The sequence below is a fragment of the Synechococcus sp. RC10A2 genome, assembly GCF_047502605.1.
In genome coordinates this window covers 144893-202563 of sequence record NZ_JANSHP010000067.1, presented here as the reverse complement: position 1 = coordinate 202563, position 57671 = coordinate 144893, and the positions used below count along the sequence as shown (strand labels likewise).

The following is a 57671-nucleotide window of genomic DNA, read 5'->3' as shown; positions in this document are numbered from 1 at the left end:
CAGGCAGACGCGCGCGACGAGGCGGAAGGGCTGCGCAAACTCTATGTTGCGCTCACGCGGGCGCGCGACTACCTCATCGTCGTGCTGACCGACGCGCCTATTAACACCTGGTGTCGCGCCCTGCGCGGCGCACTCGCACAGCACTTAGACCGACGCGAGCCGTCTATTCCGCTGCCAAACGGCTCACGAGGGCAGGTACGGTGGTTCTAATACCAAAGGAGGTTATAGATTAATGCGCACATGCGGTCTGCAGATTGGGGTACTTTGTGCGAGCGCGGTTCTGAGCGGGCTGGCGCATCCGCCGCTCAGTGCGTGGTGGCTCATCCTGCTGGCGCCTGCCCCGCTGTTTTGGCTGACGCTGGCGACGCGCGCGCGAGTCGGCTTCGCCTACGGCTGGCTGTGGAGTTTTGTCTACTACCTTACGCTGGGGCATCCGCTGCTGTATCTGATAGAGTTGCGGACGGGCAGCGTGGCGCTGAGCCTTACGGGGCTGCTGCTCGTGGCGGGGCTGGGCGCACTGTTCGGAGGGCTGTACGGCGTGCTGGCGTCGCAGATGGGGCGCACCCTGCTGGGCATAATGGGCGCGGCGGGCGCGTGGGCGCTCACGCAGTACCTGCGCGGGCTAGGACCGTTCGCGTTCGTGTGGGGACACTTCAGCGTCGCGCTCTACCCCGCGCCAATCCTACTGCAGCCTGCCGAACTGGTCGGCGCGTGGGGGATGGAGTTCCTGGTCGCGCTGTGGAACGGGCTGCTGGGCTACGGCGCGTGGCTGGCACAGCAGCGACACTACCGCCGCGCGACAGGCGTGGCGTTCGCGACCGCACTCAGCGCGGGCGTATTGCTGGCGTGGAGTTTTAACCGCTACGGCGAATGGCGGCTGATAGACGCGCGCCTTAGCGAGCGCACGCGGCTGGTCGCGCTCGTGCAACCGAATGTAGACCTCGCGCGTCCGTACACCCCCAAAGAGTGGACGCCTATCCGCGAGCGCATCGCCGACCAAGTGCGCCGCGCCAGCGCATTCAACCCTGATTGGCGCAACACGCACAACCTGCCCCCGCGCCCCGACCTGATTATGCTGCCCGAAGTAATCGAGCCGTACCCGATGCCCGAAAGCTGCCCCGCCCTGCTGTTTTGGCAAATGCTGGCGATGGAGACGGGCGCAGCGCTGCTGGTGGGCGGCTACCGCACAGCCAGCCCCGACACGCCCCAAGTCGCGAACACGATGTTCCTCTTTTTGCCCAACGGCGACTGTCAGTACCACGACAAGGTGCAACTCGTGCCGCTGGGCGAGTATGTGCCCTATCGGGAGTGGCTGCCGTTTCTGCGCATATTCGGCGTGGTGGAGAGCGACCTGTATGCAGGCAACTCGCTGCAGCCGTTGCAAGCGGGCGATTTGCGCATTGGCGCAGTCATCTGTATGGAGTCCACCTACCCGTGGATTGCGCGCGGGCTGGCGAACGCAGGCGCGAACCTGCTGGCGGTCGGCTCCAACGAATCGTGGTTCGGGCGTACCGCCGCGCTGGAGCAGCACTTGGCGTTCTGCGTGCTGCGGGCGATCGAGACGCGCCGCTGGGTTGTGCGGTGCGCTCCTGAAGGCGTCAGCGCGTTCATCGCGCCGACAGGCGCGATTCGCGCCCGCGCGCCCAAGTTTGCCGAAGCTGCCCTCGACGCGCCCGTTCATCCCCACACGACCCAGACCCTCTACATGCGCTGGGGCGATTGGGCAGTGGGAGTGGGATGTGCGCTAACCGCGCTCGCAATCGTCCGAAAACGCCAGCGAACCCCTAAAGAATCTCCTTCCTAATGCCGATAATCTTTGTGGACATGCGCGACTGTGGTGTGGAAAAGACTTGACTCCGATAACCTTAATCGGGTATCATATGGCTGAGGAGAGGATTGGAGGAACCCCACACACCGCAGGCATGGACGCCAGCAGTGTCGGAGTGGTTTTGGGTGTAGCCCGAAACATCAACGGCGAGTTTGCTTGAACCTGCTGGTTTGGCGACGATGCATCCGCAATTTGGCGCATTTTTGACGCGCCGCCAACGCTGACGCTTTCTCACAGAAGGCGCATGTGCCACCTTGGGAGGTGATTATGATGACATTACGAAACGGTTTGGGCAGGAACCGACCCCAGGTCGCGTTCGTGAGTACCTATCCGCCCACGGAGTGCGGATTGGCGACCTTTACGCAGGATGTGTTGCAGGCGGTGGAAAGGCATGGCTGGGACGGCGTGGTGGTCTCGGCAGACCATGAGTCGCGGTTTGAGCATTCAGATCCCCGCGTGGTGTACCAGTTGCGCCGCGAAGAGGAGAGCGACTATATCGAAGCCGCGCGCCTACTGAACCGTTCCGATGTGCGCGTGGTGAGCCTGCAGCACGAGTATGGCATCTTCGGCGGCGAGATGGGCGCGCATGTGCTACGGTTTCTGGAGCATCTGCGCGTGCCTGTGGCGACGACCCTGCATACCGTTGTACCCCGCCCCAGCGAGCCGATGCGCGCGATTCTGCAAGCGATTGTACGCGCCTCCGACGCCGTAGTGGTGATGGCGGGTACAGCCGTGCGCCTGCTGGAGACGGTCTACAACGCCCCGACGCACCATGTGTATGTGATTCCGCACGGCGCGCCTGAACCGCTGCCCATCTCCCCGCAAGAGGCGAAGGCGCGTATCGGCATGAGCGGGCGCATGGTGGTCAGCACCTTCGGGCTGGTCAGCCGCGGCAAGGGCATCGAGGATGTGATTCGCGCGCTGCCCGCTGTCGTGGAGCAGTTCCCGAACCTCGTCTACATGGTGTTGGGCGAGACGCACCCCAAAGTGCGCGCCAAAGAGGGCGAGGCATACCGCGAGTTCCTGATGGATGAAGCCGAGCGGCTGGGCGTACAGGAGCATGTGGTCTTCGAGAACCGCTACCTGACGCTGGACGATATTCGGCTGTACCTACGGGCGACCGACATCTACATCACGCCGTACCTGAACCCCGACCAGATTACCAGCGGCACGCTGGCGTATGCGATCGCGGCTGGATGCGTGGTCATCTCCACGCCGTACCTGTACGCGCGGGAGGTGCTGGCGGACGGCGGCGGCATGCTGGCGCAGTTCCAGAACCCCGCGTCGATTGCGGACGCCATGCTACAGTTGCTGTCGGATCCCGTGCTGATGCGCTATCATAGGCTGGTGGCGCAGCGCAAGGCGGCGGGGCTCAGCTGGCACAAGGTCGGGCAGGCATACGCGCGGCTGTTCGAGCGCATCGGGCGCGAGGTGGCGTTGCCCTACGGCGTCGTGCAGCCTGCGGTCGCCAGCTACTTAGAGAGCCAGCGGGCGGGCTAACCACACTCGAAGGCAAAAACTGCCTCTGCAAGAGCGGTTGCTCGCACACGGCGCTGAGGTAGAATTACGCCGTGGAACCCGAACGCCCGCCCATACAAGTAGACGGCGCTCAGTTTCGTGAGTGGCTGGAGGCGGTGCGCGCCGCGCAAAAGCGCCTCGAGCAAGAGAAGACCGCTTGGTTGCGCCAGCTCACTCCCGAACAGTCGCTGGCAATCTACCACGCGCTCTGGGAAGCCGCTGCCCCGCACCGCAACTTCGAGCAGCCGTCCACTTTCATCTTGCGCCTGCAAAAAGTCTTTCAGCGCATGCCGGAGGCTCAAACCCGTGAATCTGCTCCACCAAGCCGTAAGTGAAGTTTGCGCCTTTCTTGAGAGGGAACATATCCCCTACGCGCTTATCGGCGGCTATGCGGTGCAACATCTGGGCGAGCCGCGCTTGACGCACGATGTCGACATCGAGATACTTGTCGACGAGGCGGACAAGGAGCGCGTGTTCGAGAAGTTGTTGGCGGCGTTTCGCCCGCGAATCGCCGACGCGCTTGCCTTCGCGAGGCAGAATCGCGTGCTACTCGTGTATGCGAGCAATGATATCCCAGTAGACATCACACTCGCGCCTCCAGGCTACGGGCAAGTGATTGCACAAAGAGCTTGGCGTATCGCGCTCGCGCCCGATGTTCCGCCCGTGTCCATCCTTAGCCCTGAAGACTTAATCATCCACAAACTAATTGCGCATCGCCCTATCGATCTGCAGGATGTGCAGGGTGTTCTCAAGCGACAGGGCAGTGCGTTAGACCTCGACTACATCCGCGCTAACCTTGCCGTGTTCAACGAGTATGTTTGGGAGTATGACCTACTGCAGACATTCGAGCAGCTGCTTCGCGCCGCGCACACCGACCCATAACGCAGCAGATATGATGCTTCCGGAAAGTTCGTTGCGTTTTTGAGCCTCCACCAAACGCAGAGGTGCGCAGCCTACTCCCGCCCCACAGGCTGCAGAATCGGCTGCACTTTCAGAAACGCCGCCACGACGCGCGGGTCAAAGAGCGTCCCTGCGCCCCGCTGAATCTCCGCAATCGCTTCCTGCTCCGAGAGTGCAGGGCGGTAGGGCGTCTCGGTACGCATGCCGTCGAACGCTTCGGCGACCGCCAGCACGCGCGCAGGCAGCGGAATCTGCTCGCCATGCCAGCCGTGCGGGTAGCCCGACCCGTCCCAGCGCTCGTGGTGGCACTCGATCCAGAGGGCTATCTCGCGGAAGCGGTGGATGCGGCTGACCAGTTGCACGCTCAGGCGCGGGTGCTGCTCAATCTGTGTGCGCTGGTCGGGCGTGAGGGGGAAGGCAGTGAGCAGTTCGTTGGGCAGTCCCAGCATGCCGATGTCGTGCAGGGCGGCGGCGAGTCGTAGCCCGCGCAAGGTCGCCTTGCTCAAGCCCAGTTCGCAGCCCATCGCGACGGCGTAAGAAGCGACGCGCTCGCTGTGCCCCGTCAGGTGCGGGTGCGCCATCTCTAAGGCGCGTACCAGCGCACGCACCACATCGTTCTCCATCCGTGTCAACTGGTCGCGTGTCAAAGCAACCTCCCTGTAGGCAACGAGTATACCCTATGGGGATGCTTTTTCGCCGCGGGGCAATGGCGCGTACTGCGTCTCGTGGCACAGCTCGCGCTGCACCGCGCCGTTGACCGTGCAGGTTCTCCACAAACGCACGCGCATGCCCGCGCGCCCTGGCTGCTTGCGAAAGTCCGCCACGATAGGCGCAGGCGAGCGGCTAACGACCTCCGTCTCCAGCGTGCAGGCGCGTGCGTGCTGTCGCACCTGCTGAGGCGACGCGCCCGCACTGAGCCGACACACCAGTTTGTCCCCCCGCACGAAGCACTCGATTCGGCACGGGAACGGGTAGGGGTTGCGCAGTTTCAGGTCGGCGATGCCGTGCGCGACGGCGGCGTCCCGTCCAGGCGCGATGTAGCTGGGCGCAATCGTGTGCGGGTGTCGCTCCACGACCTCCAGCCCTGCCAGCAACGCAGCGTTGTAGAGCGTGGTGGAGGTTTGGCACACGCCGCCGCCCCATGCAGGAACCAGCACGCCGCCGTAGCTCACAGGCGCGCGTACATAGCCCTCCGAGCGCACCCACTGCCCGATGGTTTGATTGAACGACCAAGTCGCGTCGGGGGCGATGATTGCGCCGTGGATGCGCTTGGCGGCGAGCGTCGCGTTATGCCGCTGCCCCTGCGTGCGCCCCTCCAGCGAGGTCGCAAACTCCACCAGCGGCGTCCACTGCCTTATGGTCGAGCCGTTCGCAGGCGCACGCGCTGATTGGCACCCACTCACGCACACCGCCAACAACCCCAGTAAGTAGACACTCCCGCGCACAGCATCGAATTAGACGCGCAGGAGTAGGCTCCTGCTACGCGCCCGTCGCGGGAGGAGACATTTTAGCCCTTCTACTCGTACCGTAGCGCCTCTACGGGGTCCTTGCGGGCAGCGCGGGCGGCGGGCAGCACCCCAAACACAAGCCCCACCGCGCCGCAGACTGCAAGCGCGAGCGCAACCGTGCCGCCCGTCACCTCTGGAGTCAGCACTGTGAAGCGGTCAATCGCCGCGCATGTGCCCCACCCGATTAGCACGCCCATCAGCCCGCCCACCAGCGCAATCAGCGTCGCCTCAATCAGGAACTGCCAGAAGATGTCCTGCCGCTGTGCGCCGACCGTCTTGCGGATGCCTATCTCGCGCACGCGCTCCGTTACGCTCATTAGCATCACATTCATCACGCCGATACCGCCTACCACCAGCGCGATGGAGGTAATGCCCGTCAGCGCAACCGACACGATCTGTAGCAGGGTGAATAGGCGGCTAAGCAACTCTTCTTGTGTCAGCACTGAGAAGTCCTCGCTCCCGCCGTGGCTACGCAGCACTGCCGCTTTGATCTGCGCTTGCAACTGCGCGGGGTCTTTGTCAGGCGCGGTCTGGGCAATCACGCGGTGAATCTGCTCGCTGCCCATCGCCTGCTGCAGGGCGCGGATGGGCGCGTAAATCGCGAATTCGAACCCGCCGCTGCCCAGCAGAGAGCGACTGGTGTCCTCGGCGGTGACGCCAATCACCGTGAACGGCTTGCCGTTGAGACGCACCTGCTTGCCTACGGGATTTGTCTCGCCGAACAGTTGCTCGGCAGGCTTCGGTCCGAGGATGCACACGAACCGCTCGGCTTCGGCGTGGGTGAAGAACCGCCCGTATTTCAGCCTGTGGGGACGCATCTCGAACCATTCGGGTGTTGTGCCCAAGATAAGCGCGGCATCTGCCCAGCGGTCGCCCCGTTGCGCCCCGCCCGCCACGAAGGTAATCGGCGCGACCCGCCGCACGCCTGGCACTTGCGCCACTGCCGCAACATCGCCCGCGCGCAGCGTGCTTAGCCCGATGAAACTCATCGGGTTGAACGGGTTTTCGGGGCTGAGCCTGCCCGGCAGCACTATCACTAAGTTCACCCCCAGCGACTCCACCTGCGCGACCACATCGCGCTGCACGCCCTTGCCCAGCGAGACCAGCACCACAATCGCCGCTACGCCGACCGCCATGCCCAGCCCGCTCAGCAGCGTGCGCCGCGGAGTCATCCAGATCGATTCTAACGCCGCTTGGAAACTTTTTTTCAGCATCGCGCGTATATCCAAGTGAAGGTTCGGGCGAGTCTACGCAAAATTGCCTGTTAAGACCCCACTAAGGGGTTAAAATTTCGAGCCGATGTGCCATAATATTAAGTGGGAACGAGTTCACCTTCCTTCCTTGGGGGTGGCAGGCTTTGCTCTCCTTTCACTGCCACCCTCCTTTTTATCGCCCCCTTGAAACACTTGGACGCGATTTGGGGTATAATTGGGTAGGCGAGGCGCCGTACCCAAGTGGCTAAGGGGAGGGTCTGCAAAACCCTTATTCGTGGGTTCGATTCCCACCGGCGCCTCCAGAAATCTAATTCCCGCTTGCGTTTCCATTTTGCGTTGGTGAAGGCGCATCGCCTACGACTTCCACAGGCGCGTGGAGCCACTGCCCGTCGATGTACGCGCTGACTACCCCCCGCCCTGCCCGCAACGCGCGGAACCGCCCCCACTGGTCGATAAATCCGATGTTCACTGTGCCCCAGACCGCCTCCCAAGTGGAGATAGGCTGGTCGCCGCGCAGGATGCGAAACCGTATCTGCTCGCCGACTTTGAGACTGGCTTGTGGCGGCTCGATGCGGTAGTCGGTGTGGCGCGGAAGCGTCGGTCGCTGCGCGTCGTCGTACACCAGCCAGGCGTTCGACACGGGTCGTTCCACCCCGTCGGAGGGGCTATTGACGATAAGATTGCGCACCACCAGCGTCGTGGAGCCGCCGCCGTCCAAGTTGATGGCTTCCACTGCGCCATAGCGCGACAGAATCTGCGCTAACTCGCTGAGCGTTGCCCCCTGACTGTGCGGTTGGCGTCCGTCGACGGTAATCCAGAGAATCTCGCCCTGCGCCGTGCGCCCGACTGCCGTGCGCGGGTGGCGTCGCTCGATGAAGGTCTGCGGGTTGAACCCGCCGGGCATCTCGTCGGGCGCAACGAGTTTGCCGTTCCGTATCAGCCACGGCCCGCCCGCGACAGCTTCCTGTACGGCGCGCCACCTTTCTGCGCCGTCGCCCTGCAGGTCGATGCGAATCGCGACTCGGTCGCCGGGCTGAAGCGGGCGCAGAAACTCCGCCGCGCCTGCCGTTCCTATCAGCACCCCACCCGTAGGCGGAATCGGTGCAGAGCTGCCCTCGCGGACTTCGCGCACGACTGCCTGTACCTGCGCGCCGACGCGCAACGGGCGCGGGAGCGCGTCCAGCACGACCGCCACGCCACGCGCCGCTGCCTGCGCCGTCGCCCCGTAGAAGGAGGTGAACAGCACTAAGTCGCCGTCCGCCTTCGCGACGCGGTTCAACCCCGTAAGGGCTTGCTTCGCGCCGTCGGGGCGCGTGATGTCAGCATCCAGCGTCGGGTCGCCCATCACCACTTGCCCCGTCGCCGTCCAACCGACGCCCGGTCTGCCAGGAAACGGCTCGCTCACTAACTCGCCGTTCACGATGCACAGCCCCAACGGGTCGCCCCCATCGAAGAAGTCGGCGTTAATCGCGGCGACCGCGCGGTGTCGCCACGCCATGCGGCTGGTCAGTTCCCGCCCGCGCAGCGCGCCCTCCGTCGCGACCACATCGTTGCCCAGCGTGGAGCGGAAACTGACCGCCCGCGCAGGCGTGATGCGCACACCCTGAATCGTCAGCGGCGGGCTCGTCGAAATCTCTTGGAACAGCACCAAGTGCGGGCTGATGCGCTTTTCGATTTTCTCAACCGGGGGTTGTTGCACCGCAGGCGCGAACGCCCAGAGCAGACCGCACAGTAAGACCCAAAACCGTGACCAGCGGGTTCGCATCGCCCTGAATTGTACCTTAGCCAAGAGGGTGTTCGGAAATCTGACGACTATCTACACCCAAGTCGCCTTGTGAGCCGATTGCCCCAGACCGCAAAGAGGTGGGCAGCGTCATCTACCCAGTCTAAGCCTGGTGGATTAGCACAGTTGATGGGATCGTTCCCACGATGAAAAAGTTTACCGCTTGCTCTAAAGACAAAATGTAAAACCATAGTCGCTATTTACATCCCAGTCGTTCCTTCAACCGCAACAGATGTTCCCGCCACCAGTCAGTCCTGACCTCTTGAAGCATCTCCTCAAAGTAAGCACAAGCTCGCTCCTGGTCGCCTTTTAGCCAATACAAAACAGCCAAGTGCAAAGGGATGAGATTAGAGCTGGGAGCAACATCAATAGGAGAGTGTGACATCTCACTGCCGTGATGCCTCAGATAGGTCAAAAACGCTATCACATCATCCAGACAACCAAAGTTTCGGTAGAATGCTACCATCTTCGTACCGATATACTCACGAAGCTCCTCAATAATCTGAGCATCCACCAAAGGCGCATCGTCCTCCTGCCTAATCGCCCAGCCCCGCCTCAGCTCAACCTCTGGCGCATAACGAATAATACAGTCACCTACATCAGCCTTCTCAGGCATCATAGGTGGCAGATGATAATAGGTTATATTACGCACTTCAGGCACGAGGATCCCACCTCCGATGCCGAACCTGCACTCTTGCGCGGTGTTCCATCGGCTACGCTCAACCTGAAAGACCCACCAGAGGCGGTTTAGGGGGCGTCTATAGGACTGCCCGCGTCGTGTGAACCCCAGCGGCAGCAGCACTGGGTCAACTGCCTTGCGCACAATCCGACTGAAACGGCTTCGGAGCGACATATTTCTATCTTACCTTCTTAGGGGTAGAAAATCCGCCCAGTTTCTGGGTCGTAGTAGATGATGACTGGGTCTTTGCCTGTGGCTCTTTTATATTTTTCGTCTTGCGTTTTTGCCCTGCGGTGGCTGCTCGGGGTGTTGGGTTTCAGCTCAACCGCACGCCCACACTCATCTATGGCGTCGGTCTTACTTGTTCCTTTCACTTTTGTTCGTATTCTTTGCAGAGACGATAGAAAACTGATTCCACGAAATCTTGAATGCCATATGCGCGTCCTCGCTGTACCTCATTCAGTGCCTGAGTTAGCGAACGGCAGCACAGGTCATATTCCCCTAAGAGCCAGTGTAGCACGCCCATATTGACGAAAATCCACACCGCACTCTTGGGGAAGGTCAGAATGCGCAGGTCATAAGCCGACAGCTCTTTGAAGTAGCCTAACACATCACGGTGCGTATGAAAACGCTCCAAGAAAGGCAAGCCGTGGTTTACCAACAACTCTTGAATCTCTTGACCCACAGCTTCATCTACGGCAGCAGGAACGGCATCGGCGACACAAAGCGTCCACCAGCAATCCACTGGGTGCTGAAGATAGCCCAGCCTCAGATGAAGAATGCAGTCGGCAATACCAGGATGCTTAGGTTGATTGCCATACAGTACCGCAGTTGCCTGAGGGACATATATTCCAATATTCAGTGTAAAACTTAGCTCTTCCTTTGTGTTCCATCGGCTGCGCTGCACACTGACTAACCACCATATTTCGCTAAGCTGTCTGAAGTAGTTAGCTCCACGCCTTCTGAAACCAAGCGACTTCAGAGGCGGTTCAATGTAGCTCGTTAGTATTCGTCTGAGACGCAGTGTCAAGCTGTCAGCAGCCACTACTTAACCTGACCTCTTCAAGGCGGCTTATGTATTGTACCTATAGGTCATAGCATACTAACCCAACTTGCCGCAAGCAACCCTAAGGAGGCACTCCGCAGAACAATCCAGACACGCAGCTAAGTCCCGACGGATTTGGGGTTCCCACCACCGAAAATGAAATGCTCGCAACCCTTTCCGTAATCGCTCACTTACTTGCATAACTGACCACAAACCCTCTTCCTCCACATTCAGGGCAATCTTCTGTCTCTATTCCACCATCTGCTCTTGGCACCCAAACTACACCACTTCCCTCGCACCGAACGCACCAGCAGAACTCCTCACTCACGCAGCCGCTACCGTTGCAGGCTAAACACAGGTGGATTGCGTGGTCGCGCTGCAGGTAAATCTCGCCTCGACCGTTGCAGCGACGACACCAGACCTTCCCTTCGGGACACTGAAGCTGACGACGCATCTGCTGATACGCCTTCGCTTGCTCGGTAGTAACTATGTCGTAAACATAGCTGGCTACCTTGAGTCTCAGGTCGCCCGACAAGCACCGCTGCACGACCCCGTAGCTGACTGCTGCTGAGCCAGGGTAAGGAAACGGAATCTCATACCTGACGGCAGTTCCCCAATAGACAGGCGCAAAGTTGGGATCCATCATCTTCCACCACTGACGCTTGAACCGATGGAACCAACGGTACAACGGCTCGGGGTCAATTCCTTCGGAACGATAGGTTCTGCGCCAAGCCACTCCTATTGACCCCCCAAAGAGCAGATTTGCATCCCTTTCTGAATACAGTGCAATGTCTATGTCGATGCACTGAGAGCGAAAGTATTCTATATCGGCGTACTCGCCTCCTTCACGGAGTGGAACGCTCTTCCACTGAGGCGAGCTGATGCTGTATTGTCCAATCAGTACGCGCACGCTGTGAGCCTGAGTTGCTTGATGGGCGAAGGTCTTCAGCTCGGTTGGATCGTTCACTACCCACCAGCGGCAGCGATTGCGGGTGTGATCCTGAACGACACACCACATCGTCGCAGGATCAAAGTGTCGTGCCAACCACTCATACTGCTCCTCTGGCAGAGCAAAGAAGTTATATACTGGCATCGGTTGTTAGCGACCATCGATTATTAGTTATATGGCGTGAAACGTACCGAACCAGGTGGTATTGCGTGCTTTAGGTCTTCGAGAGCCTCACGCTCTCGCTTGACAGGGTCGCCTCGCAGATTTCTGCGCCCAACATTCTCATAGTGTCGCTGACCGTTCTTCTCCGCAGTGATATCTGGGTAGCGTCGCCGAGGGTTATTCGGATCTCTGCGCGTCTCCACCGCCTCTTCCTTCTTACCGCCACCCGCTACAATAGTATACCCCTCGTCTTGGAGCTGCTTGGCACGCTCCTGAACTTTCTGCTGATGGGCAGGTCCTCCGCGTCTTCCCCAAGGATTGGGTGGATTCTTGCCCTGACTTGCCGCCCTGAGCGCCCCGCCTGCTCTGCCTGCCCCGCGTGTGAGCGCGTAGTCGTGGAGTGCGCCGAACAGATGCCCTGCCAAGTACCACTCGTCGCACGGGTCGCGCGGCTCCCAGCGGGGCAAATCCAGCATATCGCACAGCCAGTCGCGAATGTGCTTAGTAAGGTTGCCTGTGAGACGGTCGCCCCAGCCTGCAGCAAAGTGCGCCGCGTTCTCCAACGCGTCTAAGCCCGATGGGTCGGCACGGTTGATGGGGTCGTTCCCGCAATAGCGATAGAGGTTCGGGTCGCCTGAAGATGCGTCTATCGGGTCGCGTTGGAGCCAGCGAGCGGTGCGGGGGTCATACGCACGAGCGCCGACATGGTAGAGACCCGTGTCCGCAAAGCAGTCCCACTCGTAGCCATACGCCGCATTCCAAGTAAACGGCTGCGCAACCGCGCCGTGGGCAGGGTGAGGGTGTCCGAAAAATCGTGAGTGGGGCAGATTGGTGGGGGCTTTGCTGGGCGCGGCGACCGCGCCCCACTGGACACTCGGTACGGACACGGTTCCCGCGCCCTATTCTTCGAGATATTTTCTCTTAGCCGATGACGGGTAGAATTAGAGCCGACCGCATGACCACGCCTGACCTAAGCGACTATGGAGCGATTGCAGGGCAGGGGCTGATGACGCCCGTGTATCGCGTTGCGCTTGCCGACTGGGAGACGCCCGTCTCCGCCTTCTACAAGACCGCTGCGCACGAACCCTATGCGTTTCTGCTGGAGAGCGTTACGGGCGGCGAGCAGATTGCCCGCTATTCGTACATCGGCTTCGCGCCGACGCTAATCTTGCGCACCAAAGGGCGCACGGCGCGCGTGTGGGAGCGCGAGACGGGCTGGCGCGCGTTCGAAATCCCGCCCCCGCAGACGCCGCTGGACATCGCGCGCGAGTTGCTGCAACGCCACCCCTACCATGCATCGCCTGCGCTGCCGCGCTTCACAGGCGGGCTGGTTGGGTATCTCAGCTACGACCTCGTGCGCTTTTTCGAGCGGCTGCCCAACGCGCCGCCCGATGACCTGCACACCGACGACTGCTGCCTGATTGCGCCCGAGGTGCTGCTGATTTTCGACCATGTGATGCACACGATTACCGTTCTGACCAACCTGCCGCCGAGCGCGTATCCCGAACAGAGCTACGCCACTGCCGTCGAGCGCATCGAGCAGACCCTGCAGCGGCTGCGCACACCCGTACCGCCACCCCTGCCGTTTGAAGACCCGCACTTCGAACTCAACCCACAGCCGAACATCACGCGCGAGGCGTTCGAAGCCGCCGTGCGCAAAACTGTCGAGTATATCCACGCAGGCGACTGCATTCAAGTCGTGCTGTCGCAGCGGTTCAGCCAGCCCATCACTGCGCCACCGTTTTACTTGTATCGCGCCCTGCGCACCATCAACCCGTCGCCGTACATGTTCTACCTGCAGTTCGAGGACACGACGCTGATTGGCGCGTCGCCCGAGGTCTTGGTGACGGTGGAGGACGGTAAAGCCATCACGCGCCCGATTGCAGGCACGCGCCCGCGCGGCAAAACGCCCGAAGAGGACGCCCGCTTTGCGCAAGAGCTGCTCGCCGACCCGAAGGAGCGCGCCGAGCATATCATGCTGGTGGACTTGGGACGCAACGACATCGGGCGCGTGAGCGTCTACGGCACGGTGCGCACGACCGACCTGATGGTCATCGAACGCTACTCGCATGTGATGCATATCGTGTCGGAGGTGCAGGGGCAGTTGCGTCCCGACGCCGATGCGTTCGATGCGTTGCGGGCGTGCTTTCCTGCAGGCACAGTGTCGGGCGCGCCGAAGGTACGCGCGATGGAGATTATCGACGAGCTGGAGCCGACCCAGCGCGGACCCTACGCGGGCGCGGTCGGCTACTTCAGCTACACAGGCGAGATGGACGCCTGCATCACCATCCGCACGATTCTGGTCAAGGACGGCATGGCGCATGTGCAGGCGGGCGCGGGGATTGTCGCCGACTCTGTGCCTGAGCGCGAGTACGAGGAATGCCTGAACAAGGCGCGTGCCGCACTTACGGCGATTGCGCGGGCACATGCGCCGCTGGAGTAGGCGGCGCGGTCGACTCGCGCACGATTAGCTCCATCGAGAGGTACTCGTGTAGGGGGTCGGGGCGCACGCCTTTGGCGCACTCCAACAGTTTCTGCACGGCGCGCGCGCCGAGCTGATCGAGCGGCTGGCGGAAGGTGGTCAGCGGCGGCGAGGCGAGCGCGGCGGACGGCGGGTCATCAAACCCCAGCACGGATACATCGTTGGGTATGCGCAAGCCCGCCTGATGCACCGTCTGCATCGCCGAGAGCGCAAGGTAATAGCCTCCTGCGAAAATCACCGTCGGTCCGTTCGGCAAGCGCAGCGCGGTGCGAATGCCTTCGCGCACGGCTTCGTCCACCTCGTCGGCGTAGGGCGTCGTGAAGGTCCAGATATGCGCGTCAGGCACGCCCGCCTCGTGCAGCGCGTCGCGGAAGCCGCGCCAGCGGTCGCGCGAGTTGAAGGTCTCCAGCGCGCCGAACAGCCCAATAAATCGCCGATGCCCCAGCCCCAGCAGGTACTCGATGCCCTCGCGCGCGGCGCGGTAGTTGTCGGTGTCTACCGTCGGCGTCTCCCACGCCTGCGCGCTCGCGCCGACAATCACCACAGGCACGCCCCGACGATACAAGTCCTCCAGCAGCGCGATATGCTCCGCCGCAGGCGCCATCGCCAGCACGCCCACGAACTCCGTCGAGAGCAACTCCCGTTCAATCTGGTCTATCTGATAGTCCAGCCACAGCGTGCGCAGCGCGAGCGGCGCGAGCGTGTTCAATACGCTGCGCTGGATACTGCTGAAGTAGAAGTCCACGGGCTGGCGTGTGCCCCCACCCAGCCCCAACGCCATGATGGTGAACGAGCGTTGCAGCAGGTTCGGGGGCAGGTTCTCGGCGACGGTTGTGCCCACGCGCCGCTTGCGCGTCACGATGCCCTCGCGTGCCAGTCCTTGCAACGCGCGGCTGACCGTCAAGGGGCTGACGCCCAGCTGCTGCGCCAGCTCGCGTTCGGGCGGCAAGGTGTCGCCTGGCTTCCAGTAGCCTGTCGCGACTTGCCGCTCGATCCACTGGCGCACCTGCACATAGCGCGGTGTCTCCGCGTTGAACCGAATAACCATATCTCGCCGACTACCTTATAGTTATATGGCAGTCAGCCTATTATACCACACTGGCACGGTTTTCGCCGCTACGCTGCCTGCGCGTGTGTTGCGTCCATATGGAGCGACTTCAAGATTTGCACCAGTTCGCCGTCGAGCGCAGCGCCGCTGTCGCGCTCCATAATCTCGAACACCTGTTCCAGTGGTAGCGCGGGGCGGTAGGGGCGTTCCGCGCTGAGCGCGTCGAACACATCGGCGACCGCAAGGATGCGCATCTCGGTGGTGAGTTGCTCAGCGGTGCGCCCTTGCCAGTAGCCGCGCCCGTCGAGTCGCTCATGGTGTGCCCCTGCAACCTCCGCCAGCCAGGCGAACGAGCGGATGCGCCGCAGAATCTCGTAGGTGTAGCGCGGATGGGCGCGAACAGCGACGAACTCGTCGTCGGTGAGCTTGCCTGGTTTTTCGAGAATGGCGTTGGACACGCCCAGCTTGCCGATGTCGTGCAGGAGTCCTGCACGGTAGATGAAATTCACGCGCTCGGCGTCCCAGCCGAGCGCCTCGGCGAGTTGCACGGCGTAATGCGCCACGCGCCGCGAATGCTCCGCCGTGAAGCTCGACTTTGCGTCGACAATCATCGCGAACGCCTCGCACACGCGGTCGATGTCACTGGGCAACGCTTGGCGCGTGAAGTCGGGCATCGGAGGCGTCATGTCGGGGTTGTGCAGCATCTCTGCGTGCAACGCCCAGAACGCGCGGTCGTCGCGAAAACTCGCCGCCACACGCACCAGCTCAGGATCGAACCACTTGCCCCGCCGCTGCTGGAGCATCTCATAGGTCGCATCCACTCCAAAGGTCACGGCGAAGACCTCCATCGTCTGACACATACACAGGATTCGCGCAAAGAGGGGAATCTGCTCCCCCTTGAGCTTGTAAGGTGAGCCTTTACCATCCCAGTGTTCATCGAGGTACTCGATGGCTTTGGCGACCTGTTCGGGGAAGCCGATATAGCGGGCGATCATGGCGCCGCGTGTGCAGCGCGCCAAGGTCACCTCGTCCATCACGCCAACTGACCCGCGCGTCTCTTTGAGCGCGTGGACGATTTTCTGGAAGATGTTCGCGCCTGGCATGATGTGTTCCAGCGCGAAGCGCATCGACTCCAACGGGTTCGACCAGTTGACGAGCTTCACATTGCGCTTGGTGAGCAGGTCGTCGGCGGCGAACACTTTGTAGACGCGCACGGCGTTGCTGGAGCAGCCCGCGTCTTTGAGCAGGCTGGCGATGTAGAGGTCGCACAAGTCAGTGTCGGGCAGTCGCAGCTCCTTGCCGATGCGCAGGGCGAGGTAAGCCGTGCGCACGGCGTGCCCGCGCGGTTGCCCCTCCGTGATATCCAGCGCGTGGCTCAACGCGCTCAGAATCTCTGCAAAAGTCAGCGCCGCCTGCATACAGGGGGGTATTGTCGGCAAGTGGATGGGAATTTCAAGGGTGTGCTTACACCCTGCGCAAGCAGAATCGCTCACTCAAACAACTCGGCTACGCGCACTTGAAAGTCGGGCAGCAGCTCGCCCCCTGTCAGCGTGTCATCCGCGTTGAGTATTTGCAGCTCCAGCGGCGCAGTGTAGCGATACACCTGCTGGCGGTCGGGGAACAGCAGCCACACCTCCCGCGCGCCCGATTCGAAATACTCTGCCACCTTCTGGAGCAGTTCGGTGTCGCGTTCGGATGGGGAGACGACCTCCACCGCGAGGTCGGGCGCGCCTTCTACAAAGGCGTCGGGCGAGACGCCTTCAGGCAGCCGTTCACGGCGCATTATCGAAGCGTCGGGGCTGCGTACATTCCCATTGCGCATGCGGAACCCTACCGATTCGCTGTATAGCGCGACGGTGGGCGTTTTCGCCGCGTGCAGCCGCGCAATTATGCCGCTGACAATCTCTCCGTGCCGTGCGCCTGTGGGCACAGTCCTCAGCCTCCCGCCGATTAGCTCGTACTTGCGCCCGTCGTTGGGCATCTGCAGCAAGTCCTGCTCTGTGAACCGCTTGCGTCGGGCGCGCGTCGTTGTTGTGGGCATAGGCGTCACCTGATGCAGTATACCCATAGTGGTAGGCACAATTTTTTTTCCAGCGTAAGTGCGGTTGCGCAGGCACGCTTTGTAGCCCTCACCCTCTGTGTCCCCCTGGTATATTACTACCAGCACAAGCGCTTGGCGGGGTTCCCCGCCAAGCGCAACGGGCGTCGGAGCGTCAGTCCCCCTCTCCCACTGTGTGGGAGAGGGGCTGGGGGTGAGGGCTATAAAAAATGCGCATACCCCACACGCAGCGAACTCAAGCGATGTACCCTTATCGGCGTTCGCCCCTACCAAACAGTACTGCTGCAGGATCGGCGGTTCTATCGATGGGATTTCCGATCCTATCGATAGCACTGCCGATCCTATCAATCGGATTGCCAACTCTATCGATACAATCGGCAATCCTGACGATGTATGCAAGGGAGTTGTGCCTGCGTAATCGACTGTACCTACTTACCCCTCCCACACCTCTATCTGCACGCCTTTATAGAGCCGCTGGAGGCGTGGGATGCCCGCTGCGCCCATTACGGCAGCAGCAGTAGCGAGGCTGTCGGCGGTAATACCATCCCGCGCGCGCGCCCGCGCCAAGACGAGCTTGGTCAGTCCCAGCCCTGTGCGCGGGTCAACGATATGCGCGTATCGTATGCCGTCGATTTCTACAAACTGTTCCGTGCTACCCGAAGTGGAGAGCGCGCCGCGTGCGAGGGTGGTCTCGCCGCCTTCGGCAAGCGCGATGCGCCATGCGGGGGCGTCAGGCGGCGGCTCGCCCGCCACGATGTCGCCCCCCATCTGAATTAGCGCGCGCGTAATCCCGTAGCGGCGCAGCACGCGCAGGGCATTATCGCAGGCGTAGCCTTTGGCGATGCCGCCGAGGTCTAACTGCATGCCTGCGGCTTTGAGGCGCACGGCGCGTCGGCGCGGGCAGAGTTCCATCAGTGGGTAGCCTGCGCGGGCGCGCGCTGCCTGCAGGGTCTGCGCGTCGGGCAGGCGTCCCGTGCGCCGCGCCTCGCGCCACAAGCGCACCAGCACGCCAACCGTCGGGTCGAACGCGCCATCGGTCTGCTGCGCCAGCCGATGCGCTCGCCACAGCACATAAAACAGCTCGCGGCTCACCCGTCGCCACCGCCCGACCGCCTCCTTGCAAAGCATGTTCAGCTCGCTATCAGCGCGGTAGTCGCTCATCTGCTGCTCCAGCTGGCTGATGCGCGTATAGGCGGCGCGGCACGCCTCTACCGCCCGTGCCTCGCTGGGGGCGTAGACCACAATCGGCGTGTCTACCCCCATCCGTATTTGCGAGAACTCGAAGCGTTCGAGGCGCGCTGCCACTCTGTTTAGCACCCCTCGCCGAAGGCAAATAGCACGGCGAGCAGGTCGGCATCGTCCACTATGCCGTCGTAGTTCACATCCGCAGGGTCGAAGTAGCCCGTGTTGCCGAAGGCGAACAGCACGGTCAGGAGGTCGGCGTCGTCGATGCAGCCGCTTAGATCCACATCTTCCAGCCGACGGTCGAAGCGCGGCAGCACGGCGACCCACGATTCGCGTTGCCCTGCAGGGTTCGTGCCTGTGCCGACCATCACCGTGCCATCTGCCGAGAAGGCACGCACTTCCTCCAATCGCCAGTTCAGCACCTCTGTAACGCTTGCGTTGAGCAGGAGGTCTTTGACGCGGTACATTACGCCCTCGTGGTCCCAGAGGACCGCCTCCTTGCCGATTTCGGAGGTGCCGAACCCACCGACCAGTCGCCCGTCCGCGCTCACGGCATAGGCGCGGCTGTCATATGCACCTCCTTCCAGTTCGCCCAGCCCAACCATGCCTGTGTCAGCGCGCCAGCGGAAGGCTTCCACAGTGCTCATTCCACCCGCCGCCCGCGCCCAGCCGACGACTACGGAACCGTCCGCTGAGACGCCGTAGGCATAGCTGAAGAAGGGGAAGTAGCCCAAGCTCCCCAGTGGTTGCCAGTTGCCGTTTTCCCAGCGGAACGCCTCGTTGTCGCCGTTGAACGACGCGCTACGCCCCACAATCACACGCCCGTTTGCCGACACATTCTGCGCGTAGCTGGCAAAACTTCCGCCTGGCAGGTCGCCCAAGCCGACCATGCCATCGTCAGGTGTCCAGCGGAACGCCTCCGAACCGTTAGCCGAGCTACTCCAGCCGACAACGACCCGTCCATCTGCCGATATGCCCAGCGCGAAGCTCTGGGTGCTGCCCCCAGGCAAGTCGCCCAGCCCGACCATATCGTTCGTATCGCGCCGCCACAGGAACGCCTCTGTGCCCGATGCCGAACGACCCTGCCCCACAATCACTGAGCCGTCGTACGACACGCCCCACGCAATGCTTGTGAAAGTGCCTCCAGGCAGGTCGCCCAGCGGAACCAAGCCTGTCTCCAGCGTCCAGTAGCACGCCTCTGTGCCGTTGGCGGAGCTACTCCAACCAACCGCCACACGACCATTCGCGGAAATCGCGAACAGGTTGCTGCTGTAGTTGCCTCCGGGCAGATCGCCCACGCCGTAAAAGGCGGGAGTCTGTGCGAATGAGATTACCGCTAACAACGCCATAACAAAGCTCGTTCCTTTCCGCATACTCATCACCTCGCGAATTAGTATACACCATGCGCATGGCGAATTTGTATTGCACAAGTGTTGCAGAGGCAACAAACTGCTGCCCATAAGCGACAATCCTTCAGAACAAACTCGGTACGGTCGGATCTATGGCGACATCGAGCAGCACGGGCTGGCGCATCTGCAAGGCGCGCGGGATCGCCTCTTCCACCGCTTCGGGCGTGGTCAGCCGCTCGGCGTGTACGCCCACCCCCTGCGCCAGTTGCACCAAGTCCAAATGCGGCACATCCAGCCCCTGCACGCCGCTGCCTGGATAAAACGCCATCGTGAAGCTCTTGAGAATGTTGTACGCGCCGTTGTTCAGCACCAAGAACAGCACGGGCGCGTTCTCCTCGCGTGCGCTCCAGAGCGCCTGCACGGAATACATCACGGAGCCGTCACCAATTATGCACACGACAGGGCGGTCGGGCTGCGCCATTTTAATGCCGATCGAGGCAGGCATTGCCCAGCCCAGTCCCCCGCTGGCGGAGGTGTAGTAGTCGTGGGTAGGCGCGAGGCGCACGAACTCGCGCAGGCACAGGCTCGACGAGACCGCCTCGTCCACCACGACGGCGTTGTCGGGCAGATGGCGTGCGAGCGCGTGCAGCACGAAAAACGCGCCCATTTTGCTCCGTGCGCGGGTCGCCTCCGAGCGGCGGCGCGCCTCGTCCACCGCGCGCGAAGGCATCTTATAGTCGCGTGGAGGCACCCGCTCCGCCAGCATCGCCAGCGCACGCCGAATATCGCCCACGAACGCCCGCTCCACAGGCGCACGGGACGCCTCCTGCGGGTCGTCGGTAATCAGCATCGCTCGCACGCCTGGGGGCAACATCCCGCCGGGGAAGTAGGGGTAGAGCAGAAACACAGGCGCGCCGACCACCAGCACGAAGTCGTGCTGGCTCAGCGCTTGCATTAGGCGCGGCGTGGCGGGCAGCAGCATCCCCTCGTACAGCGGGTGGCTGGTGGGGAAGCCCATCCGCGAGTTCAGCGGCGCGTGGTAGACCGCGCAGCCGAGCCTCTCGGCGAGCGCGACCGCCTCGGCGACAGCGCCTGCGCCCCCGACTCCCGCGCCGTACACCAGCGCAGGCTTCTGCGCCGATGCGAGTGCCTCCGCAACCGCCTCCAGACCCTGCGGCGCGTCGGGCGCGTGCAGCGTCTTCAAGCGCGGCGGCTCGGCAGGCGCGTCCCAGAAGTTCATCGGAATCGAAACGAACACGGGTCCACGCGGCGGCGTCATCGCCAAGTGGTACGCCTGCTCCAGCGCGTCGGGCACATCGGCGGCGTGCTTGACCTCATACGCCCACTTCGTCACGGGGCGCGCCATGCCCACCAAATCGCCCGACAGCAGCGGCTCGTGGAAAATATGGCGCGTGTCCTGCTGCCCGCAGGTGACAATCAGCGGCGCGCGGTTCTTCAGCGCGGTGAACAGCACGCCCATCGCGTTGCCCAGCCCAGGCGCGACATGTAAATTAATCAGCGCGGGCTGCCCGCTCGCCTGCGCGTAGCCGTCCGCCATCGCCACGGCAATGCTCTCCTGCAACGCCAGCACATAGCGCACGCTATCGGGCAGGTTCACCAGAAACGGCAACTCGGTCGAGCCAGGATTGCCGAAGATGTGGTGGATGCCGCGCGCCCGCATCCACTCGAAGGTCGCCTCGCGGATATTCATAGGCGGGGGATTCGAACAGTGGGTCAGGATTCCTGCCGCGCTTAGCGCGTGCGCAACGCCGCCAGCAGCATCAACACAAACGCAATCGCGCTCAGAATCATCGTGATTCCGCCCGGCATCCACTTGCCTGTGGTGAAAAATCGATAGGCGAAGAAGGCAGCCAGCGCGAGTGCAACCACTGCGCTCAAGCCGAAGCCCGCTGTGGGGTTCTTAAAGCTAATCGCCAGCCCCACCAGCAGAATCACCGCCGCAACCAGCCCGTTCACCAGCGAGACCACGCTCTGGGCGGCAACATAGCCCATCACACCGCCTGCGGCGATAATCACCGCGTACAGCAAAAGCGCAATCTGGAAGGCATTCATAGCATGCGAGAGTGTACCTTATCCAACGGGCGTCTCATCGGGTATACTCTCGGCGTGTGCGGCGCGCCTGCGCGCCGCGCTTTTTGAGACACAAGTAAGGAGGCATCTATGGCGAATATCGGTAAAGTGGTGCAGGTCATGGGTCCCGTCGTCGATGTGCGGTTCTCCGACGGCGAGTTGCCCGCCATCTATAACGCCATCAAAATCAGGGACGAAGCGCGCGGAATCAACCTAACCTGCGAGGTCGCGCAACACTTGGGCGACGACATCGTGCGCACGGTCGCCCTCTCGTCTACCGACGGGCTGGTGCGCGGGATGGACGCCATCGACACGGGCGCGCCGATTAAAGTGCCCGTTGGGCGCGTGACGCTGGGCAGGCTGTTCAACCTGCTGGGCGAACCCATCGACGAGCGCGGTCCTGTGGAAGCCGACACATACGCGCCAATTCACAAGCCCGCGCCTTCACTGGATGAGCAGAATGTTAAGACCGAAATTCTCGAAACGGGGCTAAAAGTCATCGACCTATTGTGTCCGTTCAACAAGGGCGGTAAGATTGGGCTGTTCGGCGGCGCAGGGCTTGGCAAAACCGTGCTGATTCAGGAGTTGATTCGCAACATCGCCACGGAGCACCAAGGCGTATCGGTCTTCGCGGGGGTTGGCGAGCGCACGCGCGAGGGCAACGACCTGTACCTTGAGATGAACGAGACGGGCGTCATTAGCCAGACGGTGCTGGTGTTCGGGCAGATGAACGAGCCGCCTGGGGCGCGGCTGCGCGTCGGGCTGACCGCCCTCACGATGGCGGAATACTTCCGCGACGAGGAGGGGCAGGATGTGTTGGTGTTTATCGACAACATCTTCCGCTTCGTGCAGGCGGGCGCAGAGGTGTCCGCGCTGCTGGGACGCATGCCTTCCGCCGTAGGCTACCAGCCGACGCTGGCGACCGAGATGGGCGAGCTGCAGGAGCGCATCACCTCCACTAAGCGCGGCTCGATCACCTCCGTGCAGGCAATCTATGTACCCGCCGACGACCCGACCGATCCCGCCCCCGCGACCACCTTCTCGCACCTCGACGCCTATGTGTACCTGGAGCGACGCATCGCCGAGAAGGGCATCTACCCCGCCGTCGACCCGCTGGCGTCCACCTCCAAGAACCTCGACCCCGCGATTGTGGGCGAGGAACACTATCAGGTGGCGCGCAGCGTGCAGCAAATCCTCCAGCGCTACCGCGACCTACAAGACATTATCGCGATTCTGGGCATCGACGAGCTGTCGGACGAAGACAAACTCATCGTTGCCCGCGCGCGAAAAATCGAACGCTTCCTCTCGCAGCCGTTCTTCCTCGCCGAGAAGTTCACGGGCAACCCTGGGCGCTATGTGCGCGTGGCGGACACCGTGCGCAGCTTCAAGATGATAGTCAACGGCGAGGTCGACGACCTGCCTGAACAGGCGTTCTACATGTGCGGCACGATCGAGGATGTGTTTGAGAAGGCGAAGCAGCTGCAGGGGGCGTAAGCGATGCGCGAGTTCCTGCTGTCGATTGTGAACCCAGAGCGCACGGTCTTGGAGGAGCGCGTGGTGCATGTGCGCTTGCCAGGCAGCGAGGGCTACTTCGGCGTGATGGCGGGGCACATGCCCTTTTTCGCGCAGTTGCAGTACGGCGTGGGCGAGTACCGCCGCGCCGACGGCGTCACGCGCAAGTTCACCGTGCTGGGCGGGTTTGCGGAGGTGCTGCCCGACCGCACGATTGTGCTGGCGGACGGCGCGGAGCTGGCGGACGAGATTGACCCTGACCGCGCCCGCGTCGCCCTGCGCCGCGCGCTGGAAATGCTGAGCCAGCCCCTCTCGGAAGAGGAGCTGGAAGAAGCGCGCCTTGCCGTCGAACGCGCCAAAGCGCGCCTGCGCGCAATTGGCGAGCAGGTCTGAAGCGCATTCGGCGCGTTGGAGCGCGGCAACCGCGCCCGCACCCGTAGGGGCAGACCTCTGTGTCTGCCCCCATGCTTTAAGCAAGAGGCATCGGTGAACTGGCTGATAGGATTCTGCATCGCAGGGCTGATTGCGCTGCTGGCGTGCCGACTGCGCCTGTTGACGGCTGGAGGTGCATCGGCGGCGGTTGTGGTGGGCACGAGCGTGTTTGGAGCAGGCGGCGTGTGGTCAAGCCTGCCGATGGTCGGTTTCTTTTTCACCAGCAGTCTGCTTCCCCGCGTGCTGGGACGCCCGCATGCGACCGAACAGCGCACGGCGGCGCAGGTGCTGGCGAACGGGCTTGCGCCGACGCTCTGCTGTTGGGGCGCGGCGCTGCTGCCCGCCTATGCGGAGGCGTTCTGGCTGGGCTACCTCGCCAGCGTGGCGACCGCCACGGCGGACACTTGGGCGACCGAGTTTGGCGTGCGCTTTGGCAACCCTGTGTGGCACATCACGACGCGGCGACGCATCCCCGCAGGCGAATCGGGCGGGGTCAGCTGGCAGGGCACGCTGGCAGGCGCGGCAGGAGCATCGCTGATTGCGCTGAGTGGGCAACCGTTGATACAGGCAGGAGAGCCAATCGCTCACGCCGCCGCGCTCGGCTGCATGGGGATGTTTCTGGACAGCCTTTTGGGCGCGACGCTCCAAGCACGGTACCGATGCGCTCTCTGTGCAACGCTGACCGAGCGCACGGTCTGCTGCGGCGCGCCTACCCAGCGAATGGGCGGGCTGCGCGGCATCGACAACAACGCCGTAAACGCGCTTAGCACGCTCGCAACCGCCGCTATCGGAATCGGTTCCGCGTGTTGACGCTTCGATCGCTTCGTATTGCTAAGCAGGCAAAGTCGCCGACAATCCCAATCGGTGGGCAATTGGGTATCATATGCTTTGCCCCATTACGGAGGACATGATGATAGTTCGAGAGTGGCTCAAGAAACTGATGGACACCAGCGAGCGCGATGTGAAGCGGCTGATGCCCATCGTGCAGAAAATCAACGCGCTGGAACCCGATTATCAAGCACTGTCCAACGAACAGCTCCGCGCGAAGACTGACGAATTCAAGAAACGACTTCAAGACGGCGAGACGCTGGACGATATTCTGCCTGAAGCGTTCGCCGCGTGCCGTGAAGCCGCGCGACGCACGCTGAACATGCGGCACTTCGATGTACAGTTGATTGGCGGAATCGTGCTGCATCAGGGGCGCATCGCCGAGATGAAGACGGGCGAGGGCAAGACGCTGGTCGCCACGCTGCCGCTCTATTTGAACGCGCTGCTGGGTAAGGGCGTGCATCTGGTGACGGTGAACGACTATCTGGCGCGGCGCGACGCCGTGTGGATGGGACCGATTTACCACCTGCTGGGGCTGAGCGTCGGCGTTATTCAAGGGCAAAGCCCCGAAACCGACGAGCGCGGCGGGTCATACATCTATGAGCCAGGCTACCAGCACCCCGACCCGCGCTACCTGCACCTGCGCGAGGTCACCCGCAAGGAAGCCTACGCCGCCGACATCACCTACGGCACGAACCACGAATACGCCTTCGACTACCTGCGCGATAACATGGTCTACTCCGTCGACGACCTCGTGCAGCGCGAACTCTACTACGCCATCATCGACGAGGTGGACAGCATCCTCATCGACGAGGCGCGCACCCCACACATCATCTCAGGGCAAATCGAGGAAGACCTCACCATCTATACGCGCGTCGATTCGTATGTGCGCCGTCTGCAGCCTGGACGCGACTATGTGGTGGACGAGAAGCACCACGCCGTCACGCTCACCGAAGAGGGCACAGAGCGGCTGGAGCAGATGATGGGCGTCCCCAACCTCGCCGAGGAGGTGGAGCTGCTACCCTATATCAACGCCGCGCTCAAAGCGCACGGCTACTTCAAAAAGGACATCCACTATGTGGTGCGCGGGGGCGAAATCATCATCGTCGACGAGTTCACGGGGCGCCTGATGCACGGCAGACGCTTCAGCGACGGCATCCACCAAGCGCTCGAAGCCAAAGAGGGCGTGCCCATCAAGCAGGAGAGCCAGACCATCGCCGTCGTAACCTTCCAGAACTACTTCCGCCTCTACCAGAAACTCGCGGGCATGACGGGAACCGCCAAGACCGAGGAGGAGGAGTTCCGCAAAATCTACGGCATGGATGTGGTGTGCATCCCCACACACCGCCCGATGATTCGCACCGACCACCCTGATGTCGTCTACAAAAACTTAGAGGCGAAGCTGCGCGGGATTGCGCTGGAGATTCTGCGCCTTTATACCAAGCAGCAGCCCGTGCTGGTTGGCACGCGCTCGATCGAGATGTCGGAGGTGGTCTCATCGCGCCTCGCGTTCGACAAACTGCAGTTGCTGGTGCTGATTGAGCGCGCCCGCCGCGAACTGGAGACCAACAAGAGCATCGACAAGCAGAAAAAAGAGGAGTGGCGCAAGACGCTGCTGATGCCGCTCAACACGCTCTCGATGCGCCAGATTACGCCGATTCTGCGCGAACTGGAACTGCCCACCAGCCCGACCGACCCCACGCATGTGAAGTGGTTCCTCGAACACTGGGAGCTGCCCGAAGCGAACGCCGAGTATTTCGTCGAGGCGATGGAGCATGGCATCCCGCACAATGTGCTGAACGCGAAGTACCACGAGAAGGAAGCCGCGATTATCGCCGAAGCGGGGCGCAAAGGCGCGGTGACCATCGCGACCAACATGGCGGGGCGCGGCGTGGACATCCTGCTGGGCGGCTCAGTGGTCAAGCAAGAGCCGAAACCCGAAGGCGAATCGGACGCCGAGAACGCCGACACGGTGGAACACGAGGAGATTTCCTTCCGTCGCGGAGGCAAGGTGCGCGCCGCGCCGCCGCTGCCACTTTCGGAACAGGAGCGCTCCGCCGCCGCCGAAGAGGTGCGCCAGCTCGGTGGGCTGTTCGTGCTGGGCACGGAACGCCACGAGAGCCGACGCATCGACAACCAGCTGCGCGGACGCTCCGGACGACAGGGCGACCCTGGCGAATCGCGCTTCTACCTCTCGCTGGACGATGAGCTGGTGCGCCTGTTCGCCGAGAACTTGCGCAACAGCCCCCTACTCAAGACATGGCCCGAAGACGAGCCGCTGGAAGCCAAAATGCTCACCAAAGCCATCGAGGGGGCGCAAAAGCGCGTCGAGTTGCACAACTTCTCGATTCGCAAGCATGTGTTGCAGTACGACGATGTGCTGAACTACCAGCGGCAGATTGTCTATCAGCTGCGCCGCCAGATTTTGGAGGGCGTCGGCACGCGCGAGGTCGCGCTGGAATATATCCGCGAGGTGGTCGCCGACGCGGTGGACGAGTACGCCCCGCGCAACCTGCCGCCCACCGAGTGGGATCTGCCCGCGCTCTACCAGCGGCTGAACACGATTTTCCCGCTGGAGTTCTTCGTCAAGCCCGACGACTTCGCCTTCACGCGCCACGACCAACTGCTCGACCAGGTGCAGGAATGGGCGGAGCAGGCGTATGTGATGCGCGAGGAGCAACTCGGCGCGGATATCGTGCGCGAGATGGAGCGGTTTTTCATGCTGCAGGTCATCACGCGGCGGTGGGTGGAGCATCTGGCGACGATGGACTACCTACGCGAAGGCATCGGGCTGCGCGGCTACGGGCAGATCGACCCGCTGGTGGCGTACAAGCAGGAGTCGGCGAAGGTGTTCGCCGAGACGCTGCACGCGATTCGCAACGATGTGGTGATGTTCCTGTTCCATGCGCAGGTTGCGCCGCCGCAGCCGCGCCAGGTGGTGCGGATTGCGGGCGACGCGAACCCTGCGATGGCAGGCGCGCGCGGCGGGATGGGCGTGCAGAAACTCGCCGACGGCGCAGAGCCGCTCGCCCAAGCGGGCGCGCCCACGGGCAAGGTCGGACGCAACGACCCGTGCCCGTGCGGCAGCGGCAAGAAATACAAAAAGTGCTGCTACCCGAAGTATGGCTGACACCGACAGAGTTTATGATAAGTGCCTATGGAATATGATTCCAACATGTAGACGGGGCAGGCACAAGACCTGCCCCTACAAGGCTGGCGTTGCCGTACCTCCGTAGGGGCAACCCTTGTGGTTGCCCGATTTAGGTTGCTCTGAATGCGCATGGTACAATACCCCGCCGATGACGGAACTGAACACGCAACTGGGCGTAAACTTCCCGCGCGGGTTCCGAAGCGCAGGCGTCTACTGCGGGATTAAGAAGCCTGGATTGTTAGACCTCGCGCTGATTGTGTCGGAGTGCGAGGCGAGCGTGGCGGGCGTATTTACGACGAATCGTGCGTGCGCTGCGCCTGTGCGCTGGTCAAGGCAGGTTGTTGCAGGCGGGGTGGGGCGCGCGATTATCGCCAACAGCGGCAACGCGAACTGCCTCACAGGCGAGCAGGGCGAGCGCGACGCGCAACGCACGGCGGAACTGGTCGCCCGACGGCTGGGCTGCCCGCCTACCCAAGTGGTGGTCGCCTCTACAGGCGTGATTGGCGTGCCGCTCCCGATGAACGCCATAGAAGCAGGCATCGCGCTGGCGTTCGAACGGCTCAGCGACGGCGACGACCGCACCACCGCAGACGCCATCCTGACCACCGACAGCGCGTCCAAGCGCGCCTCGATGGAAATCGCCGCTCCTGCAGGCGCCGTGCGCATCGGCGCGATTGCCAAAGGCGCGGGCATGATTGCCCCCAAAATGGCGACGATGCTCGCCTTCATCACGACCGACGCCGTGATAGCCCCCGCTGACCTACAAGCATGCCTGACGCGCGTGGTGGACGCGACCTTCAACTGCATCACTGTCGACGGCGACACCAGCACGAACGATATGGTGATTGCGCTGGCGAACGGCGCGTCGGGCGTGCGACTGACAGGCGACGCACTGCAAGCCTTCGAGCAGGGGCTGTATCAAGTGTGCGAGTACCTCGCCAAGCGCATCGTCAAAGACGGCGAGGGCGCGAGCCGTATCTTCGAGGTGCGTGTGTCGGGCGCGGCAGACGCCGACGCCGCGCGCCAAATCGCTCGCACAATCGCCGAGTCGCAACTGGTCAAGACCGCCATTCACGGGGGCGACCCGAACTGGGGACGCATTATCGCCGCCGCGGGACGCGCAGGCGCACCGATTGACCTGAACCGCGCACGGCTGTATCTGCAAAATACGCTTGTGTTCGAGAGTGGACGCCCCGCCGAGTACGACGAGCAAGCCCTCGTCGAGGCGATGCAGACCGAGGAGGTCGTGATTGACCTGCAACTTGCGGAAGGTGACGGCACAGCACACTTCTGGAGCAGCGACCTCACTGCCGAGTATGTCCAAATCAACGCCCATTACCGTACCTGAGACGATGCGGGCATACCGCCTCATCGCGCCGAACCAGTTGCGCTGGGAGCGCGTGCCTGCCCCAACGCCCCAGCCCGATGAGGCGTTGCTGCGTATCCACGCCTGCGGGCTGTGCGGCACCGACCTGCACCTCAAGGCGCGCGGGCATTACTACTGGAATGACCAGCCGCTGACGCTGGGACACGAGATTGTCGCTGAGGTCGTGAGCCTGCCGTTAGGCTACACGGGCGCGTTGCAGACAGGCGACTTTGTGGTGGTAGACCCGCAACTGGTGTGTGGCGACTGCTACTATTGTCGTCGGGGGCGACTGAACCTGTGCGAGCGGCTGGAGCATCTTGGGCTGAGTGTGGACGGCGGCTTCGCGGAGTATCTGACCGCGCCTGTGCGCAATCTGTACCGCGTGCCCGATGAGGCGTCGCGCGAGTCGCTCTGGCGCTACGCGCTGGTGGAGCCTGTGGCGACCTGCGTCGCGGGCATGCGCTTGGCGAACCCCCAACCTGACGAGACGGTCGCGATTGTGGGGCTAGGCTTTTTCGGGCAGGTGTACGCGCAACTGGCGCGCCTGTGGGGCGTGCAGCAGGTGCTTGCGCTGGAGGTGAATCCTGCGCGGCGCGCGGTGGCGCAGGCTATCGGCGCGGCGACGCCGCTTGACCCCAACGAATGGCGCGCGCAGCCGACCTGCGCACATGTGGTTATCGACGCGGCGGGCTCCCCCGACGCCGCCGACTGGTGCCTCCGCCTCGCACGCAAAGCGGGACGAGTCGTCGTCTTCGGCTACCGCCCCGAACCCGTGCAGGTGGACTGGTACCAAATCCTCGTCAAGGAACTCACGGTCATCGGCTCGCGCTCCAGCAATCACGCTTGGGAACACAGCCTTCAACTCATCCACGAAAACCGCCTCGCGCTGGACGCGCTCACAGACCTGCGCCCGTTTGACGCTATTGAAGAGGCGTTCGCCGACGCCGAAGCGCAGCGCGCCTTCAAGCCGATTCTGCGCTGGTAGCGAATGCCTTAGTCCCACCGCTCCCACAGGTCGGGGCGCTGGGTGCGCGTGTATTCCACCGACGAGCAAAAGGTGTTGTTGTTGCGCTCGCACTCCGATTCGGGCAAGCCGTAGAGCGCCTCGAACGGGGTGGCTTTCACATGCCCATCGGCGTACACGACGGTGACCTGCTTTGAGTGGCGTCCGTGGGGGCGTTGGTGGAACGCGGGCGGAAAGCCCGGCGCCGAGCTGAACCCGTAATGCTGCCACTCGGTGCGCATGAAGGGCGAGTGAACCACATTCATATGGAAGCCCTCGCGCTCCCACAGTGGTCGGCTCTGGACGCCCGACGGCACGCCGTCCATCACCATCACATGGCTGGCGGGCGCACTCAGTTGGGCGAGACTCTTGCTGGGCGGGTAGATGAAGGGCGTGGCTTGGCATCCGTTGGAGAAGCCCATCGGCGAGGGGTACGCCGCGCCGTAGCCAATCCGACCCTCGCACAGCAGGCGTCTGCCCGTCGGCGAGTCGGGGTTCGTTATCGGCTTCGCGTTCGGACAACGGGAGTAGAGGTTGTCCTTCGAGTAGGGCTGGAGCCAGTAGAGGTAGCCGATGGAAGTGCAGCTTGTGTAGCCGCCGCCGCAAAAGTTCGGGGGCGGAATCAACTGGTTCTCGGCAAGCGGGAACACCTCGCCATAGTCCTGCACATACATCATCGCAGCAATCCCAATCTGGCGACAATTACTAAAACACATGGTCTGGCGCGCCTTCTCACGCGCTTGCGCAAACACAGGGAACAGAATCGCTGCCAAAATCGCGATAATCGCAATCACTACCAGCAGCTCGATCAGGGTAAACCCGTAGGCTCGCTTCGTCGCTGTCATAATACCGATTATACCACAGAACTATGGGGTAAAGGGGCTAAGAGGAGAAGGAGTGCTGAGCAATCGGTTTCTCAAAGTCGCACCACTTTCCCCCACTTTCCTTCGGGCAGCGGGCGGCAAGTGAAGAGGAAGACCTGCGTTTGCTGCGCGACGCGAGTCAGCAGTTCCAGCGCGGCACGGTAGCGTGCCATATCCGAGTAGACGAACGGGTCGTCCAGCAGCAGGGGCAGGCGCAGGTCGTCGGAGAGCGCGTCCGCCAACCCCAGCCTGCAGGCGAAAAAGAGTTGGTCTACTACCCCTGCGCTCCACGCGACGGAGTCTTCCTTGACGGGGAGCGTTTCGCCGCGGTCGGGGTGGTACACCTGCAGGCTCAGGTCCTCGCCAAGCTCTGCCTGCGTGTAGCGTCCCAGCGTGAGGGCGGGCAGGTGCTGTTCGATGCGCGGCTTGAGGCGCGGGCGCAGGTCGCTCAGATAGCGCGTGTTCGCCTCTTGAAGCAACTTCGAGGCGGTCTCTATCACGCACATGCGATGTTGTAGTTGGTCAATCTGCTGCTGGGTGCGTGTGCGTTCCAGCTCCAGCGCGTCGGGCAGCTCGCCTATCTGCAGGGCGTGCAGCGCGCCCTCGCAACGGAGTTGCTCCGCTTGCAGCGCGTCTAACCGTTGGCGTTCCCGTTGCACGCGGTCGTCTAAGCGGAGCAGTTCCGATTCGGGCAGTTCGCCGTGCGCGAGGGGGTTGCGCCGAATTTGCTCTTCCAGCCCCACGATTTGCACGGCGAGTTCGCGCTGGCGTTCACGCAGTGCTTTGGGGTCGGGTACGATTTGGTGCAGCGCGTCGCGTTGGTGGTGGAGCCGTTTCTGTTCGGCGAGCCGTTGCTGGAAGGCGTTCCATCGCTCGCCGTAGCGTTGCAGGGCGTGCTGGAGGCGTATCAGGGTCTCGCTCGCGTGCTTGCTGGGTTCGCCGTTGATGGCGGGCGTTTCCACTGTGTAGCCCGCCTGTTCGAGCAGCGCGGTGAGTTGCCGCCAGTGGGTCTCCGCTTCGTGGTGGGCAGTCTCCAGCGCAGCGGAGGATTCGCTGGGGGCGTCGGCGTGGCGTGCGCGCCACAGGAGCGCGACGGCGAGAGCGACCAGTCCCAGCGCGAGCGCAATCACGCCCAGCGCAGGCGCGACGCCCCACAGCGGAATGCTCGCGGCGCAGAGGGCAAGCCCCAACACGGCATAGCCCGCGCGCGCCTGACGACGCCCCGTAGACGCCTGCCGCGCGTGTCGCGCCGCCTGCGCCTCGCGTTCTAACGCGCTCAGACGGCGCACGGCGTCCTGGTGGCGTACCCACGCGGCGTCTATCTGCTCTTTATGGTCGGCAGGCAGCGCGTGCCACAGGGCGAAGTCGTGCTGTAGCTCGGTCTCCAGCGCTTGCAGCCGTCGCTCTATCTGTTCCAGCTGATCTAAGTGGCGTTGGTTCGTGTCGGCTTCGCGGCGCAGATGCTCCAACCGTGTGCGTAGCGCCTGCAGGTCGCGCCAGCGTTCCAAGAGCCGCTCGTCCTCCTCCAGTTGCTGACGCAGGGAGTCGGTTTCCTGCTGGATTTGGCGCAATCGCTCGCGTAGCTCGCGTCGCTGGCGTTCAGTCTGACGGGCGGCGTGCAGGCGTTGGTCTTGGGTGTGCAGGCGGTTTCGCGTGTCCTCGACCATGCGGTTCAGGCGGCGACGCTCCTTGTCGAGCGCGTCCATGATGCGGTTGAGGTCGGCACTCACGGCGCTTTCCCGCAGCTGTTGCTGAAGCGATTTGAGGTCGCCTTTTTCGATTCGCGCGAGGGCGCGTTGGGCGACGCACGCTGTGGCGCGGTAGACCGCTTCGGGCACGCGCCAGAGTTGCTCCCAACGGGCGCGCGCCGCATCACCCGAAAGCGTTTCGTCCCCGTACTCCAGTGTGAACGCGCCGCGCTTGCGGGGGTCGTCGACTGGGTGAAACTTGCGGAGGCGCACGCGCTCGCCGCGCAGCTCCAACACCAGCTCCAGCGTCCAGCCATGTGGGTGTCCCCAGCTAATCCGATCGCGCACGGGCTGTGCGGTCGAGGTGGGCAGGGTGTAGAGGGCGTCCATCAGCGCCGCCAGCAGCGTGCTTTTGCCCGACTCGTTGTCGCCGACGAAGCAGTTCAGCCCCGCGTCGAACTCGAACGCCACACGCTCGCGGAACCGCCCGTAGCCCTCCAGAGTGAGCATAAGGAAGCGCATCACAGTCGCCCTCCGCGCAGCAAGTAGAGGCTTAGTTGCGCCGCCTCGCGGTAGAGCTCGGCTTGCTGGGGCGCGTGGGTCGCATAGTCCTGCGCGACTTGCACGAGCAGGCTCTCAAACGGCGTCTGCGGCGTCAGTTGCCCGACTTGGAAGGCGGGCACAACCTCCAGCCAGAGGCAGTGCGGCTGGAGGCTCTCGGTCAGCATCGGCACATCGAGCGGCTCTTCGGCGCTCCAGCGTCCCACGAGGCGCACAGCCGCGACGGTTTCGGGCGTAAGCGCGGTTTTCAGGTCGCGCAGCAGGCTTTGGGCGTCGGCATAACGGGAGACATCCCACTCCAGCGCGCCGTCGGGTGCATCGTCGGGGTAGCGGGCTTCGCCCGTGATGGCGTGCGCGACGCGCGCGGGGTGCCTCTGCGCGAGTTCCACGACGCACATCGTGGCGGGCAACCGTTGGCGCGGCAGAATCATCTCAGGCGCGCCGCTGTACCAGCAGACAGTGCGTCCCTGTGTCCACTCCTGCGGCGAGTGCCAGTCGCCCAAAGCGACATAGTCCAGCCCGCTCGCGCCCACCCACTGCGGCTGGATGTCGCCGTGCCCGCCCGCCGAGGGCATCGAGCCGTGCATCAGGGCGACTTGGAACGGCGCGCCGTTCGGGTCGCGTCGCAGGGCTGCCTCCCAGCGCGCGCTGTCCCCCGCAGGGCACGCGACGAGTTCCAAATCGAGTTCGCGCAGGCGCACGCGCCCCGTCTCGACAGCAAAGTGCAGGTTGCTCGGCAGGTCAATCTCACGGAAGGGGTGTCGCTCGGCGGGGTCATGGTTGCCTGGAATAACGACCGTCGGCAGGCGCGCCCCTTCGATGACCTCCAGCGCGAACGCCACCCACGCGCGCCCGACGCTGGGGCTATCGAACAGGTCGCCTGCGATCAGCACCGCGGCGCATCCGTATCTCCCCGCCTGCTCGAACACGCGCCGAAATGCCCGCTTCAGCCGCTCCTGATGCGCCGACGCCAACTCGCCTAAATACCCGAACGCCCTGCCCAAATGCACATCGGCAGTATGCGCTATGCGCAGCACAAGGTTTTGTTTCGCCATAAGAAGGCGCGTTCCTGCACGCATAGGGGTTGTCCGCTTTTGCCCCTTTTCTGAGTCTTATGCATGCGGTATGCGACGATGGAGGCTGTTTTGGGCGATTCTTGGCGCGGCAGGGGCGTTGCGCCTTGCGCCTGCGCAACTGTATGACTTTAATGTCGTCGCGCCGCCCAGCGGGATTAGCGGCAACCTTGCTCTTTCTGCGCGCACGCAGGGCACGCTGGTCGGCAACTACAATCCTGACACGAACCCTAATGGCACGCGCACCAAGCCTGGTCTGTTCGGTCCGTTCGAACCGACCGAGAATGTGCCTGTGGAGGTGCGCATCGGCGCGGCGATTGGCGGGAACATCAACCGTCAAGCGGGCGGAATCTTCCGCGCGACGGTCGACGGCGGCACGAACACAATCACCTTCGAGAACCTGTCGCTAAACTTCTTGGCGAACGGTCCCGCCGTACTGCCCGTGACGATTACCTTAGCAGGGCAGTCGTTCCGCACGCGCAACCCTGACTCGATCTATGTGTTGCTGCCTCAGGGAGTCACTTTCCCGATCGGCACAGTCAACTTAAGCCAGTTCACAGCGGTACAGACGGGCGCCGGTGCAGGCGTGCTGACCCCTGTCGGCGCGAATACCTACAACTTCACGGCGGCGGTGGCGGTGGACTTGACCCTTGTCGCCGACCTGCTGGGCAACCCGTTCGCGCAGACCTTCCCCTTCGTGCTGCCGTTGCAGGGGCAAGTCGTCGTGCTGGGCGACACGGCGCTCATCACCTCGCTGCAGCAACTGAACTTCTCGCAGACATTTAACCCTAATCTGGACTTGCCCCCCTTCGAGTTCGGCTTGCCGACCATCCTACCGCCAGGGCAGACCGCCAACCTCATCTTTGACCTGACGCTGGAGGAGATTGGCGTCAATGTGGACTTGGACATCAACCTCCGTGCGGAGGGGACGCTGGTGCCAGAGCCTGCGAGTCTGACCGCGCTGGGGATTGGGTTGGCGGCGTTGGCGCGGCGGCGGCGTTGCCGAACGGCTAAGTGAGAGTATTTTCGAACAGCCTCCCCACCTCTTGACAACCAAGCGGGAGATGTGGTATATTTTAACCGCCGACGCTCCTGGGTAGCTCAATGGGCAGAGCGGGTGGCTGTTAACCACCAGGTTGCAGGTTCGAGTCCTGCCCCAGGAGCCATTATGTTTTTATGGAGCCGTTGCGCCTGCAGAAGTGGTTGGCGCGTTGTGGCTGCGGTTCCCGCCGCGCCTGCGAGCAGCTGATTGCGCAAGGGCGCGTAGCCGTAAACGGCGCACCCGCCACGCTCGGCATGAAGGTAGACCCCGCACGCGACGCGATTACTGTCGACGGCAAGCCTGTGAACCCGCCCCAGCAAGCGTATGTTTACCTCATGCTCCACAAGCCGCGCGGGTATGTCACGACGCGCAAAGACCCCCATGCTCCGCGCACTGTGATGGAACTGCTTGAAGGCGTGCCTGTGCCTGTGTTCCCCATCGGTCGGCTGGACGCCGACTCGGAAGGGCTACTGCTATTCACTAACGATGGCGCGTTCGCCAACCGCCTGATGCACCCGCGCTACAAGTTGCCCAAGACCTACCGCGTCTGGGTGCAGGGCGTCCCATCCGACAGAGCCTTGCAGCGGTTGCGCGAAGGCGTGCCGCTGGAAGACGGAATGACCGCGCCCGCGCAAGTGCGACGCATCCGCAGCGAGGACGGGCAGACCCTGCTCGAAATTGTGCTTTATGAGGGGCGCAAACGCCAGATTCGGCGCATGTGCCAAGCGGTAGGGCATCCCGTGCGACGCTTGGTGCGCATCGCGATAGGCGAGCTGCGCTTGCCGCGCGACCTAAAGCCTGGGCAGTGGCGGATGCTCACCGACGAGGAGTTGCAGCTGCTACAGTCGTGTCCGTCGGGGAAGTAACCCGACAACGCCTATCCCACTAAACGCCGCGTCCCGCAGGTACCACTTACAAGCTGTGAAGCCTTTTCACGAGTAGAAGGTACAACGGACGCTAAAACTCACCTGCGGGGATAACAGAAGATGGTACCAACGATTTCGATCTGCCGTCCCACTGCGCTAACACAACTCGCCTCGCTGCGCGGTTTTTAGGAGAGTCGTAGACCAAGATGTCAGAACGACCAAAGACCTGAATAAGATTGCGCAGCGCGGGCGAGACGCCTACAGGAGAAAGAATCAGCCCGAAGATGGGCTTGACAACCCTGCAGTATCCAATCATCTGTGAAAGATGCCCCAGAGTGATTGGCTTGTTTTTACACTCGACGAGTACCAGCTCTGCGCGGGTAGATGACAGTAGCAGTCCTACGATATCCACCTGAACATCCCAAGTCTGGTACTCTTGAGGGAACTGCGATTGCACGCCGAGTGCGTGGATTACCTTATTCAGGCGTCGAGTGGCACAGACCTGCGTGCGCACCACTCGACGCCTGTGGCGTTGGGAGAGGTAATTCTGAAGCCATTCCGCCACATCAGGGTACATTTCGCTCTCTCTCGCGTATCTCAAGGCTCAACAGCCTCCTGTTCCACATCTTCCTGATAGCTAACATCCTGCTGTTGGGGTCGCTTCGGACAGCCCAATGCTCGGCATATTTGCCAGTAGGCGTCAAAGTGCCTCCCGCGTAGGGAGGTAGGAAGTCGCTCGTCCTCCTCACGCGAGTCGGGCGGTTTAGTTCGGCGGGCAGCGCGTTCGCCTGGGCAGAAACTGTACTTGAACTCGCTAAAGTTCTGCTCATCCAAGTGTGCAAGTTCTTCAAGTACCTACTGCTTATGCCGAAAACTGAACCCTATCTTCAGAAAGGGTACAACAAATATATTGATTTGGTGTTCGCGGAAGTCGCGCCCCAAGTTTGGGTGTCCCCAAGTAATCAGTTGGACGGGCACTTGCAGGTGATCCTGCAAAAGTTGACAGAATTGTACGGGTAGTTCCCAGTTATCTTTGTAGTTGAGAACATCCAGACGCACGCGATTTCTTCCATCCACATACCGATTCGCTTTGCGCACATTCCCTGCCACATCTGCAAATCCGCGCACGAACTCGCGGCGCCACTCTGAGGGAGTTTGCGGCTCGAAGAGAATTGGAGGAACTCTAAACGCGCCGAAATGCACTGCATCCCCGAGAATCATGCGAAGATTGCGCCAAATCATGTTGGGGCGCATAAAGCGCACCAGCAGACGGTGGCTCTCCTGACTGCTGATTATGTCCACATCCGTCTCGAGCAGGTTGCGCAGGCGGGACGCGATGTCCACGAGTCCCAGTTTCGTCTCTACTGACTGGTCGAAGGCTGTGTTCACTCCCTCTACAGTGAGCGCTGAAGTGGGGAATTCTATGATGATTCGGCGGTCGTCGCCCTGTTCGATGAGTTGTCCTCGGGCGACAATCAGCCCGACGAAGTAGGCAACATCGGCGTCAAAGTAGTCCATCTCTACTTCCCTTCCGCCTTCTGTAGTATGAGAATGAATTCGTGAACCTTATTCACGCGAAACACAGCGGGATAGCCTAACGGACGCAAGTTGTTATACTCATGACGACGATCCCAGATAATCAGGTCGTCATAAACGAAGCCGATTTCCTCAAGGCTGCTTGCTAAATCGCTGTGGAAGGGGTAGAATCGATTCTTCTTGCGAATATCCATGACGACCACACAGCAGTAAGCGCCAGGTTTCATCACAGCGTGAACTTTTCGGAAGATTGCTTGCAGCGCGCCGAGAAACTGGTGATAATCGCGAATCTTGCCCAAGTCTTTCTCTTCGTCGCCGTAGTGGCGTATCGGTTTGTAGTCCGCCGTGCGTTTCTCAAGCAGGATGTCCCAATAAGGCGGCGAGGTAACGACAAGATCGACGCTCTCAGGGGCGACCAGTTGGTCAATATCATTCGCGTCGGCTACATAGACGCGGCTCGTTGCGGCGCACGAATCGTCTGCCCACTCCTGTTCAAGGGTGAGGGTGTTCAAGCGTTGCTCGGCGATTTGCGCGTATTCGGGGTTCAGTTCAACGCCTATGCCGTGCCTGCCCAGTCGTTTCGCAGCCAGCAGCGTGCTGCCTACTCCCATAAACGGATCCAGTACAGTCATTCCCCTGCGTGTGAAGCACTCGATGAGGCGCGCGGGCAGCGCCATCGGGAACATAGCGGGGTGCTTCAACGCCGCCTCTTCTGGGGTCTTGCGCAGGTCACTCCAGATAGAAATTGAGTAGCGCGTCCATGTCGCCCCGTCGAGATCGTTCGCGCGTTTCGCCGCGTACAGCGTCGGAGATTCCGCCGCTTGCTCCCCATACAGCGGCTCAAGGTCTATGGGCACAAGCGTCTCCTCCAGAGGGTAGAGGGAGTCTTGCATAGCGCTCATTATACCTGCACACTGAAGGGAATGTCAGTTTCTGGACATGGCAAAGTCAACCCCCCGAAGGCTCTGCGAACATCGGTTGGCACTTTACACCTGCGCCACCTCGTTGGGCAGCAGGAGTTGCAACCGAATGTCGCGGCTGCCCAGCATGCGCTCGTGCTGGCGTGGCTTTTGGCGCACCCGTGCAACTACCACCTGCGCGCGGTAGGCGGTGAGTTTGCCCTTTTGCACCAGCGCCCAAGCGTCTTCATCGACGCCAATCCCGACAAGGCGCGGATGCTCCAGTAGAGCGCACAGCAGGCGCGGCAGCCGCTGCCGCTTGAGAAAGTGCTGATCGACGATTGCGTTCGGCAGCGCGCCGATGGCAGGCGCAGTGGGGCTTGCGCCGACTTTCAAATCGCCGTCGGGCGAGTGGTCGCCTGTGGGCATGCGCGCGCCCATCAGCGATGCGCCCGCGCTCGTGCCGCCCGCCACCCCGCCGCGCGCCACAACGCCCCGAATCGCCTGCAGCAACTCCGCTGAACCGCCCAGCCGCTCCATGAAGCGGTTCTGGTCGCCGCCAGGGATCCACACGCCCCGCGCCGATTGCACCAGCGCCGAGAGTTCGCCCGCGTCCAGTGTGTCGGGCGCGACGACATTCTGTGCGCCGTTCTCGGCGAAAAACTCGGCGGAGCGTCGTCCCCCGCGCGCGACATCCTGTTGCGTGTGCGCCAAGATGACAATCCGCGCGTTCGCGCCGCCTGCCAGCCGCAGCATCGTCTGGGGTACTTCGGGCGGTGTGCTGCCCCCACCTGCCAAGATGACTGCGCCGCTCATAGCCATTCCAGCAGGGGGCGCAGGTCGCGCAGTTCGGGCACGCCGCTGTCGGGGTCGGGATGCGGCGCGCCCTCGCGGTTCACCCACGCCGCGCGCCAGCCCGCGTTCAACGCGCCTTGCACATCGTGCGCCCACGAGTTGCCCACAAACAGTATTTGCTCGGCAGGCAGCCCCAGGTGACGCTGCACCCGCTCGAAAATCGGCTTATGCGGCTTGCCAATGCCCACCTCGCCCTCAATCGCGATGATGTCGAACAGCCCTTCCAGCCCCAACACCTGCAATTCGCGTCGCTGCTCGTAGGCGGGACCGTTCGTGATGACAAACAGCGGGTAGCGCGCCCTCAGCGCGTGCAGCACCTCCAGCGTCTCCTCGTGCAGGTGGAGCATCTGCTCGCGCAGGGCGGCGTACTCCTCGCTGATGCGCTCTGCCAGCCCGTCGGCGTCGAGGTTCAGGCTTCGTAGCAGGCGTCGGAAGGTCTCCGTGCGCGTTGCACGCCCCTCCCGCAAGTAGAGCGGATACCACCGCTCCGAGTGCAGTTCCTCCAGCACGCTGTGGAAGGCGCGCTTGTAGTGCTGATCGAGTGTCTCGATGGGCAGTCCCGTCTGGGGCGCGAGGTAGCGCTCCATCATCGCCCGCCGCGCCTGCACCGCAACGGGCATATAGACGCACAGCGTGTCGTCCAAGTCGAAGCCGACCGCCCGCACCTGACCGAATGGCGTCTCTCTCATAGCGATAGCACCCGTGCGAGGGGCGTCTGTCCGCCGTAGACCTGCGCGCCCGTGTGCGTGAGAATCTCCACCGCGCGCGAGAAAATCAGCAGGTCTACCTGGCTGCCGCGCTCGATAAACGAGAGTTTCTGCGCGGGCTGGACGCACTGCCCCTCCTGCACATAGGTCGTGATTTTGTTGACGAACTTGTCGGCGATTTCGACGACGGCGACGCGCACGCGCTCGCCCTCAATAAAAATCGTTTGCCGCTCGTTCTGCAGGTGGTACTTTTTGCCGAGCAGGTCGACCGCGCGGCGCAGCCACGCCATGCTCACATACTCCCACAAGTCCACCATCGGCAGGTTGGCGCGGGCAGGCGTGTAGACAATCCGCCGCACCGTGCCTGCAATCGGCGCGTAGTTGTAATGCACATCGAGCGGACTCATGTAGACGCCAATCAGCCAGCCTTCGGGCGGGACACCCTCCCAGTCGGCGCGGGTGATTTCGGTAATGCGAATCGGGCGTCCGAGTTTCTCGGCGAAGACTGTGCCGTCCGCGCTGACGGGGCGGATGTAGACCACCTTACCGTCGCACGGCGCGAGAATCAAATTCGGGTCAGGTGGCGGGACGCGCAACGGGTCGCGGTAGAACCACACCTTGCGCAGGAACCAGTTCACGCCTGCGACCGCCGCGCCGACGCCCGCCGCTATTTTTAGCCACGCAGGAATACGCACGGGGTATAGTGTACCTGCTACGCCCACTCGTCAGACATAAACCGCCTCCCGAAGGATGGATGCGCGCAACTCGGGACGCAGGGCGTCTATCATCACCAAATCCACTCGTCGCCGTAGGACGCGCTGCAAGTAGAACTTGAGTTCCATATAGTTGTCGAAGTTAACCCCGTCTGGCTCGAACTCAACCAGAATATCGACATCGCTGCGCTTGCGCGCCGTGCCGCGAGCGTGCGAGCCGAACACCGCCAACCGCGCCACACGAAACTGTCGGCGCAGAGTGTCGTGGCGAAGCGTAAGCTGCTCGCGAATTGTCGCCAGCGTCGGATTCGTGGGAGTCATCACGGAAAGTATACCCTGTCTGCACCCCCGTGAACAGGAACCCACCCCCGTGCGTCGAACCATGCCTGTGATGAGACCGAGCCTTGTGATCTGCGTTGGGCTGTTGGCGGTCGCTGCCGTGAATGCGCAGGAGACGCTGAGTCTGGACGACGCGCTGCGCTTGGCGTTGCAGAACAACGGGCTGGCGCGCGCCGCGCTTGCCGAGACCGACGCTGCCGACGCCCGCCTCGCCGCCGCACGCGCGAACCTGTATCCCAGCATCGACCTCAGCAGCAGCACGACGCGCACGCGCATCGAGGGCGGAGGCGCAATCGCCGACACCACCCAACGCCAGAACGGCTTCGGGCTGGAGTGGCTGCTGCTGGATAACGGGCAACGCGAGTTGCGCATTCGCCAGAGTTCGCGCACGGCAGAGGCGACGCGCCAAAGCACGCGCGAGACCCTCCGCCGCGTGCTGTTCCAGACCGCGCGCGCCTACTACGAAGTGTTGCGGCGCAAAGAGTTGCTGCAGGTCGCCGACACCGCCGTGCGTCGCGCCGAGACGCTGCTGGAGGTCGCCAAAGCGCAGGCGGAGGTCGGCGCCGCGCCCCAGAAAGATGTGCTGCAGGCGGAGGCGGATCTTGCCAACGCCCGCGTGCAGCAGATTCAGGCACGCAACGCCTTGCGCTTGGCGGAGACCGACCTGAAGCGGCTCATCGGCTGGGACGCGCAAAAGCCGCTACCCGCGCTAACCGCGCCCGACGCCCCGCCGAAGCCTGACCCTGCGCTTAGCGTTGAGCAACTATGGCAGCGCGCCCGTTTGCAACGCCCCGACCTGCGCGACGCCGAACTGCGCCTGCAAATCAGCCGTCTGGGGCTGGACGCCGCGCGCCTGAACAGCCTGCTGCGCCTGCAAATCAGCGCGCGCGGCTTCCGTGAGTACGACCCCAACAGCCGCACGCAAGGCAGCATCAGCATCGTCGCCTCGTACCCGCTGTTCGACGGCGGGCTGACCCGCGCGAATCTGCGCGAGGCGGAGGCGAGCCTGCAGAGCGCACAGTTCCGCCTGCAACAAGCCGAGCGCGACGCCTACGCCGAAGTGGAGAGCGCGCTGCTAAGCCTCCGCGAGGCGTCCGAACGGCTGGAGGCGTCCAAAATCGCCGTCGCCGCCGCGCAACGCAACTTCGACGCCGCGCAAGAGTCGCTGCGCGAGGGCGTCGGCACGATTGTGGAGGTGCTGACCGCGCAACTCGCGCTGATTACCGCCGAGACGAACCTCGTGCAGGCGACCTACGACGCCGCCGTCGCCGAACTGCAACTGCGTGTTGCTACAGGCGAGCGGCTACCCGCAGAGCCGTAAGCGGGAACCTCTTGAGGTCAGCATCCTGTCAAAGTTTTGGTGTATAATACCGATTGAAGGAGGCGCACTAATGAGACGGTTGTTGATTGTGGCAGGCGTGCTGGCGACGCTTGTAGGGCAACTGTTTGCGCAGGATAACCCGTGGAAACCGCTTGGCGGGTGGCAACTTGTCGAGTGGCTGGACGATGTGCAGATTGTGAAGGTGCTTCGCAAAGGCGACCTTATGCCTGCGATTTTCCCGCCTAAGCCGACTTGGCAGCCCGACGCAGGCGACTTTTTCCCCGCGTCGGATGTTCTGCTGTACCGACGGATGCCCGCCTCCACTGGGCAACAGGAATATTATGCCTACGAGAGCTACAACATCGTGCTGGATGACGCGAACATTCGGCGCGTGTTCGATCCTGCAGGCGTGGGGCGGTTCCGTATCAGCAGCGTCGAAATAATGGTCTATTTCCCTGCTGCTGGATTCTACACCATTCAGGGCTTCTGGACTGGCTCTGATGATAACATAACGCCTTTCCCCACCAGCAATCCACCGAACACCTTCTTGCGCAGCAACGAGGGACCACACACTATTTTTGTGTGGCAGGCAGGCGTTGGGCGACTCCGTACCAACATAGACCCAAGCAATGAGGTATTCACTGTGCAGTGTGGCGTGCTGGATGGGTCAATCGACTCGCAGCGACGCTTCAACTGCTATGTCGGCATTCAAGTGAGCCCGCCGGGCGCGTGGGTCTGCGGCGCACTGCCAGGCACGGACTTGAACTTGGACTACTTCCTCGAATACGATGGCAACGATTACGAAGCCTACCGACTGCAAGGGGGCGTGCCCGCGACCTTCGCGATGCAGTTAATCGGCAACGCGACGCCTTCGCTGTACGGCAGAATCACGATTGCGGGTTACACGGGCAGCTTGGAAGGTAAGACCGCCACAATCAAGGTAAAACAAGGTACCCAAGTGTTTACTTACACGGCGACCTTGGGCGCGAACGGGCAGTACGCCGTACCGATTGACCAGTCGGGCAACATGGAAGTGCTGGCACAGGTCGCGCCAGGGCTGGCGCGGAAGGTCAGCCTCAGCAATGTGTCGGGACCTGTGCAGCAGAACTTCACGCTCACCAACGGTGATGTGAACGGCGATAATGTGGTCGACGACGCCGACCTGCTGCAGGTGCTGTTCAACTTCGGAGGGACTGACCGCGCCAGCGATGTGAACGGCGATAATGTGGTCGACGACGCCGACCTACTCATCGTGCTGTTCAATTTTGGCAGTGTCGGCGACCGATTCTAACGCGCGGCGGGTCTACGCGCTGGTGCGCCAGATTCCGCGCGGTAAGGTGATGAGCTACGGGCAGGTGGCACGCGCCTGCCCGCCGCTTACCGCCCGCCAAGTGGGACGAATCATGGCGCGCGCGCTGGACGGCGACATCCCGTGGTGGCGCGTGGTGGGCAGCGACGGCAGCCTGCGCATCCACAAGCGCGACCCGATGCTCGCCCAACTCCAGAAATCGCTCCTCCAGCAGGAGGGTGTGCCCTTCACCCCCGACGAGCGCGTCCAAATGACCCCCGACTATGTCGCCGACCCTGCAACCTTCGAGGTACAATTGCGGTAGTATCATGGTGAGGAGGTCTTATCCGAATGGCACGCCGTTATGACGACGAGTTCGAATTGCCCGAGACGCAAATCCGCGCTCTGGCGATTCTGGAAGAGATTATGCGTCTTGCGCCCCGCGACGACCTACGCCTGCGCCAAATGCTGCGCCTGCTCCAGCACCAACTGGAAGTCGACGAGAAGCAGATGCAGGAGGCGATGCAGGCAATTCAGGAATACGAGGAGGCGTATCAGAAACTGACCAGCCCTGCCAACCGCATCGGCGTCTTTCTGAACCAGCCCGATGAGGGCGTCGCGCTGATTGCGCTGGGCGACAGCGAATACTACGCCAACATCGACCCCAAGTTAGAGAACCCCGACTTCAAAGTGGGCACGCGCGTGAAGGTCAACGAAGCGTTTGCCGTCATCGGCGACTTGGGCTATCACCCTGCGGGACCGATTGTGAAGGTACAAGAGGTGCTGGAGGGGGATCGCTTGCGCGTCGGGTCGGACCCGCAAGGCATGACCTCGCGCATCGTGTTCCGCTCCACTGACCTGTCGGAAGTTCTCATCAAGCCCGGTGACGAGGTGCGCCTCGAACCCAACTACAAAGTCGCCATCGAACACATTCCCCACCAAGAGGTGCGCGACTACTACTTCGAAGAGGTACCCCCCATCGAGTGGAGCCAAATCGGCGGGCAGGAAGAGGCGATTCGGCTCATCCGCGAGACCATCGAACTGCCCCTACTACACCCCGAAGTGTTCCAACGGTTCGAAAAGCAGCCGCTTAAGGGCATCCTGCTCTACGGACCGCCGGGCTGCGGCAAGACGCTCATTGGCAAGGCGACCGCCTACAACCTCACGCGCCAATATTCTGAACGGATGGGCAAGCCCGTGAAGGAATACTTTATGTATATCAGCGGTCCCAAGATTCTGAACATGTGGCTGGGCGAGACGGAGCGCATGGTGCGCGAAATCTTTTCGATCGCCCGTGAGAAGGCGCGCGAGGGCTATCTCGTGTTTATCTTTATCGACGAGGCGGAGTCGATCTTGCGCACACGCAGTTCGGGCAGGTGGCTCAACATCTCCAACACGGTCGTGCCCCAGTTCTGCGCCGAGATGGACGGGCTGGTGAGCCTGGAGAATGTGGTGGTGATGCTCACTTCCAACCGCCCCGACTATATCGACCCCGCCATACTGCGCCCAGGACGCATTGACCGCAAGGTGAAGGTGCGCCGTCCCGACCGCGACGCCACGCGCGAGATTTTCGGCATCTATCTTACGCCGACGCTGCCGCTGGATGCCGACTTCGTGCGCGAGTACGACACGCCCGCCGAAGCGCGCGAGTGCCTGATTGAGCAAACCGTGCAGTACCTCTGGCGCAAGGCGCCCGACACCGAGTTCCTGCAGGTGTATCTGCGCAACGGCGGCGTCGAGACGCTCTACTGGCGCGATATGGTCAGCGGCGCGCTCATCAAGTCGGTCGTCGATCGCGCGAAAGAGTTCGCTATCCGCCGCGCGATTGAGGAGCCGAGCGTCGAACACGGCGTCCGCCCCGACGACCTCAAGCGCGCCATCGAGATGGAGTACCGCGAGAACGAAATCTTCCCCAAGTCGGATGTGATGGAAGACTGGCTCAAGCTCATCGATTACGAGCCTGAGTATGTCGCCAGCGTCAAGCCCATCCGCCCAGGCGCAACGGGCGAAGATTTGCGACGCACCGTGATCTGATGCACTATGCGTGCGGAGTGGGAATTGCCCCTGCTCCGCACGGCAGCGTCAGCTGACCCCCTCGTAAAGATCTGGTAGTAGCTCAAGGAACCGCCTGTCAAGGTGGAGCAGCTCGGCGGTCTGGGGGAACTGCCGCCTCTGTTCGTAGTGATGGCGCAGGCTGCGGGTTCGCTCCAACCAGAAGGCTCGCGCGCCGTACACGCGCTTCATAATCTCGATAGCGAATGGGTAGCCGCTATGCACCAGTTCCGCATTCTGCAGCAGCGGCTGGCTCCGAAGCCACTGCTCAGTTTGTTTATAATTTGGGTCGTCTTGCCCAGCGGGCACGGTGGCGGCGAAGAACTCTTGGTAGCCGATGTTTCCGACTCCCACTGCGCTTGCGCTCCAGAACGGCTGGCAAGTGTTGAGCATCGTGGTAAGCAGGTTGGGCAAGTCGTCGCGTTCGAGAATAAGCCGTGCGATTGAGACCTGTTCTCGCAGGGCGGCTTGCATTTTAGCGCCGATCGCTCCCACCAACTCAGCTACCAGCTCGTCGCTGCTTTTCTGGGCTAAGGTGTTCAATCGCTGGTCGAGCTCTGTGCCCAGTTGCTGCCACAGCTGGTCGCGATAGGCGGCGATGTCCACGGGCACACGGTCTAAGAACCTGTGGAACTCTTCGGGCGTAAGGCTCCACTGATCCAGCACATAGGTAGAGCCTGGAGCCGCGGCGTGTAGGCGCGTGCTCAAAATTTCGGCGCATCGGTGGTCAATCTCGCCTAACTTAGCGATTGCCAGCTCAATTTGGCGCTTCCACTCCTTGAGCTGGGGGAGGATTGCTGGCTTTCCGTCGATGGGTTGGTCGCTGCCAAGCACTTCCAGGGTTGCTTGACGCGCGACCGCTTGCAGTTCGTAGTTGCCGTAGCGTCCCAGCGTGAGGAGCGCATCGTCGATGGCTTGCTCGTCCGCGCTGCCCATCGCTTGTATCCTGCCGCTCAGTCCACGCAGGCTGGTCAGGAAGGCGAGCCGACTGCCGAGTTCGTTTTCCAATCGTCCCTTCGTGTCTGTGTCGTAGCTTTGTTGCTCCTCGACCAGTTCACGCTGTACGCTCTCGAAGATGGTGATCAGCTCGTCTACGAACTGGTAGGCGGCGCGCAGCCCGCGCTCGTGAATAATGCTGTTTGTGCGCTCGCGGATGGCTTGGCATGCGCGTTCCAAGACTACGGGACGCTGCTGGCTTACTTGGCGTCGCGCTGTTGGTAACAGGTCGTTTTGCAGGCGCGTGATTTCCCGCTGGATCCACTCGGCGGCGTATTGTGCCTGCTTGAGGTCGTCGCCGCCTGCCTCGCGTTCCAGCTCTTGGCGCGTGCGTGACAGTGTATAGCGTCCGGAGAACAGTTGCAGCGAGAGGTCGTCGCGGTCGCGCCGCTCTTCGAGGCGGTTCGCTTCCAAAAAGCCGTCGACCAGCTGTTCCAACTCGGCGCTGGTGAGCGGCTGTCCAAGCAGGTCGTCCGTGATGAACTGGCGCAGCTGCCGAACTGCGCCGTGCTCCAGCAGTTCGACGATGGGCACGGAGAGCGCCGTGACGCCGAGGCTGTGCAGGGTGCGCAGCTTTTGGGTCTGCGGGCACGGCTGCATTGTGAGTACGGTGGCGATGTTGGCTTGCGCCGCGCGGTTGCGCGCGCCCACAGGCGAGCCGATGTCTATCAAAAGCGCGCGCGCGGCAAGCTCCAGCACCTCGTCACGACTTGCCAGCATCCGCCCGTCCGCCGTGCCACGCTCCAATATGAACTCTTCGTCGTAGACAGGCGCGCTTACCGTGATGTCGCTGAGATTCGGATACCGAAAAGTAAACGGCTGTTGCCTGAGCAAGTTCGCATCGCAGAAGTATTCCAGCTCCTTGAGGGCAGCATAGCCGTTCGCCTGGATAATCGACATAAAGGCTGTGTTGTTGCGCAAGGTCGGCTCGTTCTCGAACACGGCAGGCATATAAAACAGCCCCACGATGGAGACGCTCGCGTTTGGCGCAAGCTGTCGAAGCAGGGTGCGCGTCAGCACCGCCGTATCCAAAAAGAGCGACGAGCCTGTGCCGCCACATAAACTCCCCACGATGTAGATGCGCACTTGGTTCGTATCTAACTGGAAGCTGCGCGCACGCTCCCTGAGACGAATCTGCAGCTCCTGACCGATATTCAAACATTCATTCAACGCGGTTCTGAGCTTGCCTAATATCGTTTCTAAGCTCACATAGAACGCGAATCGTCCGACGGGACGAATGCCGCCCACGCCGTTCGCGTTGCGCAAGATATGCACGGGGAGGGCGTCGGGTATCCACTCGCGCAATTTCGCAAGCTCGCCAATTCCCTTCTTGACGGAATCGTAGACCGCCTCGGGGTTTTGTAGGGTTAGCATGGCGCGTTCGGCGTCAGGCGCATCCGCCAACTTAGGCGCAGGCGCGAACGCGGCTTGGTCTGTATCTATCAGTAGGAATCGGATAAGCGGAACCTCGCCGTAGCGGATGCGCATAAGCCGCTTCAGTCGGCGCGCCGTCCAAACGCCGCTCCCGCCCAGCCCAATCACCAGCGTGGGCGCAACGCTCATCACTTGAGCGACTTGTAGGTCCCCAATCGTGTTCTCTAATGCTGTCCGCAGAGTTTGTTGAATCCCGTTCATAGCGCACCTCGTAAACGGATTATACCTACTGTGTGAACTGTTGCCACAGGCGCCACCAGTAGACCAGTGCGCCCAGCGCGCACAAAAGTGTAATACGGCGCGGAAGCGTGGTGGGCATTAGTCGGCTCCAGAGGGGCGCGTTCGCCCGTGTTGGCTCCGCCCGCTCGTAGCGGATGGTCTCACTGCCCGCGAGGCACTGTTCGCCCTCCTGAAGCGTCGCCTCGTTTTGGCGGAGCGGTTCGCCTGGCTTGCGCAAGGCAACAGGGCTTCCAGGCGCGACGCGAACCACCACTTCAGGCTTCTCCGCACTGGCGCGTAGCTCCAGCCCACGAATGGAGAGGTTCTGTTCGGGTTCGAGGAAGTGTGTTTCGTTCGCGATTCGAATTGTGTGGCGATACCGCAGGGGCGGCTGGCGCATGGGCAAGAGTAGGTAGACGAGCGTCAGCCCAATCGCCACATAAAGCCAGAAGTAGCTGAGGGTCGTCGCCTCGACCTGCACGACCTCGCTCTGGCTCTGCAGGGCTTGACCGTTACGCACAACGCGCACAATCGCCGTAAGGCGGTACGCTCCGCGCTTCGGCAGCTCCACGGAAGCGGTGAGCAACGACTCGCTTCGGCGCATCGGTACTTCCTGTCGCCAATTGTCGCCCTCTATGCGCAGGAGCGCGGTAAGTGTCGGGTCTTGTCCCAAGTAGGGCGATTCTCCAAGCAGCAGGCGTGCGCGCGCCGTTGTCCGCGCAGGGATCGTGCTGCCTGGCTCAGGCTGGGTGAGGCGGGCGTAGGGGATAACCACCGCTTCGAACGGCACAAAGTCCGACCAAAACTCGCGTTTCGTGGTTTTGCCCGCATCCTGCAGCTCCACTTGGGCGCGGATGCGCACGCGGTAATTCGCGGGGCGCGGCGGGCGATAAAGCGCCGTGTAGGTTCCGTCGCTCGCTTGCGCATCGCCGTGCGTGCCGTCGTCCCACATCGTGACGCGGTCGACAAGCGCGCCGTTTTCGTAGACTTGCGCCGTGAGGAACAGCTGCGCCGTCTCGCCGCGCCCGCTGATAACCGTGACGCCTGCCCTTTGAAGCGCGGCTTGGAGTTGTATTGTCGGCGCGTCTTGCGCCCAACTGTGCAATGACTGCGCCGACGGCGCATGCACCACCACGCGCCACTCCTGCGCCGAGCAAACTGCCAGTGTCCCCAACAGCGCAGCACCGATGATTCCTACTCGCATCGCGCCTTCCCCTTCAGGTTCGGATAACGCGAATCGTGCCCCAGTCTTCGGGGATGGCTCGCCAAGCCCAACGCAATCCACTGCGGTCTCGCGTCAGCTCTAGCTTGACGAACAGGTACGCCGTCCCCTCGTGGAAGAATCCACGAAAGCTGTCGGGAAATTCTTCCGCGCCTGCAATCCCGATTCCTGCTTCCGAGTTGTCGTTGCGCAGCACCAGCGCCGCTTGGGGGACGGTCTCTCGCAAGGCGCGTAGGAGCGTATAGGCGGCGACGGCGAGGTCGGCGGGCGACGCCTGCCGCTCGTACAGCGTCTCTATGGCGAAACGCGGCGACGCGCCCGTCGCATCCGCTTGGAAACTCTCCAGTAGTGCAAGCAGGTTCCGACAGCGTTGGAATGGCGTCCACCCTTTTTTCTCGTGCAGGTCGTGCAGTTCCGCTGCGAGCGCGAGGATTTCGGGCGTTGTCTGGTCTGCCTGCAGGTATCGGAGCCAGTCGCCTTCGCTTTGGCGCTCGCGGGGTCGCTCGCGCGCCTGTTCGAGTCGGGTCGGGCTGAAGGCGACTGTAAGGCTCAATAGTTCGGGCGCGGATTCGGGCGTGGGCGCGAAGCTCCACTGATAAGCAACAGTTTGCCCCTGCTGTTGGCGCAGTGGCTCCACCTCCGCCGCCAGTTCCGCGGGGACGAGATTGACCGCAGGGCGCGGGTAGCGCTTGATGCGCCGCGCGGTCAACACGCTGAGCGCAATCGCCGTTAGCAGCCCCAGTTCCAGCGCGCCCGCGGCACGCACAATCGCCAGTATCAGCACAATCGGCAACGCTATCAGGAAAAGGAGCAGTTGCCACGACTCCAGCCCCGCGCTATCGACACAGCTCTGGAGGCGCGCCATCAAAGGCGGGTCGCTTGTCTGTCGCAGCGCGAGGAGAGCGAGACCGAACCCCACTGTCGCCGTTAGCAACACGGCGACCAACGCCGCGCCGTCATACGCTGCAAGCGATTGGAGCCAACGCGCCCATTCGGGCATTCGATGCATCAGCCAGTGGATGAGCAACGCGAGCGGCAGTGGGAAAAAGCCGATTGCAACCCACAGCATCGCACCGACCGTAATTGGCGCGGGTAAGTCGGTCGCGTGATAGGTAATCTCCTCTGACTCTGAGAGCGGTCTTTCGTGCATGGTTTACTCCGTTGCAGACGCGTCGTGTGCATCGGGCACGCGGTCTACCCAGCCGAGCTGGACGAACCCCGCCACCGCGGGCAGTTGCAGGACAATCCACTGACTCCCCAACTGCGTTTGAGCGGTTTGCTGGATGTGGTTGTTTAGCGCGGGTTCATCCACGGCGTGCAGCTGCCATCCCACAGCGCTTCGCGCCGACTGCGCCAGATACGCGCGCGACTCTTGGTAACACTCATCGAGTAGCCCGCGCACGGCGCTCGACTCGTTCACGGGGAGGTAGTCGCTGATACGGCGCATCTGCTCGCCGCGTAGCTGCTCGATCCACAGCTGTTTGGCAGCCTGATAAATCATTGCTTCCAGCGTTTGGTCGCTCAGGCGATTGATAAGTGTCTCGTAGGCGTCGACGGAGGCGTTTTGCAGCGTCTGTCGCCAAAGCGCGGGCAGGTCTTGCCCGATTAGGCGTTCCTGCAGTTTGGGTTCCAGTTGTTGCCATGTGCGCACGGCTGCCCGCGTCAGCGGCGTGTGGGGCGGGTCGAACGCGCGCGCGTGCGCCTGCCAGTTCTGACGCACGCGCTCAAAGTCTTCCAACCCGCGTCGGTTCATACCAGCCAGCTCCTGAAGGCGGTTCAGGAAGTTGCTTTGTACCTGCTGAAGCAGTTGCAGCCCCATCTCGCGCAGGTGGGAGACGATAGCCTGTTCAAGGGCGAGGAGCGCGTCTTGGGTGGCTTGCTCGACGCGCTCGTGCGCGTCGCGAATCGTCTGAATCGCTTTCAGAATGATTGCGACCGTCGCGCTAAGCCCCGCGACGCCGATGAGCCCCCACGCGCTCCATGGGGGCGCGCCCGCGAAGACCGCACGCACCGCCTCGTTGAGCGCGGCGGTTAGCCAGTCCCATCGCGCCAGCGCGAACGCCGTATAGCCAATCAGCGCGAGGGTAAGCAGCGCGCGGGTGATGACCGCATACGGGTTGGGCGCATCAGCAATCGCACGCTCCAACTCCGTGTAGCGCTGTTGCGTTCCCCCGCGGTCTACCCCGCGTGGCGTGCCAGGCTTGGCAGAGCGCCATTCGTTCAGGCACTTGACGAGATGTTCGAGCGTGCGCTCCACCGCCGCGAAGACACCTACCCCCTGCTGCGCGATAGTATCCAGCACAGCGACAATTGCCTCGTCTGCTTCCTGCTGCTTGCGCGCAGCGTTGCGCTGCATTTTGGGCAGCCAGAACTCGCGCAGCAGCCAGCCCCAAGTTAGTTCGTAGTCGATGAGCCGCTCTTTGCGCCGATGCCATGGCGTGCGGCTCAGGTCTATTAGCACAGTACCCTTGCGCAGGGCGACTTGGAACCGTTGTTCGGGTATGGCGTTCGGCTCCGCGCGCACTTCGGTGACCTCTTCGATGCCGTCGAACAGGGCTTGCCAGAAATCGGCTTCATCGAGTGCGTGCGCTGCGGCTTCGTTCCAGCGTGGCTGGCTCGGATGAGGGTTCGGATCCAGCGCCAGCGACGAGAGTTCGTGCGCCAGAAAGTTGCCCGCCGCACTGCTGATGTGTGGCAACGGCACATAAATCAGCCCCAGCCCCACTGTCGACAGCTCGGTTAAGGTTCCGTTGCTCTCGAAAAGGGGGTGTCGGGCGGTGTCATACGGCGCTAACGCCGCAAGGAGCAAAAACTGCACCGCGAGCGGCAGGGTCGCCTCCTCGACTGTGCTGCCGTTGCTTCGGTATCGGCGCAGCACGACTGTGTAAGCTGGCGCAAACGGACGCAGCGTCTCCAGCCACGCTTGCACTGCCGACGCTGAGGGCAACCAATCCGCGCGGGCAACCATAATCGTGGTGATGCATAACACAACCCCAGACGACTCCGTCGCCGCACTCAGAGCGCGTAGAACCGCCCTCACCTGTTCGTGGGGGCAGTCCGAGAAGAAAACCAGCGCGACGCGCAGCTCCAGTCGCTCCGTGCCAGTCGTATTGATATGGCTTGCACGCACGCAATCGATGGCGTGGACGCTCGTGACGGCTTCACACCAGCGGCGAACGCCGTCGCAAAGGTCGTTACCAACACCTTCCCCCACACGCTCCGTGAGGTCGAGCAATTCACGGTTGACGACAAGCCCCAACCGCACAATTGGAGTCACCTGCGGATAGCACTCCCCCAGCCAAAAGCGCGCCTCGCTCAAGACCGCTTTCAGCGATGCCTCCTCTCTCTCACCGACCCCGATGACGAGGGTAGGCGCATAGTTTAGTACCTGATTTTGCGTGCCCACTTCTTAGATTGCCCCTCTAACGCACGATGGTATCAGAAGCATACCTCACTGCAAGGCGTCTTGTCAACTGCCTCCGAGGGTGTTTCAAAGCGCATTTTTCTAATGGTATCAGTGAAGTTTCTGCGAGCGTGTTTCCCGTACCTCTGATTTCTCACGCCATCGGCGATTGCGCAAGGCGTGTCGCACACGCAAACCTTTAGCCACGCTACATTTTTGGGTATCCTTATGCGTAGGTGAGATTCGTGCGAGAACCGATTAGGTTGCCGATGGCGCTGACGGACGAGCTGCTCAGCCATGCCGAGCTGGTCGCAGGGGTGTTCCTGCAGGCGATGTATACCTCCATCGGTGAGAAGTTGCTGGAGGAGCTGGCAGAGTCAGACCTGACCTACTCGCAGATGCAGGCGTTGCGGTATCTCAACACGCATAAGCGCGTCACAGTGGGCGACTTGGCGGAGGGGCTGAACATCTCCTATCCGTCGGCGACGAACATGGTGCATCGGTTGGAGAAGAAGTCGCTGATTCGGCGCGTGGCGAACCCACGCGATCGGCGTCAGGTCGGGCTTGTGCTGACCGATGCGGGACGCGAGATGATTCAGCGCGTCGACCAAGAGCGTCGCCAGCGGTTCGCGAGCGTGCTGGCGCGTATGGAGCCGTCCGAGCGGGGCGCGTTCATACAGGGCTTGAGCGCGTTCATCCGCGCGGGCGTCGAAGCGGGCATCCTCAAGCCGATGGAGGTGTGCCTGCAGTGTGGCGCAAGCGCCGACCCCAGCTGCCCGCTGGTGGAGATGCACGCGGTAGAGGCGTGTCGGTGAGGGCATCTATGCAACTTACCCAGCAAGCGCATAACCTCCTTGCAGGCGCAGCCGAGCGAATCGAAAAGCACCGCAAGGCGGACGCGATCATCCGCCTGCTCGACTCGCGCGGCAGGCCTGTGCGCAACCGCCGCGTGAAAGTAGAGTTCCTACGCCACGCCTTCCTGTTCGGCGCGAACATCTTCCCACTGTACGACTTCGAGGGGGCACAGCACGAGACCTACGGGCGTCGGTTCCGCGAAGTGCTGAACTACGCGACGCTGGGCTTCTACTGGGGCGCGTATGAGCCAGAGCAGGGGCGCGCCACAGGACGCGAGCGGCAGATGCGCATCGCCCAGTGGTGTCGCCAATATGGAATCGCCACCAAAGGACACCCGCTGGTGTGGCACGAAGTCTACCCGCGCTGGGCGCCGAACGACCCCGACGCCGTGAAGCCCTTGCTGAAGGCGCGCGTGCAGAGCATCATCCGCGAGTTTCGCGGGCTGATTGACCGCTGGGATGTCATCAACGAGGCGACCGTCTCGCAGAACTTCGACAACGGCGTCGGCAAGTGGGTCGCCCGCGACGGGGCAGCGACCGTTGTGCTGGAGACCCTGCAGTGGGCGAAGGAGGCGCACCCGCAGGCGTTCCTGCTCTACAACGACTACAACCTCAGCCCCGCGTTCGAGCAACTGGTCGAGACGCTGGTCAAGCGCAACGCGCCGCTGGATGCCGTCGGTATCCAGTCGCATATGCATCGGGGCGAGTGGACACTGGAGCGGGCATGGCAGGTGTGCGAGACCTACGCGCGATTCGGCAAACCGCTGCACTTCACGGAGATTACCGTGCTGTCGGGGCAGCACGGCTGGGAGCTGCCGCGCCCGTGGGCGTCCACCCCAGAGGGCGAGCAGCGGCAGGCGGACTATGTGGAGCGGCTCTACACGCTGCTCTTTTCGCACCCTGCGGTGGAGGCAATCACTTGGTGGGATTTGTGCGACCGTTTCGCGTGGCAGGGCGCGCCTGCGGGCTGGCTGCGCGAAGACCTCAGCCCCAAGCCCGCCTACGAGCGCGTCCAACGCCTCATCCGCGAGCGGTGGTGGACGCCGACCCAGACGCTGACCACCAACGCGCGGGGCACCGCGCGCCTGCGCGGCTTTCTGGGAACCTACCGCCTCACCATCGGCGCAAAAACGCAGGAGTTTGAACTCACACGCGGAAAAAATGAGTGGGTGGTGCGGGTATAGGCGCGTTTGTCAGAACGGAACTGCCTCCCGCAGGCTCCCAGAATCGGGCGTAAACGATGTATTGGCGCATGCGCCCCAACTTCTTGACAACCTTGCCATCGATGGGGTACTATCTAACCTGTAGCCTGAATGAATGGAGGTGTCGGCTGTGGTGAACTCGGTGCGAGCAGTGATGCTGTTAGCTTCTGTGGGGTTCATTCTCTTTGCAGAAGCTCAGCAGCCGTTTTTGGCGATGAAATTTCAGCATGTCCCCTTTGGTGTCGGAATAGGCGCCTCGGGGTTGAACTCTACTGACCTTGACCGAGACGGACGAGACGAGATTGTCGCTGGGGCTTCTGCTGGAACCACCTTCGGTCCCAACAACTTTTGGTATGTGCTGAAGCGTCGTGGTACAGGACTGGAGATGGTGTATGTGTCCGATCTCTACACTTCTCCCATCTACAGCGTGCGTACTGCCGATATAACAGGCGATGGACGCCACGAGATTCTGGTAGCTTCTGGGAACACAATCTATGCTTATGACGGCTGTGACTTTCGCGAAGTGCGCCGAACTGTGACCGCTGCATCTGAGATTTACTCGCTGAATGTTGCCGATGTAGATAGCGACGGCGTGCTGGAATATGTGTTTATCAATCGCTCCGCACTTTACATCTACAACGCTCAGACGGGTGCCCTGAAATATCAAAGCGCCACTTATCGGGGAACCAGCGTCGCTGTGGGAAACGCAGATTTGGACAGCGATTTGGAAATCGTGGTCGCAACAGGCGATAATAGCACGGGCTATGTGCTGAATGGGCGTACGCGCGCAGTGGAGTGGTCGCACCCTAATGGTTTTGGTAGCATCGTGCGCATTGGGGACGTCAACTCCTTTTATCCAGGTGCTGAGATTGTCGGCGCAAGAGTGTGGGGCGCCATCACGGTCTATAACGCTACAGTTAGATCGCCCCTCTACGAGCAGCCCTCGTTCAACAACGCCGCGCTTCAGTTGGCGGATGTCAATCGAGATGGTCGCATCGAAATCGTTCATGGTGATGCCCAATGGGGCAACATCTGGGTGCGTGACGGAGAGACGCTCGCTTTACTCGGCTCTATTAGAAACCCAGAACACGGCGTTACAGATATCGCGATCGCTGACACAGATGGCGACGGAACCAACGAGATTCTGTGGGGCGCGGGATACAGCTCCACTGGCCCCGATTACCTGTTTATTGGCGATATTGAAACCTACCAGATTGTGTGGCAGAGCGCCGATCTTGTGCCACCTTTTTATGCGATGGATTACGGTGACTTGGACGGCGACGGGGTTCAGGAGCTGGTCTATGGGAGTTTCGAATCTCGGAGCGGTTATGACGGCGGAGTTTGGTTCGTGCGCAACTCGCGTACTTGGGAATTACTCCATACCTCCTCACCCGATTGGTCTTTTACGGGGCTTATGCGACTTGCTGTTGCCAATGTGGATGATGACCCCCAGCTGGAGATTCTGGTGAGCGAAGGCTCCGGCTACAGTGGCGCCGTGGTTTGTTACGATTCCCGAACCTACCAAAGCCAGTATCGGACATCCGGACAGATTGACCTTCCAGTCCGGGGCATTCAGGTGGCAGATGTCAACCGTGACGGCGTTCCAGAACTGGTTGTATCCATAGGCGGGTATGTTCACCTCTATCATGCCCGCACCGGAGCCTTTGTCTGGCGCAGTGTGGGGCTCGGACTTGGTTCGCGAGCTTTGAATTACCTGCGCGTTGGGAACATAGATGCCGACAACGCCCTGGAGATCGTCGTGGCTGAGGAGAATGGTCAGATTGTCATTTACGACGGCGTCACGCGACTCCAGCAGCTGGCTACCCCTGTGCGCGAAGTCACAGCACTCGAACTGGCTGATCTCAATAGCGACGGCATCCAAGAGATATTGATAGGTACCGCGAACGGGGCTCTCTACATTCTGAACCCCAGCACAGGTGGTATCCTGCAAGGGTTGGGCAACTATGGTGGGCGCATCGATGGGCTGCAGGTGAGCGATCTATTGGGCACGCCAGACCCCGACCTCATCTTCTGCGTGAATGGACGGCTCCATGTGGTCTATCGAGACCCTGTCACAAATCAGACCGCTGTATGGCGAAGCAACCCGTTGGGTCGGAACGCGGGACAATCCGACAGCCTCCGCGTTGCCGATCTGGATAACGACGGTCGGAAGGAGATTGTCCTGAATGTGGGTATAGGTCTGCGAGTCTACAACCTAATCACCGATGTCCCTGAAGGGGACATTAATCGAGATGGTTGTGTGGACGACGCGGACCTGCTGGGTCTCTTATGCGCTTTTGGTGAATCTGGCAACAATCTACCCGCCGATATCAACAGAGATGGACGGGTAGATGATGGTGACCTGCTCATCGTGTTGTTCAACTTTGGTATAGGATGTTGAAAGTCACCCCCTGTCGGGGCGGTTCGTCTTGCTGCCCCGACAGGC

The 57671-nt window shown here is 62.1% G+C and carries 48 protein-coding genes, 2 tRNA genes and 1 pseudogene (1 of these 51 cut by a window edge); 23 read left to right on the top strand and 28 right to left on the bottom strand.

Annotation, left to right across the window (positions count from 1 at the left end):
• The 5 genes from NW848_RS09720 to NW848_RS09700 form a co-directional block, all read left to right on the top strand.
• Positions 1–210: the 3' portion of a UvrD-helicase domain-containing protein gene (locus tag NW848_RS09720; RefSeq protein WP_414511062.1), read on the top strand. It extends 2331 nt beyond the left edge of the window; the window shows 210 of its 2541 coding nt (coding positions 2332–2541); the start codon falls outside the window, past its left edge; its stop codon occupies positions 208–210.
• Between the two features lie 22 nt (positions 211–232).
• A complete protein-coding gene (lnt, locus tag NW848_RS09715; RefSeq protein WP_414511061.1) occupies positions 233–1804 on the top strand; it encodes an apolipoprotein N-acyltransferase in 1572 nt (523 codons plus the stop codon).
• 291 nt (positions 1805–2095) lie between these two features.
• Complete coding sequence (locus NW848_RS09710; protein WP_414511060.1) at positions 2096–3328, top strand: glycosyltransferase family 4 protein; 1233 nt, start codon at positions 2096–2098, stop codon at positions 3326–3328.
• 71 nt (positions 3329–3399) lie between these two features.
• Positions 3400–3681 carry a hypothetical protein gene (locus tag NW848_RS09705; protein ID WP_414511059.1) on the top strand — a complete coding sequence of 94 codons (282 nt, stop codon included), beginning with the start codon at positions 3400–3402 and terminating at the stop codon, positions 3679–3681.
• A complete protein-coding gene (locus NW848_RS09700) occupies positions 3653–4228 on the top strand; it encodes a hypothetical protein (protein ID WP_414511058.1) in 576 nt (191 codons plus the stop codon). The genes NW848_RS09705 and NW848_RS09700 overlap by 29 nt, the downstream gene beginning before the upstream one ends.
• 71 nt (positions 4229–4299) lie before the next feature.
• On the opposite strand, the gene NW848_RS09695 is transcribed toward NW848_RS09700, so the two are convergent.
• The 3 genes from NW848_RS09695 to NW848_RS09685 form a co-directional block, all read right to left on the bottom strand.
• Positions 4300–4893 carry an HD-GYP domain-containing protein gene (locus NW848_RS09695; RefSeq protein ID WP_414511057.1) on the bottom strand — a complete coding sequence of 198 codons (594 nt, stop codon included), beginning with the start codon at positions 4891–4893 and terminating at the stop codon, positions 4300–4302.
• Positions 4894–4923: 30 nt separating this feature from the next.
• Positions 4924–5691 (bottom strand): VanW family protein, encoded by a 768-nt coding sequence (locus tag NW848_RS09690; RefSeq protein ID WP_414511056.1) that lies wholly within the window; start codon positions 5689–5691, stop codon positions 4924–4926.
• A 71-nt stretch (positions 5692–5762) separates the two neighbouring features.
• Complete coding sequence (locus NW848_RS09685; RefSeq protein ID WP_414511055.1) at positions 5763–6926, bottom strand: ABC transporter permease; 1164 nt, start codon at positions 6924–6926, stop codon at positions 5763–5765.
• Between the two features lie 268 nt (positions 6927–7194).
• Between NW848_RS09685 and NW848_RS09680 the strand changes: the two genes are divergently transcribed.
• A tRNA-Cys gene (locus NW848_RS09680) sits at positions 7195–7270 on the top strand.
• Positions 7271–7275: 5 nt separating this feature from the next.
• On the opposite strand, the gene NW848_RS09675 is transcribed toward NW848_RS09680, so the two are convergent.
• The 5 genes from NW848_RS09675 to NW848_RS09655 all read right to left on the bottom strand — a co-directional run bounded on the left by NW848_RS09675 (position 7276) and on the right by NW848_RS09655 (position 12473).
• Positions 7276–8733: a phosphodiester glycosidase family protein gene (locus NW848_RS09675; RefSeq protein ID WP_414511054.1), complete on the bottom strand. Its 1458-nt coding sequence runs from the start codon at positions 8731–8733 to the stop codon at positions 7276–7278.
• 214 nt (positions 8734–8947) lie between these two features.
• Positions 8948–9604: a DUF4304 domain-containing protein gene (locus NW848_RS09670; protein ID WP_414511053.1), complete on the bottom strand. Its 657-nt coding sequence runs from the start codon at positions 9602–9604 to the stop codon at positions 8948–8950.
• A 196-nt stretch (positions 9605–9800) separates the two neighbouring features.
• Positions 9801–10475, bottom strand: coding sequence for a DUF4304 domain-containing protein (locus NW848_RS09665; RefSeq protein WP_414511052.1), 675 nt, complete (start codon positions 10473–10475; stop codon positions 9801–9803).
• Between the two features lie 187 nt (positions 10476–10662).
• On the bottom strand, positions 10663–11520 hold the full coding sequence (locus NW848_RS09660; RefSeq protein WP_414511051.1) for a hypothetical protein: 858 nt from the start codon (positions 11518–11520) through the stop codon (positions 10663–10665).
• 71 nt (positions 11521–11591) lie between these two features.
• Positions 11592–12473: an RHS repeat-associated core domain-containing protein gene (locus tag NW848_RS09655; RefSeq protein ID WP_414511050.1), complete on the bottom strand. Its 882-nt coding sequence runs from the start codon at positions 12471–12473 to the stop codon at positions 11592–11594.
• 68 nt (positions 12474–12541) lie between these two features.
• Between NW848_RS09655 and trpE the strand changes: the two genes are divergently transcribed.
• Complete coding sequence (gene trpE / locus NW848_RS09650) at positions 12542–14029, top strand: anthranilate synthase component I (protein WP_414511049.1); 1488 nt, start codon at positions 12542–12544, stop codon at positions 14027–14029.
• Here the strand turns inward: trpE and NW848_RS09645 are convergent.
• The 7 genes from NW848_RS09645 to NW848_RS09615 form a co-directional block, all read right to left on the bottom strand.
• On the bottom strand, positions 13992–15116 hold the full coding sequence (locus NW848_RS09645; RefSeq protein ID WP_414511048.1) for a LacI family DNA-binding transcriptional regulator: 1125 nt from the start codon (positions 15114–15116) through the stop codon (positions 13992–13994). The genes trpE and NW848_RS09645 overlap by 38 nt on opposite strands.
• A gap of 68 nt (positions 15117–15184) precedes the next feature.
• A complete protein-coding gene (locus NW848_RS09640; protein ID WP_414511047.1) occupies positions 15185–16534 on the bottom strand; it encodes an HD-GYP domain-containing protein in 1350 nt (449 codons plus the stop codon).
• A gap of 71 nt (positions 16535–16605) precedes the next feature.
• Positions 16606–17157, bottom strand: coding sequence for a Uma2 family endonuclease (locus NW848_RS09635; RefSeq protein WP_414511046.1), 552 nt, complete (start codon positions 17155–17157; stop codon positions 16606–16608).
• A gap of 450 nt (positions 17158–17607) precedes the next feature.
• Positions 17608–18480, bottom strand: a complete 873-nt coding sequence (locus NW848_RS09630; RefSeq protein WP_414511045.1) for an FAD:protein FMN transferase — start codon at positions 18478–18480, stop codon at positions 17608–17610.
• A gap of 5 nt (positions 18481–18485) precedes the next feature.
• Positions 18486–19733 carry a hypothetical protein gene (locus tag NW848_RS09625; RefSeq protein WP_414511044.1) on the bottom strand — a complete coding sequence of 416 codons (1248 nt, stop codon included), beginning with the start codon at positions 19731–19733 and terminating at the stop codon, positions 18486–18488.
• A 100-nt stretch (positions 19734–19833) separates the two neighbouring features.
• Complete coding sequence (mdlC, locus tag NW848_RS09620) at positions 19834–21420, bottom strand: benzoylformate decarboxylase (protein ID WP_414511043.1); 1587 nt, start codon at positions 21418–21420, stop codon at positions 19834–19836.
• 41 nt (positions 21421–21461) lie between these two features.
• A complete protein-coding gene (locus tag NW848_RS09615; RefSeq protein WP_414511042.1) occupies positions 21462–21782 on the bottom strand; it encodes a TMEM14 family protein in 321 nt (106 codons plus the stop codon).
• A 108-nt stretch (positions 21783–21890) separates the two neighbouring features.
• Between NW848_RS09615 and atpD the strand changes: the two genes are divergently transcribed.
• The 6 genes and pseudogenes from atpD (at position 21891) to NW848_RS09585 (ending at position 30074) form a co-directional block, all read left to right on the top strand.
• Positions 21891–23294 (top strand): F0F1 ATP synthase subunit beta, encoded by a 1404-nt coding sequence (gene atpD / locus NW848_RS09610; RefSeq protein ID WP_414511041.1) that lies wholly within the window; start codon positions 21891–21893, stop codon positions 23292–23294.
• 3 nt (positions 23295–23297) lie between these two features.
• A complete protein-coding gene (gene atpC / locus NW848_RS09605) occupies positions 23298–23705 on the top strand; it encodes an ATP synthase F1 subunit epsilon (RefSeq protein WP_414511040.1) in 408 nt (135 codons plus the stop codon).
• 93 nt (positions 23706–23798) lie between these two features.
• The gene (locus tag NW848_RS09600) at positions 23799–24554 is read left to right on the top strand and encodes a DUF92 domain-containing protein (RefSeq protein WP_414511039.1); all 756 of its coding nucleotides are present in this window, start codon (positions 23799–23801) and stop codon (positions 24552–24554) included.
• A gap of 97 nt (positions 24555–24651) precedes the next feature.
• Positions 24652–27690: pseudogene (gene secA / locus NW848_RS09595) on the top strand (preprotein translocase subunit SecA); the annotation flags it as partial.
• Positions 27691–27871: 181 nt separating this feature from the next.
• Complete coding sequence (gene argJ / locus NW848_RS09590; protein WP_414511038.1) at positions 27872–29071, top strand: bifunctional glutamate N-acetyltransferase/amino-acid acetyltransferase ArgJ; 1200 nt, start codon at positions 27872–27874, stop codon at positions 29069–29071.
• A complete protein-coding gene (locus tag NW848_RS09585) occupies positions 29040–30074 on the top strand; it encodes a zinc-dependent alcohol dehydrogenase (RefSeq protein WP_414511037.1) in 1035 nt (344 codons plus the stop codon). The genes argJ and NW848_RS09585 overlap by 32 nt, the downstream gene beginning before the upstream one ends.
• 8 nt (positions 30075–30082) lie before the next feature.
• Here the strand turns inward: NW848_RS09585 and NW848_RS09580 are convergent, their stop codons facing one another.
• The 3 genes from NW848_RS09580 to NW848_RS09570 form a co-directional block, all read right to left on the bottom strand.
• On the bottom strand, positions 30083–30937 hold the full coding sequence (locus NW848_RS09580) for a type II secretion system protein (protein ID WP_414511036.1): 855 nt from the start codon (positions 30935–30937) through the stop codon (positions 30083–30085).
• Positions 30938–31008: 71 nt separating this feature from the next.
• Positions 31009–33165, bottom strand: a complete 2157-nt coding sequence (locus NW848_RS09575) for an ATP-binding protein (protein ID WP_414511084.1) — start codon at positions 33163–33165, stop codon at positions 31009–31011.
• Positions 33165–34259 carry a metallophosphoesterase family protein gene (locus tag NW848_RS09570; RefSeq protein WP_414511035.1) on the bottom strand — a complete coding sequence of 365 codons (1095 nt, stop codon included), beginning with the start codon at positions 34257–34259 and terminating at the stop codon, positions 33165–33167. The genes NW848_RS09575 and NW848_RS09570 overlap by 1 nt, the downstream gene beginning before the upstream one ends.
• A gap of 70 nt (positions 34260–34329) precedes the next feature.
• On the opposite strand from NW848_RS09570, the gene NW848_RS09565 reads away from it, so the two are divergent.
• The 3 genes from NW848_RS09565 to NW848_RS09555 all read left to right on the top strand — a co-directional run bounded on the left by NW848_RS09565 (position 34330) and on the right by NW848_RS09555 (position 36185).
• Positions 34330–35295 carry a PEP-CTERM sorting domain-containing protein gene (locus NW848_RS09565; RefSeq protein WP_414511034.1) on the top strand — a complete coding sequence of 322 codons (966 nt, stop codon included), beginning with the start codon at positions 34330–34332 and terminating at the stop codon, positions 35293–35295.
• 72 nt (positions 35296–35367) lie between these two features.
• Positions 35368–35443, top strand: a tRNA-Asn gene (locus NW848_RS09560).
• A gap of 10 nt (positions 35444–35453) precedes the next feature.
• On the top strand, positions 35454–36185 hold the full coding sequence (locus tag NW848_RS09555; RefSeq protein ID WP_414511033.1) for a pseudouridine synthase: 732 nt from the start codon (positions 35454–35456) through the stop codon (positions 36183–36185).
• Between the two features lie 855 nt (positions 36186–37040).
• Here NW848_RS09555 and NW848_RS09550 read toward each other — a convergent pair.
• The 6 genes from NW848_RS09550 to NW848_RS09525 form a co-directional block, all read right to left on the bottom strand.
• Entirely contained in the window at positions 37041–37703 is a 663-nt protein-coding gene (locus tag NW848_RS09550) for a hypothetical protein (protein WP_414511032.1), read from the bottom strand.
• A 2-nt stretch (positions 37704–37705) separates the two neighbouring features.
• Positions 37706–38614 carry a DNA methyltransferase gene (locus NW848_RS09545; RefSeq protein WP_414511031.1) on the bottom strand — a complete coding sequence of 303 codons (909 nt, stop codon included), beginning with the start codon at positions 38612–38614 and terminating at the stop codon, positions 37706–37708.
• Between the two features lie 93 nt (positions 38615–38707).
• Positions 38708–39436: a cyanophycinase gene (locus tag NW848_RS09540; RefSeq protein WP_414511030.1), complete on the bottom strand. Its 729-nt coding sequence runs from the start codon at positions 39434–39436 to the stop codon at positions 38708–38710.
• Positions 39433–40164: an HAD family hydrolase gene (locus tag NW848_RS09535; protein WP_414511029.1), complete on the bottom strand. Its 732-nt coding sequence runs from the start codon at positions 40162–40164 to the stop codon at positions 39433–39435. Before NW848_RS09535 ends, NW848_RS09540 begins: the two co-directional genes overlap by 4 nt.
• A complete protein-coding gene (locus NW848_RS09530) occupies positions 40161–40877 on the bottom strand; it encodes a phosphatidylserine decarboxylase (RefSeq protein ID WP_414511028.1) in 717 nt (238 codons plus the stop codon). The genes NW848_RS09535 and NW848_RS09530 overlap by 4 nt, the downstream gene beginning before the upstream one ends.
• A gap of 30 nt (positions 40878–40907) precedes the next feature.
• Positions 40908–41216, bottom strand: coding sequence for a nucleotidyltransferase family protein (locus tag NW848_RS09525; protein WP_414511027.1), 309 nt, complete (start codon positions 41214–41216; stop codon positions 40908–40910).
• A gap of 70 nt (positions 41217–41286) precedes the next feature.
• On the opposite strand from NW848_RS09525, the gene NW848_RS09520 reads away from it, so the two are divergent.
• The 4 genes from NW848_RS09520 to NW848_RS09505 all read left to right on the top strand — a co-directional run bounded on the left by NW848_RS09520 (position 41287) and on the right by NW848_RS09505 (position 45877).
• Positions 41287–42555, top strand: coding sequence for a TolC family protein (locus NW848_RS09520; protein WP_414511026.1), 1269 nt, complete (start codon positions 41287–41289; stop codon positions 42553–42555).
• A gap of 70 nt (positions 42556–42625) precedes the next feature.
• Positions 42626–43846 (top strand): hypothetical protein, encoded by a 1221-nt coding sequence (locus NW848_RS09515; RefSeq protein WP_414511025.1) that lies wholly within the window; start codon positions 42626–42628, stop codon positions 43844–43846.
• A complete protein-coding gene (locus NW848_RS09510) occupies positions 43827–44168 on the top strand; it encodes an MGMT family protein (RefSeq protein WP_414511024.1) in 342 nt (113 codons plus the stop codon). The genes NW848_RS09515 and NW848_RS09510 overlap by 20 nt, the downstream gene beginning before the upstream one ends.
• A gap of 26 nt (positions 44169–44194) precedes the next feature.
• Positions 44195–45877: an AAA family ATPase gene (locus tag NW848_RS09505; protein ID WP_414511023.1), complete on the top strand. Its 1683-nt coding sequence runs from the start codon at positions 44195–44197 to the stop codon at positions 45875–45877.
• 48 nt (positions 45878–45925) lie between these two features.
• Here the strand turns inward: NW848_RS09505 and NW848_RS09500 are convergent, their stop codons facing one another.
• From NW848_RS09500 to NW848_RS09485, 4 genes are all read right to left on the bottom strand, one after another.
• Positions 45926–48454, bottom strand: a complete 2529-nt coding sequence (locus NW848_RS09500) for a tubulin-like doman-containing protein (protein ID WP_414511022.1) — start codon at positions 48452–48454, stop codon at positions 45926–45928.
• 97 nt (positions 48455–48551) lie between these two features.
• The gene (locus NW848_RS09495; RefSeq protein ID WP_414511021.1) at positions 48552–49748 is read right to left on the bottom strand and encodes a choice-of-anchor X domain-containing protein; all 1197 of its coding nucleotides are present in this window, start codon (positions 49746–49748) and stop codon (positions 48552–48554) included.
• A gap of 13 nt (positions 49749–49761) precedes the next feature.
• Entirely contained in the window at positions 49762–50916 is a 1155-nt protein-coding gene (locus NW848_RS09490; RefSeq protein ID WP_414511020.1) for a hypothetical protein, read from the bottom strand.
• 3 nt (positions 50917–50919) lie between these two features.
• A complete protein-coding gene (locus tag NW848_RS09485; RefSeq protein WP_414511019.1) occupies positions 50920–53172 on the bottom strand; it encodes a hypothetical protein in 2253 nt (750 codons plus the stop codon).
• A 242-nt stretch (positions 53173–53414) separates the two neighbouring features.
• Between NW848_RS09485 and NW848_RS09480 the strand changes: the two genes are divergently transcribed.
• The 3 genes from NW848_RS09480 to NW848_RS09470 all read left to right on the top strand — a co-directional run bounded on the left by NW848_RS09480 (position 53415) and on the right by NW848_RS09470 (position 57626).
• The gene (locus NW848_RS09480; protein ID WP_414511018.1) at positions 53415–53984 is read left to right on the top strand and encodes a MarR family winged helix-turn-helix transcriptional regulator; all 570 of its coding nucleotides are present in this window, start codon (positions 53415–53417) and stop codon (positions 53982–53984) included.
• Between the two features lie 8 nt (positions 53985–53992).
• The gene (locus tag NW848_RS09475) at positions 53993–55207 is read left to right on the top strand and encodes an endo-1,4-beta-xylanase (protein WP_414511017.1); all 1215 of its coding nucleotides are present in this window, start codon (positions 53993–53995) and stop codon (positions 55205–55207) included.
• Between the two features lie 148 nt (positions 55208–55355).
• Positions 55356–57626 carry an FG-GAP-like repeat-containing protein gene (locus tag NW848_RS09470; RefSeq protein WP_414511016.1) on the top strand — a complete coding sequence of 757 codons (2271 nt, stop codon included), beginning with the start codon at positions 55356–55358 and terminating at the stop codon, positions 57624–57626.
• The last annotated feature ends 45 nt before the right edge of the window (positions 57627–57671 follow it).

Bases quoted from the DNA above. Each gene is read 5' to 3' on its own strand.
- NW848_RS09585 (WP_414511037.1), top strand. From the start codon at position 29,040: ATGTCCAAATCAACGCCCATTACCGTACCTGAGACGATGCGGGCATAC.
- NW848_RS09670 (WP_414511053.1), bottom strand. From the start codon at position 9,604: ATGTCGCTCCGAAGCCGTTTCAGTCGGATTGTGCGCAAGGCAGTTGAC.
- NW848_RS09645 (WP_414511048.1), bottom strand. From the start codon at position 15,116: ATGGTTATTCGGTTCAACGCGGAGACACCGCGCTATGTGCAGGTGCGC.
- NW848_RS09555 (WP_414511033.1), top strand. From the start codon at position 35,454: ATGGAGCCGTTGCGCCTGCAGAAGTGGTTGGCGCGTTGTGGCTGCGGT.
- NW848_RS09495 (WP_414511021.1), bottom strand. From the start codon at position 49,748: ATGCGAGTAGGAATCATCGGTGCTGCGCTGTTGGGGACACTGGCAGTT.
- NW848_RS09520 (WP_414511026.1), top strand. From the start codon at position 41,287: ATGAGACCGAGCCTTGTGATCTGCGTTGGGCTGTTGGCGGTCGCTGCC.
- NW848_RS09535 (WP_414511029.1), bottom strand. From the start codon at position 40,164: ATGAGAGAGACGCCATTCGGTCAGGTGCGGGCGGTCGGCTTCGACTTG.
- trpE (WP_414511049.1), top strand. From the start codon at position 12,542: ATGACCACGCCTGACCTAAGCGACTATGGAGCGATTGCAGGGCAGGGG.
- NW848_RS09515 (WP_414511025.1), top strand. From the start codon at position 42,626: ATGAGACGGTTGTTGATTGTGGCAGGCGTGCTGGCGACGCTTGTAGGG.
- NW848_RS09675 (WP_414511054.1), bottom strand. From the start codon at position 8,733: ATGCGAACCCGCTGGTCACGGTTTTGGGTCTTACTGTGCGGTCTGCTC.
- NW848_RS09625 (WP_414511044.1), bottom strand. From the start codon at position 19,733: ATGCGGAAAGGAACGAGCTTTGTTATGGCGTTGTTAGCGGTAATCTCA.
- NW848_RS09570 (WP_414511035.1), bottom strand. From the start codon at position 34,259: ATGGCGAAACAAAACCTTGTGCTGCGCATAGCGCATACTGCCGATGTG.
- NW848_RS09615 (WP_414511042.1), bottom strand. From the start codon at position 21,782: ATGAATGCCTTCCAGATTGCGCTTTTGCTGTACGCGGTGATTATCGCC.
- mdlC (WP_414511043.1), bottom strand. From the start codon at position 21,420: ATGAATATCCGCGAGGCGACCTTCGAGTGGATGCGGGCGCGCGGCATC.
- NW848_RS09550 (WP_414511032.1), bottom strand. From the start codon at position 37,703: ATGGACTACTTTGACGCCGATGTTGCCTACTTCGTCGGGCTGATTGTC.
- NW848_RS09500 (WP_414511022.1), bottom strand. From the start codon at position 48,454: ATGAGCGTTGCGCCCACGCTGGTGATTGGGCTGGGCGGGAGCGGCGTT.
- NW848_RS09525 (WP_414511027.1), bottom strand. From the start codon at position 41,216: ATGACTCCCACGAATCCGACGCTGGCGACAATTCGCGAGCAGCTTACG.
- NW848_RS09685 (WP_414511055.1), bottom strand. From the start codon at position 6,926: ATGACTCCGCGGCGCACGCTGCTGAGCGGGCTGGGCATGGCGGTCGGC.
- NW848_RS09475 (WP_414511017.1), top strand. From the start codon at position 53,993: ATGCAACTTACCCAGCAAGCGCATAACCTCCTTGCAGGCGCAGCCGAG.
- NW848_RS09565 (WP_414511034.1), top strand. From the start codon at position 34,330: ATGCGACGATGGAGGCTGTTTTGGGCGATTCTTGGCGCGGCAGGGGCG.
- NW848_RS09640 (WP_414511047.1), bottom strand. From the start codon at position 16,534: ATGCAGGCGGCGCTGACTTTTGCAGAGATTCTGAGCGCGTTGAGCCAC.
- lnt (WP_414511061.1), top strand. From the start codon at position 233: ATGCGCACATGCGGTCTGCAGATTGGGGTACTTTGTGCGAGCGCGGTT.
- NW848_RS09580 (WP_414511036.1), bottom strand. From the start codon at position 30,937: ATGACAGCGACGAAGCGAGCCTACGGGTTTACCCTGATCGAGCTGCTG.
- atpC (WP_414511040.1), top strand. From the start codon at position 23,298: ATGCGCGAGTTCCTGCTGTCGATTGTGAACCCAGAGCGCACGGTCTTG.
- NW848_RS09710 (WP_414511060.1), top strand. From the start codon at position 2,096: ATGATGACATTACGAAACGGTTTGGGCAGGAACCGACCCCAGGTCGCG.
- NW848_RS09505 (WP_414511023.1), top strand. From the start codon at position 44,195: ATGGCACGCCGTTATGACGACGAGTTCGAATTGCCCGAGACGCAAATC.
- argJ (WP_414511038.1), top strand. From the start codon at position 27,872: ATGACGGAACTGAACACGCAACTGGGCGTAAACTTCCCGCGCGGGTTC.
- atpD (WP_414511041.1), top strand. From the start codon at position 21,891: ATGGCGAATATCGGTAAAGTGGTGCAGGTCATGGGTCCCGTCGTCGAT.
- NW848_RS09540 (WP_414511030.1), bottom strand. From the start codon at position 39,436: ATGAGCGGCGCAGTCATCTTGGCAGGTGGGGGCAGCACACCGCCCGAA.
- NW848_RS09635 (WP_414511046.1), bottom strand. From the start codon at position 17,157: ATGCCCACAACAACGACGCGCGCCCGACGCAAGCGGTTCACAGAGCAG.
- NW848_RS09545 (WP_414511031.1), bottom strand. From the start codon at position 38,614: ATGCAAGACTCCCTCTACCCTCTGGAGGAGACGCTTGTGCCCATAGAC.
- NW848_RS09490 (WP_414511020.1), bottom strand. From the start codon at position 50,916: ATGCACGAAAGACCGCTCTCAGAGTCAGAGGAGATTACCTATCACGCG.
- NW848_RS09575 (WP_414511084.1), bottom strand. From the start codon at position 33,165: ATGCGCTTCCTTATGCTCACTCTGGAGGGCTACGGGCGGTTCCGCGAG.